47 protein-coding genes and 3 pseudogenes (2 of these 50 cut by a window edge) are annotated in these 57,671 nt (G+C 73.0%); 15 read left to right on the plus strand and 35 right to left on the minus strand.

Features of this window, described 5'->3' with window-relative positions:
- The 4 genes from ACN267_RS16290 to nrdR all read right to left on the minus strand — a co-directional run.
- On the minus strand, window positions 1-1,443 hold the 5' portion of the coding sequence (locus tag ACN267_RS16290) for an alpha/beta fold hydrolase (protein WP_421489044.1). It extends 60 nt beyond the left edge of the window; the window shows 1,443 of its 1,503 coding nt (coding positions 1-1,443); its start codon is at window positions 1,441-1,443; the stop codon falls past the left edge of the window.
- 142 nt (window positions 1,444-1,585) lie between these two features.
- A complete protein-coding gene (locus ACN267_RS16295; protein ID WP_421489045.1) occupies window positions 1,586-2,521 on the minus strand; it encodes a DUF2332 domain-containing protein in 936 nt (311 codons plus the stop codon).
- A 196-nt stretch (window positions 2,522-2,717) separates the two neighbouring features.
- Window positions 2,718-5,606, minus strand: a complete 2,889-nt coding sequence (locus ACN267_RS16300) for a vitamin B12-dependent ribonucleotide reductase (RefSeq protein WP_421489046.1) — start codon at window positions 5,604-5,606, stop codon at window positions 2,718-2,720.
- An 80-nt stretch (window positions 5,607-5,686) separates the two neighbouring features.
- A complete protein-coding gene (nrdR, locus tag ACN267_RS16305) occupies window positions 5,687-6,175 on the minus strand; it encodes a transcriptional regulator NrdR (RefSeq protein ID WP_204957009.1) in 489 nt (162 codons plus the stop codon).
- Between the two features lie 553 nt (window positions 6,176-6,728).
- On the opposite strand from nrdR, the gene lexA reads away from it, so the two are divergent.
- Window positions 6,729-7,514 (plus strand): transcriptional repressor LexA, encoded by a 786-nt coding sequence (lexA, locus tag ACN267_RS16310; protein ID WP_204957008.1) that lies wholly within the window; start codon window positions 6,729-6,731, stop codon window positions 7,512-7,514.
- Between the two features lie 73 nt (window positions 7,515-7,587).
- On the opposite strand, the gene ACN267_RS16315 is transcribed toward lexA, so the two are convergent.
- Both ACN267_RS16315 and hflX read right to left on the minus strand, forming a co-directional pair.
- Window positions 7,588-9,588 carry a hypothetical protein gene (locus ACN267_RS16315; protein ID WP_421489047.1) on the minus strand — a complete coding sequence of 667 codons (2,001 nt, stop codon included), beginning with the start codon at window positions 9,586-9,588 and terminating at the stop codon, window positions 7,588-7,590.
- Window positions 9,589-9,636: 48 nt separating this feature from the next.
- Window positions 9,637-11,115: a GTPase HflX gene (gene hflX, locus ACN267_RS16320; protein ID WP_421489048.1), complete on the minus strand. Its 1,479-nt coding sequence runs from the start codon at window positions 11,113-11,115 to the stop codon at window positions 9,637-9,639.
- A 148-nt stretch (window positions 11,116-11,263) separates the two neighbouring features.
- Between hflX and ACN267_RS16325 the strand changes: the two genes are divergently transcribed.
- Window positions 11,264-12,736, plus strand: coding sequence for an NAD-dependent malic enzyme (locus tag ACN267_RS16325; RefSeq protein ID WP_204957005.1), 1,473 nt, complete (start codon window positions 11,264-11,266; stop codon window positions 12,734-12,736).
- Between the two features lie 452 nt (window positions 12,737-13,188).
- Here the strand turns inward: ACN267_RS16325 and dapF are convergent, their stop codons facing one another.
- From dapF to ACN267_RS16345, 4 genes are all read right to left on the minus strand, one after another.
- Complete coding sequence (gene dapF / locus ACN267_RS16330) at window positions 13,189-14,022, minus strand: diaminopimelate epimerase (protein ID WP_421489049.1); 834 nt, start codon at window positions 14,020-14,022, stop codon at window positions 13,189-13,191.
- A gap of 7 nt (window positions 14,023-14,029) precedes the next feature.
- Window positions 14,030-14,941: a tRNA (adenosine(37)-N6)-dimethylallyltransferase MiaA gene (gene miaA / locus ACN267_RS16335; RefSeq protein ID WP_281899600.1), complete on the minus strand. Its 912-nt coding sequence runs from the start codon at window positions 14,939-14,941 to the stop codon at window positions 14,030-14,032.
- Window positions 14,938-15,891, minus strand: a complete 954-nt coding sequence (locus tag ACN267_RS16340) for a hypothetical protein (protein WP_421490433.1) — start codon at window positions 15,889-15,891, stop codon at window positions 14,938-14,940. Before ACN267_RS16340 ends, miaA begins: the two co-directional genes overlap by 4 nt.
- A 194-nt stretch (window positions 15,892-16,085) precedes the next feature.
- Window positions 16,086-16,535 (minus strand): hypothetical protein, encoded by a 450-nt coding sequence (locus tag ACN267_RS16345; RefSeq protein WP_239484649.1) that lies wholly within the window; start codon window positions 16,533-16,535, stop codon window positions 16,086-16,088.
- Between the two features lie 253 nt (window positions 16,536-16,788).
- Between ACN267_RS16345 and ACN267_RS16350 the strand changes: the two genes are divergently transcribed.
- The 3 genes from ACN267_RS16350 (at window position 16,789) to ACN267_RS16360 (ending at window position 21,770) form a co-directional block, all read left to right on the plus strand.
- Complete coding sequence (locus tag ACN267_RS16350; protein WP_421489050.1) at window positions 16,789-17,997, plus strand: DUF349 domain-containing protein; 1,209 nt, start codon at window positions 16,789-16,791, stop codon at window positions 17,995-17,997.
- A gap of 438 nt (window positions 17,998-18,435) precedes the next feature.
- A complete protein-coding gene (locus ACN267_RS16355; RefSeq protein ID WP_421486327.1) occupies window positions 18,436-20,103 on the plus strand; it encodes a cellulase family glycosylhydrolase in 1,668 nt (555 codons plus the stop codon).
- A gap of 305 nt (window positions 20,104-20,408) precedes the next feature.
- Complete coding sequence (locus ACN267_RS16360; RefSeq protein ID WP_421489051.1) at window positions 20,409-21,770, plus strand: cellulose binding domain-containing protein; 1,362 nt, start codon at window positions 20,409-20,411, stop codon at window positions 21,768-21,770.
- A gap of 46 nt (window positions 21,771-21,816) precedes the next feature.
- On the opposite strand, the gene miaB is transcribed toward ACN267_RS16360, so the two are convergent.
- Window positions 21,817-23,331: a tRNA (N6-isopentenyl adenosine(37)-C2)-methylthiotransferase MiaB gene (gene miaB / locus ACN267_RS16365; RefSeq protein ID WP_421489052.1), complete on the minus strand. Its 1,515-nt coding sequence runs from the start codon at window positions 23,329-23,331 to the stop codon at window positions 21,817-21,819.
- Between the two features lie 67 nt (window positions 23,332-23,398).
- Here miaB and ACN267_RS16370 point away from each other — a divergent pair, with 67 nt between their 5' ends.
- Window positions 23,399-23,626 (plus strand): DUF2277 family protein, encoded by a 228-nt coding sequence (locus ACN267_RS16370; RefSeq protein WP_421489053.1) that lies wholly within the window; start codon window positions 23,399-23,401, stop codon window positions 23,624-23,626.
- A 123-nt stretch (window positions 23,627-23,749) separates the two neighbouring features.
- Here ACN267_RS16370 and ACN267_RS16375 read toward each other — a convergent pair whose 3' ends face one another.
- Together ACN267_RS16375 and selD are read right to left on the minus strand one after the other, a co-directional pair.
- The gene (locus ACN267_RS16375) at window positions 23,750-24,229 is read right to left on the minus strand and encodes a hypothetical protein (protein WP_067314369.1); all 480 of its coding nucleotides are present in this window, start codon (window positions 24,227-24,229) and stop codon (window positions 23,750-23,752) included.
- Between the two features lie 304 nt (window positions 24,230-24,533).
- The gene (gene selD / locus ACN267_RS16380) at window positions 24,534-25,523 is read right to left on the minus strand and encodes a selenide, water dikinase SelD (RefSeq protein WP_421489054.1); all 990 of its coding nucleotides are present in this window, start codon (window positions 25,521-25,523) and stop codon (window positions 24,534-24,536) included.
- A gap of 197 nt (window positions 25,524-25,720) precedes the next feature.
- On the opposite strand from selD, the gene ACN267_RS16385 reads away from it, so the two are divergent.
- The 4 genes from ACN267_RS16385 to ACN267_RS16400 are packed head-to-tail and all read left to right on the plus strand — an operon-like array spanning window position 25,721 to window position 29,124.
- Window positions 25,721-26,476: an amino acid ABC transporter ATP-binding protein gene (locus tag ACN267_RS16385; RefSeq protein ID WP_281899615.1), complete on the plus strand. Its 756-nt coding sequence runs from the start codon at window positions 25,721-25,723 to the stop codon at window positions 26,474-26,476.
- A 57-nt stretch (window positions 26,477-26,533) separates the two neighbouring features.
- On the plus strand, window positions 26,534-27,412 hold the full coding sequence (locus ACN267_RS16390) for a glutamate ABC transporter substrate-binding protein (RefSeq protein ID WP_281899617.1): 879 nt from the start codon (window positions 26,534-26,536) through the stop codon (window positions 27,410-27,412).
- Window positions 27,413-27,451: 39 nt separating this feature from the next.
- Window positions 27,452-28,159, plus strand: coding sequence for an amino acid ABC transporter permease (locus ACN267_RS16395; protein WP_204956995.1), 708 nt, complete (start codon window positions 27,452-27,454; stop codon window positions 28,157-28,159).
- Window positions 28,156-29,124: an amino acid ABC transporter permease gene (locus tag ACN267_RS16400; protein WP_281899619.1), complete on the plus strand. Its 969-nt coding sequence runs from the start codon at window positions 28,156-28,158 to the stop codon at window positions 29,122-29,124. Before ACN267_RS16395 ends, ACN267_RS16400 begins: the two co-directional genes overlap by 4 nt.
- A gap of 59 nt (window positions 29,125-29,183) precedes the next feature.
- Here ACN267_RS16400 and rny read toward each other — a convergent pair whose 3' ends face one another.
- The 10 genes and pseudogenes from rny to ACN267_RS16450 form a co-directional block, all read right to left on the minus strand.
- Window positions 29,184-30,950, minus strand: a complete 1,767-nt coding sequence (rny, locus tag ACN267_RS16405; protein ID WP_421489055.1) for a ribonuclease Y — start codon at window positions 30,948-30,950, stop codon at window positions 29,184-29,186.
- A gap of 544 nt (window positions 30,951-31,494) precedes the next feature.
- Window positions 31,495-32,199 carry a 3-keto-5-aminohexanoate cleavage protein gene (locus tag ACN267_RS16410; protein WP_421489056.1) on the minus strand — a complete coding sequence of 235 codons (705 nt, stop codon included), beginning with the start codon at window positions 32,197-32,199 and terminating at the stop codon, window positions 31,495-31,497.
- Window positions 32,200-32,201: 2 nt separating this feature from the next.
- A complete protein-coding gene (locus ACN267_RS16415) occupies window positions 32,202-32,879 on the minus strand; it encodes a regulatory protein RecX (RefSeq protein WP_281899623.1) in 678 nt (225 codons plus the stop codon).
- Between the two features lie 14 nt (window positions 32,880-32,893).
- Window positions 32,894-33,394: a hypothetical protein gene (locus ACN267_RS16420; RefSeq protein WP_372445910.1), complete on the minus strand. Its 501-nt coding sequence runs from the start codon at window positions 33,392-33,394 to the stop codon at window positions 32,894-32,896.
- Window positions 33,395-33,565: 171 nt separating this feature from the next.
- A pseudogene (locus ACN267_RS16425) lies at window positions 33,566-34,120 on the minus strand (LAGLIDADG endonuclease); the annotation flags it as partial.
- A 60-nt stretch (window positions 34,121-34,180) separates the two neighbouring features.
- Window positions 34,181-35,032, minus strand: a pseudogene (gene recA, locus ACN267_RS16430) (recombinase RecA); the annotation flags it as partial.
- A gap of 184 nt (window positions 35,033-35,216) precedes the next feature.
- The gene (locus tag ACN267_RS16435) at window positions 35,217-35,417 is read right to left on the minus strand and encodes a DUF3046 domain-containing protein (RefSeq protein ID WP_204923937.1); all 201 of its coding nucleotides are present in this window, start codon (window positions 35,415-35,417) and stop codon (window positions 35,217-35,219) included.
- A gap of 4 nt (window positions 35,418-35,421) precedes the next feature.
- Window positions 35,422-36,726, minus strand: coding sequence for an MFS transporter (locus ACN267_RS16440; protein ID WP_421489057.1), 1,305 nt, complete (start codon window positions 36,724-36,726; stop codon window positions 35,422-35,424).
- Between the two features lie 82 nt (window positions 36,727-36,808).
- Window positions 36,809-37,495 carry a UdgX family uracil-DNA binding protein gene (locus ACN267_RS16445; protein WP_421489058.1) on the minus strand — a complete coding sequence of 229 codons (687 nt, stop codon included), beginning with the start codon at window positions 37,493-37,495 and terminating at the stop codon, window positions 36,809-36,811.
- 71 nt (window positions 37,496-37,566) lie between these two features.
- Window positions 37,567-37,770, minus strand: coding sequence for a helix-turn-helix transcriptional regulator (locus ACN267_RS16450; protein WP_420115820.1), 204 nt, complete (start codon window positions 37,768-37,770; stop codon window positions 37,567-37,569).
- A gap of 312 nt (window positions 37,771-38,082) precedes the next feature.
- Here ACN267_RS16450 and ACN267_RS16455 point away from each other — a divergent pair, with 312 nt between their 5' ends.
- Together ACN267_RS16455 and ACN267_RS16460 are read left to right on the plus strand one after the other, a co-directional pair.
- Complete coding sequence (locus tag ACN267_RS16455) at window positions 38,083-38,289, plus strand: hypothetical protein (protein WP_421489059.1); 207 nt, start codon at window positions 38,083-38,085, stop codon at window positions 38,287-38,289.
- A complete protein-coding gene (locus ACN267_RS16460; protein WP_421489060.1) occupies window positions 38,286-38,546 on the plus strand; it encodes a hypothetical protein in 261 nt (86 codons plus the stop codon). Before ACN267_RS16455 ends, ACN267_RS16460 begins: the two co-directional genes overlap by 4 nt.
- On the opposite strand, the gene ACN267_RS16465 is transcribed toward ACN267_RS16460, so the two are convergent.
- Window positions 38,536-39,876 carry an aminotransferase class I/II-fold pyridoxal phosphate-dependent enzyme gene (locus ACN267_RS16465; protein WP_421489061.1) on the minus strand — a complete coding sequence of 447 codons (1,341 nt, stop codon included), beginning with the start codon at window positions 39,874-39,876 and terminating at the stop codon, window positions 38,536-38,538. The genes ACN267_RS16460 and ACN267_RS16465 overlap by 11 nt on opposite strands.
- Window positions 39,877-39,914: 38 nt before the next feature.
- Here ACN267_RS16465 and ACN267_RS16470 point away from each other — a divergent pair, with 38 nt between their 5' ends.
- Entirely contained in the window at window positions 39,915-41,294 is a 1,380-nt protein-coding gene (locus ACN267_RS16470; protein ID WP_421489062.1) for a bifunctional pyridoxamine 5'-phosphate oxidase family protein/GNAT family N-acetyltransferase, read from the plus strand.
- Entirely contained in the window at window positions 41,291-41,956 is a 666-nt protein-coding gene (gene leuE / locus ACN267_RS16475; protein WP_204956981.1) for a leucine efflux protein LeuE, read from the plus strand. The genes ACN267_RS16470 and leuE overlap by 4 nt, the downstream gene beginning before the upstream one ends.
- A 74-nt stretch (window positions 41,957-42,030) precedes the next feature.
- On the opposite strand, the gene ACN267_RS16480 is transcribed toward leuE, so the two are convergent.
- The 10 genes and pseudogenes from ACN267_RS16480 to ACN267_RS16525 form a co-directional block, all read right to left on the minus strand.
- Window positions 42,031-42,960 carry a sporulation protein gene (locus tag ACN267_RS16480; protein WP_421489063.1) on the minus strand — a complete coding sequence of 310 codons (930 nt, stop codon included), beginning with the start codon at window positions 42,958-42,960 and terminating at the stop codon, window positions 42,031-42,033.
- A gap of 183 nt (window positions 42,961-43,143) precedes the next feature.
- The gene (locus ACN267_RS16485; RefSeq protein ID WP_421489064.1) at window positions 43,144-44,208 is read right to left on the minus strand and encodes a hemolysin family protein; all 1,065 of its coding nucleotides are present in this window, start codon (window positions 44,206-44,208) and stop codon (window positions 43,144-43,146) included.
- A gap of 143 nt (window positions 44,209-44,351) precedes the next feature.
- Window positions 44,352-45,704: pseudogene (locus tag ACN267_RS16490) on the minus strand (hemolysin family protein); the annotation flags it as partial.
- 161 nt (window positions 45,705-45,865) lie between these two features.
- Window positions 45,866-46,219 carry a monovalent cation/H(+) antiporter subunit G gene (gene mnhG, locus ACN267_RS16495; RefSeq protein WP_421489065.1) on the minus strand — a complete coding sequence of 118 codons (354 nt, stop codon included), beginning with the start codon at window positions 46,217-46,219 and terminating at the stop codon, window positions 45,866-45,868.
- A gap of 154 nt (window positions 46,220-46,373) precedes the next feature.
- A complete protein-coding gene (locus ACN267_RS16500; RefSeq protein WP_204923926.1) occupies window positions 46,374-46,637 on the minus strand; it encodes a monovalent cation/H+ antiporter complex subunit F in 264 nt (87 codons plus the stop codon).
- Entirely contained in the window at window positions 46,634-47,218 is a 585-nt protein-coding gene (locus tag ACN267_RS16505) for a Na+/H+ antiporter subunit E (RefSeq protein WP_281899647.1), read from the minus strand. Before ACN267_RS16505 ends, ACN267_RS16500 begins: the two co-directional genes overlap by 4 nt.
- Entirely contained in the window at window positions 47,215-48,720 is a 1,506-nt protein-coding gene (locus ACN267_RS16510) for a Na+/H+ antiporter subunit D (protein WP_421489066.1), read from the minus strand. The genes ACN267_RS16505 and ACN267_RS16510 overlap by 4 nt, the downstream gene beginning before the upstream one ends.
- Window positions 48,717-49,187: a Na(+)/H(+) antiporter subunit C gene (locus tag ACN267_RS16515; protein ID WP_281899650.1), complete on the minus strand. Its 471-nt coding sequence runs from the start codon at window positions 49,185-49,187 to the stop codon at window positions 48,717-48,719. The genes ACN267_RS16510 and ACN267_RS16515 overlap by 4 nt, the downstream gene beginning before the upstream one ends.
- Complete coding sequence (locus ACN267_RS16520; RefSeq protein WP_421489067.1) at window positions 49,184-52,018, minus strand: Na+/H+ antiporter subunit A; 2,835 nt, start codon at window positions 52,016-52,018, stop codon at window positions 49,184-49,186. The genes ACN267_RS16515 and ACN267_RS16520 overlap by 4 nt, the downstream gene beginning before the upstream one ends.
- Before the next feature lie 107 nt (window positions 52,019-52,125).
- Entirely contained in the window at window positions 52,126-52,503 is a 378-nt protein-coding gene (locus tag ACN267_RS16525) for a hypothetical protein (protein ID WP_421489068.1), read from the minus strand.
- A 179-nt stretch (window positions 52,504-52,682) separates the two neighbouring features.
- Between ACN267_RS16525 and ACN267_RS16530 the strand changes: the two genes are divergently transcribed.
- Window positions 52,683-57,356, plus strand: coding sequence for an Lhr family helicase (locus ACN267_RS16530; protein WP_421489069.1), 4,674 nt, complete (start codon window positions 52,683-52,685; stop codon window positions 57,354-57,356).
- Window positions 57,357-57,423: 67 nt separating this feature from the next.
- On the opposite strand, the gene ACN267_RS16535 is transcribed toward ACN267_RS16530, so the two are convergent.
- Window positions 57,424-57,671, minus strand: the final stretch of a protein-coding gene (locus ACN267_RS16535; RefSeq protein WP_421489070.1) for a hypothetical protein. 298 nt of this gene lie beyond the right edge of the window; the window shows 248 of its 546 coding nt (coding positions 299-546); the start codon falls outside the window, past its right edge — the gene reads right to left on this strand; it ends in the stop codon at window positions 57,424-57,426.

Genomic DNA, 57,671 nt, shown 5'->3' on the forward strand with positions numbered 1-57,671 from the left:
GGGCCGTTGGTAGAGCGAGCGGTGGCCGGCGGCGTCCAGCACCACGTGCTCCTTGTGCGGGGCCTGGAGCTGGGCGTACCACTGGGTGGTCAGGGCCAGCCGGCCCGGCACCTCGTGCACGCCGTCGACCAGGTAGACCGGCACCGCCAGCTGCCGCACCCGGGTACGCAGGTCGACCTGCTGGACCTTCGGGTAGAGCACGTCCCAGCCGTCCAGACCGCCGCCGAGCACGTGCGCCTTCTCCAGCAGGGTGTACTCGGCGACGTCCAGGTTCTCCCCTGTCCCGCCCCGGCCCTCGTGGTTGCCGGTGCGGTCGAAGTCGAAGGCGGCTGCCTCGTTGGCCAGCAGCGGCTCGTAGTGGTACATGTCCGGATAGGGTGGCGGCCCCAGGTCGGTCAGCTGCCGTACCAGATCGTCCCGTCCGGTCCGGCGCGCCCAGGCGAGGGTGTCGGCGTACTGGCTGCGGTCGGCGGCCCGCAGGTCGACCACCTGCCCGACCCCGACGTACGCCCGGAACAGCTCCGGCCGGCGCTGCACGGCGACGGCGGCGACCAGCGTCCCCCCGGAGTGCGCCACCAGGTAGACGTCCGGTCGACCGAAGCGCTGCCGCAGCCGGTCGGCCACGGCGAGCAGATCGGCGACCTCGCTGTCGAGGGTCAGTGACGACGAGGGCGGGAAGGCCGACCAGGACCGGGCCGCACCGCGTCGGTCCACCGTCGCCACCACGAACTGCCGTTCCAGCCCGGCGAGGTGCCGACGGACCGCCCCCACCTCGGAACTGCCCGGCCCACCGGGCAGGAAGATCAGCACCGGGGCCTGCCGGTCGGCTCCCCGTAGCAGCACCCCCAGCTCCCGGTCGCCGCCACCGCGCACCGTGGTCAGCTCGGCTATCCCGCCCGGTACGGCGGCGGTTGCGGCCGGCAGCGCCACTGCGACCGTCACCAGGGCGACCAGTGCGGTGAGCAGGCCGACCCCGGCCCGCCCCAGCCAGGTCCACACCGGGCGGCGGCCCGCCGTCGGCGCGGCCCGTCGCGCCAGGCCCGCGCCGTACGCCGCGCCGACCAGCAACGGCAGCAGGGACAGCAGTCCGTGTACGCCCCGCCCCAGCAGCAGCGCGCCGACACCGAAACCGCTCAGGTGCGGGGCGTCCACGGTAGGCCCCCGCAGCGGCCAGCGGACCAGCTCGACGGCGAGCGCGAAGATCACCGGAGCCGCGAACATCGCCCCACGGGACCGGCCCGCCCAGCCGGCGAAGGCGCCGACCGCGAGACTGACCAGGATCGACGTCACGGCCTCGGCGTTGGTGCCGGGACCACGCGGTGTCCACCAGCCGACCAGCAGACCCCAGCCGAGCGGGGCGACGCCGGCGGCGATCCACCGGACCGACCGGGTCGACCGGGCACGGCTGAGCAGGGCGGGACGGGGCGGCGACGGCTTCGCCATGAGACCTCACCGGAGTCGTCGGCACCCCAGCCTAGTGAGGATCGATCTCATCCGCTGTCCCGTGACGCTCACGGACCGTCATGGCCTGGGTCACGTCCCCGCCGGACCGAGCCGGTCGCCCGGCTGCCCGGTCACCCCAGGTTCAGCCGAACCAGTGCGCCGACTGGCCGTGCGAGCGCATCCAGGCCAGCGGCGTCCCGTCGAGGGCGAGCACGTTGTGTAGCGACCCGTCCGGCGGGGACGGCAGCGCGGGGTGCGCCAGCACGTCGGCCGCCTCGGCGGACACCCAGTGGCCGGGCAGGGCGCGGACCAGCGCGACGAAGGCCGCCCGAGAGGCCGGCGGCACCTGGTAGAGCACGGAGGTGTGCAGGACCACCAGTGTCGCGCCGGCCGGTGCCCGCGCGGCCAACGCCGGCAGGTCGTCCACCAGGTCACCGCGGACCAGCTCCGGCGGGTCAGCGGCGGCCACCGCCGCTGCCGCCCGCAACCGGGCCCGGCGGTGGGTGTGCTCCGGCCAGATCAGCGCGTCGAGCCAGGCCACGTCGGCCGGATCGGTGACGTCGAGCGGGTTCAGGTCGAGGCCGGCCCGCCACACCACCTCGGGGCGGGTGGTCGGCGGCCCGATCCCGGTCAGCGTGCAGTCGAGGACCGGCTCCCCCGCCCCGAGCAGGTGGTCGCCGTAGCGGTAGGCGTACCGGTCGGGAAAGAGGCAGAGACCGGCGGACGCGCCGACCTCCAGCAGCGCCAGCGGCTGCGGCAACGCGGCCAGCACCGGCAGCAGCGCCGCGCAGCGGCCGGCCTCGTTGGTCTGCACCGCCCGGGTGAGCATCGCGGCCCGCACGGCGGGCCAGTGCGCCACGGTGTGGGCTCGGAAGGCGGCCGGGTCGTCGACCGGGCCACCGAGCCAGCGGACCACGCCGAGGAGCAGTTGCGGCTGCCGTTTGGCCGGGGGCAGGGTGTCCAGCAGGGCGAGCAGTTCGTCGTCGCGGGCGACCGCGTGGGCCAGCCGTTCGTAGGCCGGGGAGACCCCGTGCGCCTCCCGGGTGGCGAACTCGACGTACCGGTCGGCGGTGGTCATGCCCCGATCATTCCCGCCGCGCCCGTCCGGCGGGGTCCCCGGTGCGCCGCCGTGGGCGTGATCCGCGTAACGGGCGCGAGGTGGCGGTGTTCGGGTAGGACCGTTGCCGCTACCCCGGCCACCGGGGTCGATGATGGGGACGAAACGCGGGAGGGCCGGCACCCGTCGGATGCCGACCCTCCGTTCGACGCGTACGTCAGCTGCAACCGCTGGTGGAGCCGCAGCCCTCGCAGACGTAGCAACTGCCGGCGGGGCGCATCTTCGTACCGCAGGTGAAGCAGAGCGGCGCGTCGGCGGCCTTGCCGATCACGGCCTCCAGCAGTTCGGTGGAGGAACCCACGGCGGGCGCCGGCTTGACGGTGGCCGCCCCGGCCAGCTCCTGCGCCGGCTGGGCCACCGGACCGGTCTTCGGCTCGACCGCCTCGACCGGGGCGGAGGACGCCATCGCCGTCAGGTCGGTGCCGGCGGCCTCCGCGTCGGCCTCGGCCCGCAGCTGCGCGGCCCGCTCCTTGGCGGTGAAGATGCCCAGCTCGGCACGGCGCTCGTAGGGCAGGAAGTCCAGCGCCAGGCGACGGAAGATGTAGTCCATCACCGAGGCGGCCATCCGCACGTCCGGGTCGTCGGTCATGCCGGCCGGCTCGAAGCGCATGTTGGTGAACTTGCTGACGTACGTCTCCAGCGGGACGCCGTACTGCAGGCCGATGGAGATCGCCACCGAGAAGGCGTCCATCACCCCGGCCAGGGTGGAGCCCTGCTTGGACATCTTGAGGAAGACCTCGCCGAGGCCGTCGTCCGGGTAGGACGAGGCGGTGAGGTAGCCCTCCGCGCCGCCGACCGAGAAGGAGACGGTCTGCGAGGGGCGCTTCTTCGGCAGCCGCTTGCGCACCGGGCGGTACTCGACGACCTTCTCCACGGCCTTCTCGACCTCGGCGGCCGGGGCAACGGTCTCGGCCGCGCCCTTGTTGGGCTTGGCCACCGACAGCGGCTGGCCGACCTTGCAGTTGTCCCGGTAGATCGCCAGCGCCTTCAGGCCGAGCTTCCAGCCCTCAAAGTAGATCTTCTCGACATCGGCGACGGTGGCCTGCTCCGGCATGTTGACCGTCTTGGAGATGGCCCCGGAGATGAACGGCTGGACGGCCGCCATCATCCGCACGTGCCCCATCGGCGCGATCGACCGCTCACCCATCGCGCAGTCGAAGACCGGGTAGTGCTCCGGCTTGAGGCCGGGGGCGTCCACCACGTGCCCGTGGTCGGCGATGTGCTCGACGATCGCCTCGACCTGCTCCTCCGGGTACCCGAGGCTACGCAGGGCACGCGGCACGGTCTGGTTGACGATCTGCATCGAACCGCCGCCGACCAGCTTCTTGAACTTCACCAGCGCCAGGTCGGGCTCGACCCCCGTGGTGTCGCAGTCCATCATCAGGCCGATGGTGCCGGTCGGGGCGAGCACGCTGGCCTGCGAGTTGCGCCAGCCGTTGCGGTCGCCGACCTTGTTGCCCTCGGTCCACTGCCGGGTGGCCTCGCGCTGGATCGCGGTGGCCACCGTGCCGGCCGGCTTGATGGCGTCGTTGGCGGCGGCGTGCTTGCGCATCACCCGCTTGTGCGGCTCGGCGTTACGGGCGTAGCCGTCGTACGCGCCGACGATGCCGGCCAGCTCGGCCGACCGGCGGTACGCCGTGCCGGTCATCAGCGAGGTGATCGCCGCGGCCACCGACCGGCCCTGCTCCGAGTCGTACGGCAGGCCGGAGGCCATCAGCAGCGCGCCGAGGTTGGCGTAGCCGATGCCGAGCTGCCGGTAGGCGCGGGTGGTCTCGCCGATCTTCTCGGTCGGGAAGTCGGCGAAGCAGATCGAGATGTCCATCGCGGTGATGACGAACTCGACCGACCTGACGAACTTCTCCACCTCGAAGCCGCCGTCGGCCTTGAGGAACTTCATCAGGTTGAGCGAGGCCAGGTTGCACGAGGAGTTGTCCAGGTGCAGGTACTCCGAGCACGGGTTCGACGCGGTGATCCGGCCGGTCTCCGGGCAGGTGTGCCAGTCGTTGATGGTGTCGTCGTACTGCAGGCCGGGGTCGGCGCATTCCCAGGCGGCCTGGGAGATGGTGCGGAACAGCTTCTGCGCGTCGATCGTCTCGATGGTCTGCCCGTCGAGCCGGCCGCGCAGGTCGAAGCCGCCGTTGTTCTCCACCGCCGTCATGAACTCGTCGGAGACCCGGACGGAGTTGTTGGCGTTCTGGTACTGGACGCTGACGATGTCGGCGCCGCCCAGGTCCATGTCGAAGCCGGCGTCCCGCAGCGCGCGGATCTTGTCCTCCTCGCGCGCCTTGGTCGCCACGAACTCCTCGATGTCCGGGTGGTCCACGTCGAGGATGACCATCTTGGCCGCGCGCCGGGTGGCACCGCCGGACTTGATGGTGCCGGCGGAGGCGTCCGCGCCGCGCATGAAGCTGACCGGGCCGGAGGCGGTGCCGCCGGAGGAGAGCAGTTCCTTCGAGGACCGGATGCGGGAGAGGTTGACCCCGGCGCCGGAGCCGCCCTGGAAGATCCGCCCCTCCTCCTTGTACCAGTCCAGGATGGAGTCCATCGAGTCGTCGACCGAAAGGATGAAGCAGGCGCTGACCTGCTGCGGCGACGGGGTGCCGACGTTGAACCAGACCGGCGAGTTGAAGCTGAACACCTGGTGCAGCAGCATCCAGGTCAGCTCGTGCGCGAAGATCTCGGCGTCGCCGGGGGTGGCGAAGTAGCCGTGCTGTTCGCCGGCGGCCCGGTAGGTGCTGACCACCCGGTCGATGAGCTGCCTGAGCGACCACTCGCGCTGCGGGGTCCCCACCGCGCCCCGGAAGTACTTGGTGGTGACGATGTTGGCCGCGTTGACGCTCCACGACTCGGGGAACTCCACCCCGCGCTGCTCGAAGTTGATCGAGCCGTCCCGCCAGTTGGTCATGACGATGTCGCGGCGTTCCCACGTCATCTCGTCGTACGGGTGCACGCCCTCGGTCGTCCAGACCCGCTGCACCTTGAGCCCCGTCACCGCGCCGTTCTTCGCCGCCCGCGACCGGCTTGTTGTCACGCCGTCCCCCGCCATCTCATCGGCCCCCTCGTCTGCGCGGCCACCCGCCACGCGTCGTCTCTGTCAGAATCCACGTCGTTGCTGTCGGAAAAGACTCAGTCGGTACGGCCGGCGGCCCCGGCCGCGTCGGCGCGGGCCTGTGCGGCGGCCCGCAGCGTCTCGATCTCCCGTTCGAAGTCGGCGAGCGAGTCGAACGAGCGGTAGACGCTGGCGAAGCGCAGGTAGGCCACCTCGTCCAGGTCGCGCAGTGGGCCCAGGATCGCCAGTCCCACGTCGTGGCTCGGCAGTTCGGCCGCACCCTTGGCCCGGACGGTCTCCTCGACCTTCTGGGCCAACAGGGCGATGGAGTCCTCGTCGACCGGCCGCCCCTGGCACGCCTTGCGCACCCCACCGATGATCTTGGTCCGGCTGAACGGCTCGGTCACGCCACTGCGCTTGACCACCGCGAGCACGGCCTCCTCGACCGTGGTGAACCGTTTGCCGCATTCCGGGCAGGAGCGCCGGCGACGGATCAGCTGACCGTCGTCGGCCTCGCGCGAGTCGACCACCCGGGAGTCGGCGTGCCGGCAGTACGGGCACCGCATCGCCTGACCTCCTTGATCGACCGGGGCCGCCCGCCCACCTCCGGGCACGCGTCGGCCCGGCGGAGCCGGCTTCGCCAGCCGTCGCCGTGGTCGACGGTACGGGAGTGCGGTGGGTAGTCGTAACCCAACCTGTGGGCAACTTACGCCCGTGTGACTACTACATCTAGGGGTCGACCGTAGGCCGCCGAGGGAGTCGGGTCAAGTTGCCCGCGTGTCTGGCGCGTCACCGGCGACCATCGGCGGCGACCCGTCATCCCGGGGGCACGCTGAGTGCAACCGACCGGAGCCACGGGAGGTTACCGGCCACCCGGACAACCCTCCGGACGGAGGACCGGGCCCGGCGGGACGTACCATCTACCAGAACAGGCGTACGAAAGGCCAGGATTTCCACCCGACACGCCGAGTTGCGTCGTACAGATGTTTGAAAATGACCGATCTCACCTATACGGTCATGAACGACCGGGCACGGCGCACCACGTCGGTCCGGCACCGCGACATCCCCGCACGCACCACGAGCCGCCAAGGCACCCAGCGCCGACCAGGGAGGACGGACGTGACCGAGGACCGGGCCAGCCGGCAGAAGAACCCGCAGCCGAGCGCCGAGGCGGGTCCCCCGGCCAGTCGGCGTCCCCGCGCCGCCCGCAGCCGTACCGGCCAACCGGCCGTCCGCCCGGTCACCCCGGTGGTCAGCGGCTTCCCCGACCCCACCGCCGTCGACCTGACCGCCCGGCAGCGCCGCATCCTGGAGTTCATCCGCAGCTGGGTGGAGCGGCACGGCTACCCGCCGAGCGTCCGCGAGATCGGTGAGGCGGTCGGCCTGGTCTCCCCGTCGAGCGTCGCCTACCAGCTCAAGGAGCTGGAGAAGAAGGGCTTCCTGCGGCGCGACCCCAACCGGCCCCGCGCGGTGGACGTGCGCGCCCCCGGCGGCGACGCCGACGACGAGCTGAGCCGCGCCCAGCGCCCCACCCCGGCGTACGTGCCGATGCTGGGCCGGATCGCCGCCGGCGGCCCGATCCTCGCCGAGCAGGCGGTGGAGGACGTCTTCCCGCTCCCCCGCGAGCTGGTGGGTGAAGGCGAGGTCTTCATGCTCCAGGTCAAGGGCGACTCGATGCTCGACGCGGCGATCTGCGACGGCGACTGGGTGGTCGTCCGGCAACAGCCGACCGCCGAGGCCGGTGACATCGTGGCCGCCATGCTCGACGGCGAGGCGACCGTCAAGACCTACCGGCGACGCGACGGCCACGTCTGGCTGATGCCGCAGAACCCGGCCTTCGATCCGATCCCCGGTGACGACGCCACCATCATGGGCCGGGTCGTCGCCGTGCTCCGCCGGATCTGACCCGTGACCTGACCGGTCGCCCTTCCTCGGGGAAGGGCGACCGGTCAGGTGTGTCGGGAGGTTCGCCGTCGCGTCAGTAGCGTTCGCCGCTGCGGCCGGGCGGGGGGCCGTACTGGCCGCCGCGCCGGTCGTCGTGGCCCTCACGACGTGGGCCGGAGCGCGGCTCGCGGGGGTCGGCCTCCCGGCGCGGCGGCTCGGCCCGCCCACCGCCACCGCCGTAGACACCGCCGCCCCGGCCACCGGCCGGCGCGCCACCACGGCCGCCCGGAGGCGGACCGCCCCGGCCGCCGGCCGGGGCACCACCACGGCCACCGCCCGGGGCAGCGCCGCGCCCGTCCGGCGGCGTGCCACCCCGGGCACCCGGCGGCGTGCCGCGCCCGGCCACCGGGGCACCGCCACGGCCCCCCGGAGGGACACCTCGGCCGCCGGCCGGGGCACCACCACCACGTCCACCGGCGGGAGCACCGCCACGCGGGTCCACAGCCGGCGGGCCGCCCCGGGACGCGCCGCCGGCCGGGGCACCATGGGGAGCACCACCGCGCGGACCCGCGCCGTTACCCGCCGGGGCGGCACCATAGACCCCGCCGCCGGCGGGGCGACCACCGCCGTAGACCCCGCCGCCCGCCGGGCGACCGCCGGTCGGCGGCGGCCCACCGGCCGGACGGCCGGCGGGAGCCGCACCGGACCCGGCCGGGGGCCGGCCACCGCCGTAGACCCCGCCGCCGGCCGGGCGGGCGGGCGACCCGCCGGGCGTCGCCGGAGCACCGTAGACACCGCCGCGCGGCCGGTCCGCGACCGGCTCGGCGGCGTGCGGACCGTCGCCTGCCGACCGCCCCTCGGCGCGGGAGACCGCGCCGGAGGTGAACACGTCGTCGTCCTGGTCGACCGGGTCGTCGCCGACCGTCGCGGCCCGCCGCCGGGACCTGACGATCCCGACGATGCCGGCCCCCACCAGGAGCGCGCCGACCACGCCGACAGCACCGATCAGATAGGTGATCTGGTCCAGGCTGAGGTTGTCGTACCAGGACTTCTCGGTCGCCGGTTTGGCCCCCGCCTCGCCCTCGACCGGCTCGGCACCCTTGGTCGACGGCGTGTAGCCGAGGATGTCGATCGGGTCCTCCGGGGCGAGTTCCCCGCCGTCGGAGACGGTGACGAACCCGGTGCCGTCGGGGGTGTACGAGATGGCCTCGCCGAACGGGTCGGCCAGCGGGGTGACCCGGGGCTTGCCGGTGGTCAGGGCGGCCACGATGTCGTCGCCGCTGACGTCGTACTCGAAGGCGTCGGCGTAGGTGCGCAACACCACCCGGCTGCCGTCGGGCGAGCGGGCCGCCCCGGTGATCGCCACCCGGCCGATGATGTTCAGCGGGTTGTCGGTGGTGGTCTTGGGCAGGGTGATCTCGCCGACCTTCTTCATCGGCACCGGATCGGTGTTGCCGTCAGGGTCGAGCTTGGCCTCCGGGGTGAAGATCTCCGCCTTGCCACTGGGCACCTTGGTGATCACCAGGGGGAGTCCGTCCGCGCCGACCAGCAGCGCCTCGGCGTCGTGCGGCTTACGTTCCGGGTACGACAGCCGGTGCAGCACCGGCTGCTTGGACCCGGAGACCGGCATCGTCCAGACCGCGACCCGGGTACGCCGTTCCCGGCTGGTGACGTTGTCGCCGGTGTCGGCGATCCAGAGGGTCTTGCCGTCGGGCGAGAGGGCCAGGTCCTCGGTGTCGAACGGGCCGTCACCGGAGTACTTCACCGGCTCCTTGGCGATCTTGCACTTGGTGTCCAGGAAGAAGACCCGCTTGCGGCTCTCCTCCAGGGTGCCGTCGTTGATCACGATGTAGCCGGTCTTCGTGGCGACCAGACCGGACACCTCGCGCAGCCGCTCGTCGGTGATCGTGCACTTCTTCTTGCCCGCCGCCGCGAGCGGACCCGCCCCGACGGCCAGCGGCCCTGCTCCGGTGACGGGCGGGGCCACCCCGGCGGGGACGGCGGAGACCGGTGCCGCCCCGGCGGCAGCAGCGGGTGCCACGGCCGCGCCGAACAGGGCGAGGGCAACCGTGACCGAGGAGACAGCGCGGCGCATGGCGTCAGTGTCGCATGCCGCGATGAACCTCAGGTCACACCGGAGCGCTCACCGACTGCCGGCCACCGCCGGATCACCCGCCGCCACGAACGGCGTCAGCTCGGCCGCCAGCGCCTCCCCCACCCGGACATGCAGGAGCGTGCCTTCGGGCAGGTGGGAGGTGCTGAGCACCTCACCCTGCCGGTGCAGCCGGGCCACCAGGTCACCCCGGTCGTACGGCAGCACCGCGCGGACCTCCACCGCCGGGCGGGGCAGCCGCTGCTCGATCACCTCACGCAACGCCTCGATGCCGCGCCCGCTGTACGCGGAGACGAACACCGCGTCCGGCCAGAGCCGCTTGAGCCGCAGCAGGGTCTCCTCGTCGGTGGCGTCGGTCTTGTTGACCACCAGCAGCTCGGGCAGCCGGTCGGCACCGACCTCGGAGAGCACCTCGCGGACCGCCCGGACCTGCTCCTCCGGGTCGGGATGGGTGCCGTCGACCACGTGCACCACCAGGTCGGCCTCGGCGACCTCCTCCAGCGTCGAGCGGAACGCCTCGACGATCTGGTGCGGCAGGTGCCTGACGAAACCCACCGTGTCGGAGAGCGTGTAGAGCCGCCCGTCCGAGGTGGTGGCCCGGCGGGTGGTCGGGTCCAGGGTGGCGAAGAGCGCGTTCTCCACCAGCACGCCCGCGCCGGTGAGCCGGTTGAGCAGACTCGACTTGCCGGCGTTGGTGTAACCGGCGATGGCCACGGCGGGAACGGCGTTGCGGGAACGACGGGCACGCTTGGTCTGGCGTACCGTCTTCATGGCCTTGATCTCCCGACGTAGCCGGGCGATGCGGTGCCGGATGCGCCGACGGTCGGTCTCCAGCTTGGTCTCACCGGGACCACGCAGGCCCACCCCGCCACCGGCGCCGCCACCCCGCCCGGAACCACCCGTCTGCCGGGAGAGCGTCTCACCCCAACCACGCAACCGGGGCAGCAGGTATTCGAGCTGGGCCAGCTCGACCTGCGCCTTGCCCTCCTTGCTCTTGGCGTGCTGCGCGAAGATGTCGAGGATCAGCGCGGTGCGGTCGACGACCTTGACCTTGGTGCGCTGTTCCAGGTTCCGCAGCTGGGACGGGGACAGCTCGCCGTCGCAGATCACCGTGTCGGCACCGGTGGAGAGCACCACGCCGGTCAGGTCGTCGACCTTGCCCCGGCCGACGTAGGTGGCCGGGTCGGGACGGCTGCGGCGCTGGATCAGCCCTTCGAGCACCTGTGAACCGGCGGTCTCGGCCAGGGCGGCCAGCTCGGTCAGCGAATTGTCGGCGTCGCGCTGGGTGCCCTCGGTCCAGACGCCGACGAGGACGACCCGCTCCAGCCGCAGCTGGCGGTACTCGACCTCGGTGACGTCGGTCAGCTCGGTGGAGAGGCCGGGGACCCGCCGCAACGCCTGCCGCTCCGACAGCTCGTACTCGCCGGTCGTGGCGTCGAGGTCGTCGTCCGAGTAGGGGGTCTGGGTCTCCTGGTCTCGCAAGCTGCGACTCCTGTCCGTTCTGTGCATGTACCGAGTAATCCTGACATGGGTCAACGCCGAGCGCGACTGCTATATGCCCGTGGTGGAGGTCGCCGAACGCGGGGCCGGCTGCCGCCGTGGCCCGGCGGGCGAGTAGAAATGCTGACGAGCCGCCAGCGACGACGGAGGTATTTCCGTGGCCATCACCCGACTGCCGAGTGCCGGATTCTCGATCACGATCCGGATCGCGGTCCCCGCGGACGCCTCCTCGATCGGCCGGCTGACCACGTCGGTCGGCGAGGCAGGTGCGATCGTCACCGCGCTGGACGTGGTCGACTCCGACCCGACCCACGTGATCGTCGACCTCACCTGCGACACCGCCGACGCCGGCCACGCCGACCAGGTCGTCGAGGCGCTCACCGCGCTCGACGGGGTGGACGTGCGCAAGGTCTCCGACCGGACCTTCCTGCTGCACCTCGGCGGCAAGATCGAGGTGCACTCCAAGGTCGGGCTGCGGACCCGTGACGAGCTGTCCCGGGCGTACACCCCGGGGGTGGCCCGGGTCTGCATGGCGATCGCGGAGAACCCGGCGGACGCCCGCCGGCTCACCATCAAGCGCAACACGGTCGCCGTGGTCAGCGACGGCTCGGCCGTGCTCGGTCTGGGCAACCTCGGCCCGGCGGCGTCGCTGCCGGTGATGGAGGGCAAGGCGGCCCTGTTCAAGCGGTTCGGCGGGGTGGACGCCTGGCCGGTGGTCCTGGACACCCAGGACACCGACGAGATCGTGGCGATCGTCAAGGCCATCGCCCCCGCGTACGGCGGGATCAACCTGGAGGACATCGCCGCGCCGCGCTGCTTCGAGATCGAGGCCCGGTTGCGCGAGGCGCTGGACATCCCGGTCTTCCACGACGACCAGCACGGCACCGCGATCTGCGTGCTGGCCGCGCTGACCAACGCGCTGCGCGTCGTGGGCAAGCAGCTCGCCGACGTCCGGGTGGTCGTCTCCGGGGCCGGCGCGGCCGGCACCGCGATCATGAAACTGCTGCTGCGCCAGGGCGTCGGCGACATCATCGCGTACGACCGGCAGGGCGCCCTGCACCGCGACCTGCCCGACCTCAACCCGGCCTGGCAGTGGCTGGCCGAGAACACCAACCGGGACAACTACTCCGGCGACCTGGCCGGCGCGGTCCGGGGCGCGGACGTCTTCATCGGGGTGAGCGCCCCCAACCTGCTGACCGGCGACGACATCGCCACCATGGCCAAGGACGCGATCGTCTTCGCGCTGGCCAACCCCGACCCGGAGGTCGACCCCCGGGAGGCCCGCAAGCACGCCGCGATCGTCGCCACCGGCCGCTCCGACCAGCCGAACCAGATCAACAACGTGCTCGCCTTCCCAGGCGTGTTCCGGGGCATGCTCGACGCGCACGCCGAGGAGTTCACCGAGGAGATGGCGATCGCGGCGGCCCGTGCCATCGCCGACGTGGTCGGTGAGGACAAGATCAACCCAACGGTCATCGTGCCGAGCGTCTTCGACTCCCGGGTCGCCCCGGCGGTCGCCGCCGCCGTCCGTGCCGCCGCCCAGAACCCGGCCGTCACCCCGCCGCCGGCCGCCGACCCGGGCCCGGCCGACCTTCCCGAGATCGCCGCCACCGCCAGCGCCACCCCCTGACCCCGACGCCCCTCCCCGTCCCCACCTCCCCCACCCACCTCGCCCCACCTCCCCCACCTCGCCCCACCTCGCCCCGGTGATCAAGAGGTTTACGTCATCCCACCCGCCATCTCCGACACATACCTCTTGATCACTCGACACCACCCCCACCCGGCGCCGGTGATCAAGAGGTATACGTCACCCCAGGCCCCGACTCTGACGTAAACCTCTTGATCACCCCGCGCCACCCGCCTGACAGCGGCGATCAAGAGGTTTACGTCAACCCACCCGCCATCTCTGACGCATACCTCTTGATCACCCGACACCACCCCCACCCGGTGCCGGTGATCAAGAGGTATGCGTCATCCATGGCTCCGGTTCTGACCTGAACCTCTTGATCACGGGGCACGGCGAAGCGGGGGCACGGCAAGCGGGGGCGGGCGAGACGGGAGGGAGGGAGGGAGGGAGCGGCGTCAGGGGAGGGTGAGGGTGCCGGTGGCGATCAGGACGGCGGGGCCGGCGAGCCAGCAGGAGTCGGCGGTCACCGTGACCGTGAGCCGGCCACCGGGGACGTCCACCGCCACGACGCCGGTGTCCCGGGTGGCGTCGCGCAGCGCCACGGCGGCGACCGCGCAGGCGCCGGTGCCGCAGGACAGGGTCTCGGCCGAGCCACGCTCGTAGACCCGCATCAGGACGTGTTCGTCGGTGCCGTCGACCGGGTCGGCGGGGGCGGTGAACTCGACGTTCACCCCGTGCGGGAAGACCCGGGGGTCGAATTCGGGTGCGCGGGTCAGGTCCAGGTCGGCCAGGTCGATGCCGGCCGGCAGGGCGCAGACCAGGTGCGGGTTGCCGACGTCCACCGCCGTGCCGGGCAGGGTCAGTCCGCCGAGGACGGCGCGGGAGGCGTCGTACAGCCGGGGGCGGCGCATCTCGACGGCGATGGTGTCGCCGTCGACCCGGGCCCGCACCAGGCCGGCGCGGGTCGCCACCGGCAGGGTTCCGCCGGTCGTGGTGGCCAGCCCGCTCGCCAGCAGGTAGCGGACGAAGACCCGGGCCCCGTTGCCGCACATCTCGGCGGACGAGCCGTCGGAGTTCCAGTAGTCCATGAACCACTCGGCCTCCCCGGCGAGGGCGACCCCGTCGGGGTGTTTCGCCGCCCGGACCACCCGCAGCACGCCGTCGCCGCCGAGGCCGCGCCGCCGGTCGCAGAGCGCGGCGACCAGGCCGGGGGTCAGATCGAGGGCGCCGTCCGGGTCGGGCAGGATGACGAAGTCGTTGCCGGTGCCGTGACCCTTGGTGAACTCCACGCCCCCATCATGGCCGATGCCCGGCGACCACCCGCAGGGCAGTCTCGACAAACGTCGGCACGGTCGGGTCCAGCCAGTGGATCCGCTGGTCACGGCGGAACCAGGAGCGTTGCCGTCGGACGAACCGGCGGGTGGCCCGGATCGTCTCGTCCCGCGCCTGCGCCTCGTCGGTCTCCCCGGCCAAAAACCGCAGCACCTGCTGGTAGCCGAGCGCGCGGCTGGCCGTCCGGCCGTCGGCCAGGCCCTGCCCGCACAGCGTACGGACCTCGGCGACCAGCCCGTCGGCCCACATCCGGTCGACCCGTGCCGCGATCCGTTCGTCGAGCAGCGCGGTGTCCAGGTCGACGCCGAGCTGCACCGCCGGGTAGTACGGGGTCGGGGCGGGCAGCGAGGCGGTGAACGGCGCCCCGGTCAGCTCGATCACCTCCAGCGCCCGGACGATGCGTCGACCGTTGCCGGGCAGGATGCCCGCCGCCGCCGCCGGGTCCGCCCCGGCCAGCCGGGCGTACAGCGGGGCCGGGCCGAGCTGCGCCAGCTCCGCCTCCAGCCGGCCGCGTACCGCCGGGTCGGTGCCGGGGAACTCGAACTGTTCCAGCACCGCCCGCACGTACAGGCCGGAGCCGCCGACGAGCAGCGGCACCCGCCCCCGGGCCAGGATGTCGTCGACCGCCGCGCGGGCCAGCCGCTGGTACTCGGCGACGCTGGCCGGTTCGGTGACCGGCCAGATGTCCAACAGGTGGTGCGGTACCCCGTCGCGTTCGGCCGGGGTGAGCTTGGCGGTGCCGACGTCCATACCCCGGTAGAGCTGCATCGAGTCGGCGTTGACCACCTCACCGCCGAGGGCGTGCGCCAGGGCGATGCTCAGCGCCGACTTGCCCGCCGCGGTCGGGCCCACCACGGCGACGACCGTGCCGCTCACCGCGTCACACCGCCCGCCGCCGCCGTCCCGGCGTCACCCGCCCTTGTCCCGGTGTCACCCGCCGGCGTCCCGTCCGGGCCGGTCGGGTCCGTCCGCGTCCAGGAGGCCACCAGGTAGCCGACGCCGTAGGGGACGCCGTGGTGGCGCAGCTCGCCGTGCCAGTCGCCGCCGGCCGCGCGGACCGCCCCGGCCAGCACCTGCCAGGCCGGCCGACCGGCGACCCCCAGCTGCGCCGACAGCACCGGGTCCAGGCCGAGCAGCGCGTCGGCGTCCGCGTCGGCCAGGGCACGGGCGACCCCCTCGTCGTACGCCCCGGCGCGCGGGTCGTCGTAGCCCGGCGCTTTCGGGCCGTGGCAGGCCGACCCGTCACCGAGCACCAGCAGGGCCCAGGGCCCGTCCACCCGCAGCCCGGCCCCGAGGGCGGCGCACCGGTCGGCCGGCTCGTCCGACGCGACGCTCACCATCCGCCAGGCGGTCGGTGCCGGCGGGGCGGTCCGCTCGACCAGCCAGGCCCCGACCAGCAGACTCAGCGGCAGCTCCGCGTCGTCGACCGGCGGCGGCACCGGCTCCACGCCGGCCGGCGGGGGCACGGCCGGCAGCGACCCACTGCCGCCCCGGGGAGGCACGGCCCGCAGAAGCGCAGGGTGGTCGGACCGTGGCGGGGCGGTCCGGACCGGGGAGGGGCTGGCCGGGTCGGGGTGGGGTGTTCCGAGGTCGACCGTGAGGGGCAGTCCCCAGGGGGCGAAGCTGCCCCGGCGGGGCAGCGCCAGTTCGGTGGTGCGCTCGCCGGCACCGACCAGCACGATGGTGTCCGCCCCGGCCGCGTAGACGGCGGCGACGGCGGCGGCGCAGGCGTCACGCAGCTCCGCCAGCTCGGGCGCGGCGGCCCCGGCCAGCTCCGGCACGATCAGCGGCGGGTGTGGGCAGACGGCGGCGGCGAGCAGTGGCACCAGGCAACGGTAGCGGCCGGGCACCGCCCGCTCCGCCCACCCCGCCAGTCCGAGCCGCCGCTCCAGCGCGCCGCGCACGTCGGTAGCGGCCGGGCGTCGCCCGCTCCGCCCACCCCACCGTCGGGCATGCCCGGGTGCGGCGCGGGGGCGGGCATGCGGGTGGTCGGCCCGGCCGCCGGCTCGGGGGTCGACGGTCAGCCGGTCTGGCCGCCCCAGCCGCCCTGCACCATGGTCTGGAACCGCCACTGCCCGCCGGTGCGGACCAGCAGGTCGGCGTAGCGCACCCGCTGGCGTTGGCCGTCGAGGGTGAACTCGGCCTCGGTGAGCACCACGGCCAGGCTGCGGGTGAGGAAGTAGGGCGTGCGGCGGCTCTCCATCCGCAGGTCGCCCCCGCCGCCGAGGACGCCGCCCATCATCTCCAGGTAGGCAGCCCGGTCGAGCTGGCGGGCCGAGCCCTCGCCGGCCGCGTCGTCGGTGACCGTGTTGAGCGGGAACATCGCCAGGTCGGCGGTGCCGGCGACGTCACCCGCCTCGGCCAGGGCGTCGTACCGGCGGAACCACTCGTCGAGCTCGGCGAGATCGGCGGCGTCGGGCACGAACCCGGGGTCGGCCGGGGGCGTCATCCGGGTGTGGGACTGGGTCATCCTGCTCCTCCTCGCCCGCCCGCAGCACGGGCGGCAGCATCCTGTACGGCCTACCGTACACCGTACGGCGCATTGCGACACTCGCCCCACGGAGCCTGTGTGTGGGTGCTAGGACACCGTATGGTCACGGTCAGAGACAGGCGCTCGACGCGGACGGGGGCGGACCTGTGACAATGCCGGGAGCAAGTTGGCTGCGCCGTGGCGGCGATCGCGGGGGGTTTCCCGACGACGCCGGGAGAACGAGGATGGGCACATGAGCGACTGGACTGCCTTCGGACGGGTGGACGCGGACGGCACCGTGTACGTGAAGACCAGCGAGGGCGAGCGGGTGGTCGGTTCCTGGCAGGCGGGCGCGCCCGAGGAGGGCCTGGCCCACTTCGCCCGCCGCTTCGCCGACCTGGTCACCGAGGTGGACCTCACCGAGGCCCGGCTCAACTCGGGCGCCGCCGACGCGGGAGGTTCGCTGAGCACCGTACGGCGGATCCGCGCCTCGCTGGCCGAGGCCCACGTCGTGGGGGACATCGACGCCCTCGCCGCGCGCCTGGACAAGCTGGCCGTGCTCGCCGAGGAGAAGGCCGGCGAGGCCCGTGCCGCCCGGGAGGCCGCCCGGGGTGAGGCGCTCGCCCGCAAGACCGCCCTGGTCGAGGAGGCCGAGAAGCTGGCCGCCGAGTCGACCGGCTGGAAGACCGCCGGCGACCGGCTCAAGGAGATCCTCGACGAGTGGAAGACCATCCGGGGGATCGACAAGAAGGCCGACGGTGAGCTGTGGAAGCGGTTCGCCGCCGCCCGGGACGGCTTCACCAGGCGTCGGGGTGCCCACTTCGCCTCGCTCGACCAGCAGCGCAAGCAGGCGCACACGGTCAAGGAGGAGCTGGTCGCCGAGGCCGAGAAGCTCTCCGACTCCACCGACTGGGCGGCCACCGCCAACCAGCTCAAGGAGCTGATGAACCAGTGGAAGGCCGCCCCGCGCGCCTCCAAGGAGTCGGAGCAGAAGCTCTGGGAACGGTTCCGCGCCGCCCAGGACGCCTTCTTCACCCGGCGCAGTGAGGTCTTCTCGGCCCGGGACAACGAGCAGCGGGCCAACCTGGAGCGTAAGCAGGCGCTGCTGGCCGAGGCCGAGGCGCTCGACGTCGACGGCGACCCGAAGGGCGCCCAGGCGCAGCTGCGCGACATCCAGGCCCAGTGGCACGAGGCGGGCCGGGTGCCCCGGGAGGCCGCCGCCGGCCTGGAGCGGCGGCTACGTGCCATCGACGACAAGGTCCGCGAGGTGATGGACTCGGCCTGGCGGCGGACCACCAAGGAGGACAACCCGCTGCTCGCCCAGATGCGGGCGCAGGTCGCCGAGGCCGAGGAGCGGCTCGCCCGCGCCCAGGCCGCCGGGGACGCCCGCCGGGTCAAGGAGGCCGAGCAGGCGCTCGCCTCCAAGCGGCAGTTCCTCCAGCTCGCCGAACAGGCCGGCTGACCCCGGCCGGCCGTCCGCGCCGGTTTGATCGGACACACCCGAGCCCCCGGTCCTGTGAAGGGACCGGGGGCTCGCGCGTGTCCGCGCTGGTCGCCGAGCGGACCACCCGGGCGGGGAGCATCCCGGGCACGTCCGCGACCAGCCGGAACCACCCCTCCGGCGGGGCCGCCGCGACCTGCGGTTGACGCATCGAGACCGGCTGATCAGAATGAGCGGCAGAGCCAGGTCGATCCCACCGGCGCGAGGGCACCGACGACGGACACCGTCGTCGGGAGTCGCCGGTGCACCGCAGCGAGTGGCCGTGTCCACGTGACCCGGCGCGTCGCGCACTGTCCGCGTATCCCGAAACGAGCGGGACGGACGGCGGCGGCCGGCGTTTCCCCCGGTTTTCCGCCCCGCGTCGCCGTCGCGACGCCGGGCATCCGAAGTGGAGCCCGCATGTACCGACCCCGCACTCTCGGCGCCGCGCTCACCGCGCTCGCCACCGCTGCGGCCGGCGTGTTCGTCGCCGCCGCCGTCAGCACCACCCCGGCTGCCGCCGCCGTCGGCGGCACCGGCACCGGCTACCTGCACACCAACGGCAACAAGATCGTCGACAGCACCGGCGCGACGGTACGGCTGACCGGCATCAACTGGTTCGGCATGGAGACCGACAACCGCACGTTCCACGGCCTGTGGTCGAACAACCCGTGGCGCGGGCAGCTCGACAAGATGGCCAGCCTGGGCTACAACACGCTGCGCATCCCGTACTCGAACGACTCGGTGAAGCCGGGCGCGACTGCCACCGGGATCAACGACTTCGTCAACCCGGACCTGATCGGGCTCTCCCCGTTGCAGATCCTCGACAAGGTGATCGCCTACGCCGGCAGCAAGGGCATGCGGGTCATCCTGGACCGGCACCGGCCGACGTCGGCCGGTCAGTCGCCGCTCTGGTACACCTCCACGGTCTCCGAGGCGACCTGGCTCGCCGACTGGAAGATGCTGGCCCAGCGGTACGCCGGCAACACCACGGTGATCGGCGCGGACCTGCACAACGAGCCGCACGCCGAGGGCACCAACCCGGCCGCGACCGGCGCCTGCTGGGGCTGCGGCGACACCACCCGGGACTGGCGGCTGGCCGCCGAGCGGGCCGGCAACGCCATCCTCGGGGTGCAGCCGAACTGGCTGATCTTCGTGGAGGGGGTGAGCTGCCCCAGCGGCGGCCTGTCGAACGTCTGGGACAACGACACCAGCAACGACGAGGACTGCGGCTGGTGGGGCGGCAACCTGTCCAAGGCCGGGCAGTTCCCGGTCCGGCTGAACGTGGCGAACCGGCTGGTCTACTCGCCGCACGAGTACGCCACCAGCGTCTACGAGCAGGAGTGGTTCAAGGCGGCCGACTTCCCGGCGAACCTGCCGGCGGTCTGGGACCGCTACTGGGGTTACCTCTACAAGCAGAACATCGCCCCGATCATGATGGGCGAGTTCGGCAGCACCCTGGCCGACCCCCGGGACAAGGTGTGGCTGGAGAAGCTGATGGCCTACACCGGCACCGGCGTGAACGGGATGTCCTTCACCTACTGGTCGTGGAACCCGAACTCGGGTGACACGGGTGGCATCGCGCTGGACGACTGGACCAACATCAACACCGCCAAGCAGGCCATCCTCCAGCCGTACCTGATCCCGCCGGTGGCCGGTGGGGCCGACCCGACGGGCACCCCGACGCCGAAGCCGCCGACCACCACCCCGGTGCCGCCGACCACGACCCCGCCGCCGCCCACCACGACGCCCCCGCCGCCCACCACCACGCCCCCGCCGGCGGGTGGCTGCACCGCCACCTACAAGCAGGTCAACGCCTGGCAGGGTGGTTTCCAGGGCGAGCTGACCGTCAAGAACACCAGTTCAGCGGCGGTGAACCCGTGGTCGGTGACCTGGACCTGGCCGGCCGGGGTCACCCTGGTCAACGGCTGGAACGCCACGGTCACCCAGTCCGGCACGACGGTGACCGCCGCCGGGCCGAGCTACGCGCCGTCGCTGGCGGCGGGCGCGTCGATCACCGTGGGCTTCACCGCCAACGGTACGGCAGCCGCACCGGCCTCGGTGAAGCTGAAGGGCACCGCCTGCTGAGCCGGTCCCGTCCGCACCCTGGCGGGCCGCCGGTCGACACGTCCGTCGACCGGCGGCCCGCCGGCCGTTGCGGCACTGCCGGGAGGTGACCGGCACGCCGATTTACATCCGTCACTGTCTATGCTTTGCTCGGGAAAGCGCTTGTCCGGGCCGCGGGCGCACCACACGGGAGCCACCTCGTACCGACCTGACCCCCCGGCAGGGGCCGATCGGCGAACGCGGCGAGTCACCGGTGCCGACGGGCGCGGCACCCACCGGCGGCTCCCCCGTCGACGGCCGCCTGTCCCACCCGAAAGGGACGCAGCATGCGCACACCTCGGCGTCGTACGACGCTGATCGCCGCCACCACCGTCGCCCTGCTCGCCACCGGCACGCTCACCGCCGTCGCCGCCCACGCCGCCCCCGGCTGCGCGGTCAGCTACACCGTCGGCGGGCAGTGGCAGGGCGGATTCACCGGCAACATCACCATCAGCAACCTCGGCGACCCGCTGTCGAGTTGGAGCCTGCGCTGGTCGTACTCGGCCGGCCAGACGGTCAGTGACGCCTGGAACGCCACCGTGACCCAGAGTGGCAGCACGGTGACCGCCACCAACGTCGGCTACAACGGGAGCGTGCCGACCGGCGGCACCGTCTCCTTCGGCTTCAACGGCACCTGGAACAACTCCAGCAACCCGACGCCGACCAGCTTCACCGTCAACGGGGTGACCTGCACCGGAAGCACCGCCCCCACCGGTGCGCCGACCACCCCGCCGTCGACCACACCCCCGCCGACGACGCCCCCGGCGACCACCCCACCGCCCAGCGTGCCGCAGACCGGCCTGGTCGGCTGGGCCACCCAGAACGGCGGCACCACCGGCGGCGGAAACGCGGGCGCGACCACCGTCTCCACCGCCTCGGCGCTGACCAGCGCGTTGAACGCCACCGGCGCGGCGGTGATCCGGGTCTCCGGCACCATCAACTGCTCGGGCATGCTGCGGGTCCGGTCCAACAAGACGGTGCTGGGCAACGCCGGGGCGACCATCGTCGGCTGCGGGTTCACCGTCAACGGCGACCGCAACGTGATCATCCGGAACCTGACGTTCCGCAACTGGAGCGACGACGCGGTCAACGTGGAGAGTTCGGCCACCAACATCTGGATCGACCACAACACGTTCAGCAACGGCTACGACGGCACCGTGGACATCAAGCGCGGCTCCGACTTCGTCACCGTCTCCTGGAACCGGGTCTACAGCCACGACAAGACGATGCTGCTCGGGCACAGCGACGACAACGGCGGCCAGGACATCGGCCACCTGCGGGTGACCTACCACCACAACTGGTACGACGGCAGCAAGCAGCGCAACCCCCGGGTCCGCTTCGGCAACCCGGTGCACGTCTACAACAACTACTACTACAACAACGCCGGCTACGGCGTGGCGTCCACGATGAGCGCCGGGGTGCTCGTCGAGGGCAACTACTTCGAGAACGTCAAGGACACCTACCACCTCGGCGAGGCCGACTCCGGGCCGGGGAGCCTGGTGGCCCGCAACAACCACTTCGTCAACTCGCCCGCCGGGCAGACCGGCGGCAGCGTCGCCGGCATCCCGTACCCGTACACCCTGGACAGCGCGAGCAGCGTGAAGTCCATCGTGACGGCGGGCGCCGGCGCGGGCCGGATCTCGGTCTGACCGCGCGCCGGTCGGGGTCCGCCGGCGTGGCGGGCCCCGGCCGGGGTCAGTGCGCGGCGCAGCCGGTCGTCGGCGCGGGCGGCGCGGCCGGTGCGCCGACCGTGGGCAACCCGAGCAACACCCCGGGGGTACGCGGTGCGCGGCCCGCCTCGGCGGCGTCCCCGGCCCGGGTGCGGCGGTGCGCCAGCGGCACGCCGTCGGCGTTGAGGTGGTGCGGGGCGGCGTACGTGACGGTGGTGTGCACGATGTCGCCCGGCCGGACGGTGCCGGCCGCGCCCGGTTCACCGGGCCCACCGGTGGCGAAGTGCACCAGGCGGCCGTCGCGGGCCCGGCCGGAGAGCCGGCCGGTGCGGTCGTCCTTGCGGCCCTCGCCGACGGCGACCAGCACCTCGACGGTCTCGCCGACCAGCCGCTTGTTCTCCGCCCAGGTGATCTCCTCGACGCAGGCGATCAGCCGCTCGTAGCGTTCCTGCACGACCTGCTTGGGCAGTTGGCCGTCCATGGTCGCCGCGGGCGTGCCGGGGCGCTTGGAGTACTGGAAGGTGAACGCCGACGAGAACCGGGCCGCGCGGACCACGTCGAGGGTCCGCTCGAAGTCGGCCTCGGTCTCGCCGGGGAAGCCGACGATGATGTCGGTGGTGATCGCCGCGTCGGGCATCGCCGCGCGGACCTTCTCGATGATGCCGAGGTACCTGTCCGACCGGTACGAGCGACGCATCGCCTTCAGCACGTCGTCGGAGCCGGACTGCAACGGCATGTGCAGCGAGTGGCAGACGTTCGGCGTCTCGGCCATCGCGGCGATCACGTCGTCGGTGAAGTCCTTCGGGTGCGGGCTGGTGAACCGGACCCGTTCCAACCCGTCGATCTCGCCTGTCGCGCGCAGCAGCTTGCCGAAGGCGTACCGGTCGCCGAACTCGACGCCGTAGGAGTTGACGTTCTGCCCGAGCAGGGTCACCTCCAGCACCCCCTCGGCGACCAGCGCGCGCACCTCGGCGAGGACGTCACCCGGGCGGCGGTCCTTCTCCTTGCCGCGCAGTGAGGGCACGATGCAGAACGTGCAGGTGTTGTTGCAGCCCACCGAGATCGACACCCAGCCGGCGTACGTCGACTCGCGCCGGGTCGGCAGGGTGGACGGGAAGACGTCGAGGGATTCGAGGATCTCCACCTCGGCGGCGGTGTTGTGCCGGGCCCGTTCCAGCAGCACCGGCAGCGAGCCGATGTTGTGGGTGCCGAACACCACGTCCACCCAGGGGGCCTTGCGGACGATGTCGCCGCGGTCCTTCTGGGCCAGGCAACCGCCGACGGCGATCTGCATCCCCGGGTGCCTGTCCTTCACGGGGCGCAGGTGACCGAGGTTGCCGTAGAGCCGGTTGTCGGCGTTCTCCCGGACGGCGCAGGTGTTGAACACCACCACGTCCGGGTTGTCGTCGGCCTCGGCGAGCCGCACGTAACCTGCCTGTTCCAGCAGGCCGGAGATGCGCTCGGAGTCGTGCACGTTCATCTGGCAGCCGTACGTGCGCACCTGGTAGGTGCGCGGGCTGCCCGCGGCTGCGGTAGTCATGACGTGCACAGCGTATCCGGGCCGACCGACCCGGGCCGACCGGGAAGACCCCGACGATGGAGGAACCATGTGCCGGAGCATCAAGACCCTGCGCGAGCCGTACGTCCCGACGGTCACCCCTGCCGACATCGAGGCGGCGGCGTTGCAGTACGTGCGGAAGGTGTCCGGTTTCCGGGCCCCGGCCGCGCACAACGCGGCGGCCTTCGAAGCGGCGGTGCAGGCGGTCACCGCCGCCACCGCGACCCTCCTCGACCAGTTGCAGGTCCGCAGCACCCGCCCCACCCCCGCCCCCTGACCCTCACCCCACGCTCCTGTCGATCATGGAGTTGTGGTGGACGCATTAGGCCAATTTGACCTGTTCTGCGAGCGCCACAACTCCATGATCGACGGGGTGGGGTGGGGTGGGGTGGGGTGGGGGTCAGGCGGCGGCGAGGGCGGGGTTGACCGAGTCGGGGGCCCAGCGGGAGCCGCGGCACCGCGACCAGCCACGGCAGGCCGGGTGTGCCAGGGTGCAGAGCCGGCGGGCGGAGAGCAGCTCGCCGTCGTCGGTCTCGGTCACCTCGAAGTGCACCGGGCGGATCGTGCCGCCCGGGGCGACCAGCAGGTGCCGGCCGGCGTCGAGGGTGTCGTCGGTGAGCAGGCAGTCCCGGTCGAGCAACCGGGCCAGCGCGGCGATCGTGCCCAGCTCGTGCCGCGACTCCGGGACGCCGTAACAGTCGACCATGGTGCCGAACTCCCCCGGGGCCTGCCAGACGTCGCAGATCACCGCGTGCCGGGGCAGCCGGGCCGGGTCCGCCACCGCCAGCGGCATCACCACCCGGCCGAGCGCCTCGGCCAGGGCCGGGTAGACCGTCACGGGTTCGGCCCGGTCGATTCTCCAGTTCCACAGCTCGGTCATGCCGCCTCCTCGCTGCGTTAGTTCCCACCGGCCTCCGGATCGGGCCTTACTGACGATGGTGGGGGGCATTTACCCCCAGCCGGGGGCAAGTTACCGGTCTGTGACCATTCCGGGCAAAATTTCCCGGGGTGCCATTGCTGGGAGTGGCAGGAAGATGACAGTTTATCGGGTACGGTGCCCGGCGCGGGCCAGCCCGGCGGCGCGCCGCCGCCCCGACGCCCACCGGACGCGCCAGCAGACCGGGCGCACCTCACCCGGCCGGGCACGTCACCGGGCCAGGGCGCGCGTCACCGGGCCGGGCGGGTCAGCGCACCACGACCATCGACTCCCCCCGGGGCAGCAGCTCGCCGATCACCGTGCCGCCGGGCACCTCGCCGGCCAGCAGCAGCCCACCCGAGGTCTGCGCGTCGGCCAGCAGCAGCTGGTCGGTCTCACCCGTCAACCCGAACCCGGTCCACGGGCTGACCCAGTCCAGGTTGCGCCGGGTGCCGCCACTGACGTGCCCGTCGCGCACCGCCGCCCGGGCACCGGGCAGGTAGGGCACCCGGGCGGCGTCGATCGCCACCGTCAGGCCACTGGCACGGGCCAGCTTCGAGGCGTGCCCGAGCAGCCCGAAACCTGTCACGTCGGTGCCGCAGCGGATGCCGGCCGCGACGGCGGCGCGGGCCGCGTCCCGGTTGAGCGTGGTCATCGACGCCACCGCCTCGGCGGAGACCTCGCCGGTGGCCTTGTGCCTGGTGTTCAGCACCCCGACGCCGAGCGGCTTGGTCAGCGACAGCGGCAGCCCGGCCCGGCCGGCGTCCAGGGTGATCAGCTCCTCGGGGCGGACCAGCCCGGTCACCGCCAGCCCGTACTTGGGGCCGTCGTCGTCGACGCTGTGCCCGCCGGCCAGGTGGCAGCCGGCCTCCCGGGCCACGTCCTGACCGCCGCGCAGCACCTCCCGGGCCAGCTCCAGCGGGAGAGTGTCCCGGGGCCAGCAGAGCAGGTTGATGGCGACCAGCGGAGTGCCGCCCATGGCGTACACGTCGGACAGGGCGTTCGCGGCGGCGATCCGCCCCCAGTCGTAGGCGTCGTCCACGACCGGAGTGAAGAAGTCGGCGGTGGTGACCAATCCGTTGTGCCCGTCCAGCCGGACCACCGCGGCGTCGTCGCCGTGGTCCAGGCCGACCAGCAGTTCGGCGGTGCCGGTGGCCGGCCCGAGGCCGGCGACCATCGCCTCCAGCTCGCCCGGCGGGATCTTGCAGGCGCAGCCGCCACCACGCGCGTACTCGGTCAGGCGGACCCGGTCGGTCATCCCCCCATGATCTCCGTCACCCCGCCGCGCCGCCACCTGACGGCCCGGCGGAGTGACGGAATTCGGACGTCGGCGTACACCCGACACCGGTGTTACCTCTCCGTGACCCGTTGAGTTGCGATCCGCCACGCCGCCCCGCCTACAGTGGCCCAACCGGGGGTCGACCGACCCCGCTTTCCGGTACGACGACAGGGACGGTGGACGACGTGGCGACCGGCGAACCGCTGATCGTGCTGGACAAGGTCAACAAGTGGTTCGGCCCCCTGCACGTGCTCGACGACGTGTCACTCTCGGTGGGCAAGGGCGAGGTCGTGGTGGTGATCGGGCCGTCCGGCTCGGGCAAGTCGACGCTCTGCCGGACGATCAACCGGCTGGAGCCGATCAACGACGGGACGATCACCTTCGACGGGCAGCCACTGCCGGCCGAGGGGCGGGCGCTGGCGAAGCTGCGCAGCGAGGTCGGCATGGTCTTCCAGTCGTTCAACCTCTTCGCCCACAAGACCATCCTGGAGAACGTCACCCTCGGGCCGGTCAAGGTCCGCAAGGAGAAGCCGGCCGCCGCCCGCGAGCGCGGCCTGGCCCTGCTCGACCGGGTCGGCATCGCCAACCAGGCCGACAAGTACCCGGCCCAGCTCTCCGGCGGCCAGCAGCAGCGGGCGGCGATCGCCCGCGCGCTGGCCATGCAGCCCAAGGCGATGCTCTTCGACGAGCCGACCAGCGCGCTCGACCCGGAGATGGTCGGCGAGGTGCTCGACGTGATGACCTCGTTGGCGAGCGAGGGCATGACCATGGTGGTGGTGACCCACGAGATGGGCTTCGCCCGGCACGCCGCCAACCGGGTGATCTTCATGGCCGACGGGCAGCTCGTCGAGGACGCCCCGCCGACGGAGTTCTTCGCCAACCCGCGCAGCGAGCGGGCCCGGGACTTCCTCTCCAAGATCCTCACGCACTAGGCGTCCGTAGTGGAGCGCGCCGGTCACCGGTGCATTCCGACGAAGAAGGAGTTCAGTATGCGTATGAAGCGCGTGGCGGCAGTCGCCGCGGCGGCCACCCTGGCGCTCGGTCTGGCCGCCTGCGGTGGCGACGACGCCGACGAGGGCACCGGCGCCGGCAGCAAGTCCTTCGCCGCCGGCAGCACCATGGAGAAGCTCAACAAGGCGCAGAAGATCAAGATCGGCACCAAGTTCGACCAGCCCGGCTTCGGCCAGAAGGGCCTGTCGGGCAAGCCGGAGGGCTTCGACGTCGAGGTCGCCAAGCTCATCGTCAAGGAGCTGGGCATCCCCGAGGACAAGATCGAGTACGTCGAGACGCCGTCGAAGGTCCGTGAGGACGCCATCGTCAACGGCACCGTCGACCTGGTCGCGGCGACCTACACGATCAACGACAAGCGCAAGGAGCGGATCGCCTTCGCGGGGCCGTACTACGAGGCCGGCCAGAACATCCTGGTCAAGAAGGACGACACCACCATCACCGGGCCGGACTCCTTCAAGGACGGCACCAAGAAGGTCTGCTCGGTGACCGGGTCCACCCCGGCCGAGGAGATCAAGAAGTACATCAAGGACGTCGGCACCCAGCTGGTGCTCTTCGACACCTACCCCAAGTGCCGCGACGCCCTCAAGGGTGGTCAGGTCGACGCCGTCACCACCGACAACGTGATCCTGCTCGGCTACATCGCCGAGGACGAGGCGTCGTTCAAGCTGGCCGGGGACAACTTCACCAAGGAGCCGTACGGCATCGGGGTGAAGAAGGAGGACAACGACTTCCGCACCTTCATCAACGACACGCTGGAGAAGGCGTTCAACGACGGCAGCTGGAAGAAGGCCTGGGACGACACCGCCGGCAAGTTCGGCGCGGAGCTGGGCAGCGCGCCCACCATCAACCGCTACTGATCTGACCTCGATCTGGAGGGTGGGGAGGAACACCGACCCGTGAGTGTGCTCATCGACAAGTTCGACGTCTTCGCGGGTGGTTTCTGGCTCACCCTCCAGATCTGCGTCCTCGCCGCGATCGGCGCCCTGATCCTGGGCGCCGTCATGGCGGTGCTCCGCATCTCGCCGGTGCCGCCGCTGCGCGCCGTCGGCACCGCGTACGTGAACATCTTCCGGAACATGCCGCTGACCGTGGTGATGTTCTTCGCCGCCTTCGGCCTGCCGGCGCTCGGCTCCAACGCCGACTTCCTGCGCGTCCCCGTGCTGGACTCGCTCTTCACCCGGCTCGGCACCGACCTGCCGTACTTCCGTTTCGCGCTGCTCGCCCTGGTGCTCTACACCGCCGCGTTCGTCTGCGAGGCGCTGCGCTCCGGGGTCAACGCGGTGCCGCCGGGTCAGGCCGAGGCCGCCCGCTCGCTCGGCCTGACCTTCGGCCAGAACCTGCGGCACGTGGTGCTGCCGCAGTCCTGGAAGGCGTCGGTGGTGCCGCTCGGCTCGGTGATCATCGCGATGATCAAAAACTCGGCGCTGATCGGCTTCTTCGGCGTGGTCGGCGACCTGTCCCAGAGCGCCGACCAGCTCACCTCCGCCGAGGGCTACGCCTTCATCCCGGTCGCCATCGGCATCTCGATCGGCTACCTGATCATGACCGTGCCGCTCGGCGCACTGCTCGACCGGCTGGAGAAGCGACAGGCGGTGGCCCGATGAGTCAGCAGACCAGCGTCCTGTACGACGTCCCCGGCCCGCGCCAGCGCCGGATCACCCTGATCAGCAGCATCGTCGCCACCGTGCTGCTGGCCGTCGGCGCGTACTTCCTGATCTACCGCCCGCTGGACGACAAGGGCCAGTTCTCGATGGAGCTGTGGGGGCCGCTGGTCGACCCCTCCCACGAGAACTTCTCCCAGGTCTGGGACCGGATCGGCTTCGGGCTGAAGAACACCCTCACCGCCGCCGTGCTGGCCATCATCGCCTCACTGGTGGTCGGCACCCTGCTCGCGATGCTGCGCATCCAGCTCAAGAGCCTCACCCGGCGGCGCTTCACCGGGATGGCCACCCCGGTGGCCTACCTGCTGCGCGGGCTCAGCGTCACCCTCTCGGCGGTCACCCGGGTCTGCGTCGAGGTGTTCCGGGGCCTGCCGGTGGTGCTCACCATCTTCTTCGTGGCCCGGGGCTTCCCCGAGTTCGGCATCTCCTTCGACACGCTGTGGTACCTGGTCATCGGCCTGACCGTCTACAACTCCGTGGTCATCGCCGAGATCCTCCGGTCCGGCATGGAGGGGCTGCCGGGCGGGCAGGCCGAGGCCGCCGCCGCGATCGGCCTCTCCCCCGCCCAGACCACCCGGATGATCCTGCTCCCGCAGGCGTTCCGGATCATGCTGCCGGCGCTGATCAGCCAGCTCGTCGTGGTACTCAAGGACACCTCGCTGGGCTTCATCATCAGCTACGAGGAGACCCTCAACATCGGCAAGCAGATCATCGGCGTGCTGGACAACCCGATCCAGGTCTACGTGGTGATCGCCGCACTGTTCATCCTGGCCAACTACTCGCTGTCGAAGCTGGCCCAGTTCGTCCAGCGGCGGCTGTCCCGCGGGCGCAAGTCGGCCGGCACGCCCGCCCCGCAGGCCCCGCCCACCGCACTCGCCTCCCAGGCCGAGGGCGCGGGCGGCAACTGACCCGCACACGACAAGGGCCGGCCCGGATCTCCGGGCCGGCCCTTCCTGGTCGTACGGGGTCAGCGGGCGATCTCGGTGACCCGGGACTCGCGGACCACGGTCACCCGGATCTGCCCCGGGTAGGTCAACTCCTCCTCGATCTGCTTGGCCACGTCCCGGGCCAGGACCGCCGCGCCGATGTCGTCGACGTCGTCCGGCTTGACCATCACCCGGATCTCCCGGCCCGCCTGCATCGCGAAGACCTTCTCCACGCCGAGCTTGCCGGCCGCGATCTCCTCGATCCGCTCCAGCCGCTTGACGTACGCCTCAAGGCTCTCCCGCCGGGCCCCCGGCCGCCCGCCCGAGCAGGCGTCGGAGGCCTGGGTGAGGACCGCCTCGATGGTCTGCGGCGGCACCTCGTTGTGGTGCGCCTCGATGGCGTGCACCACGTCCTCGCTCTCGCCGTACTTGCGGGCCAGGTCGGCGCCGATGATGGCGTGGCTGCCCTCCACCTCGTGGGTGAGCGCCTTGCCGATGTCGTGCAGGAACGCCGACCGCTTGATCGTCGGCACGTCCAACCGCAGCTCGGCGGCCATGATCCCGGCGATGTGGGCGGTCTCCACCAGGTGCTTGAGCACGTTCTGCCCGTACGACGTGCGGTAGCGCAACCGGCCGAGCAGGGTGACCAGTTCGGGGTGGATCTCGGTGATGCCCACCTCCACCAGGGCGTCCTCCGCGGCCCGGTGGCACAGCTCCTCCACCTCCTGTCGGGCCAGGTCGTGCACCTCCTCGATCCGGTGCGGGTGGATCCGACCGTCGAGGACCAGCTTCTCCAGGGTGAGCCGGCCGACCTCCCGGCGCACCGGGTCGAAGCACGACAGCAGCACCGCCTCCGGGGTGTCGTCGATGATCAGGTTGACCCCGGTCACCGACTCGAAGGCGCGGATGTTGCGCCCCTCCCGGCCGATGATCCGCCCCTTCATCTCGTCCCCCGGCAGGTGCAGCACGCTGACCACGCTCTCCGCGGTCTGCTCGCTGGCCACCCGCTGGATGGCGTCCACCACGATGTGCCGGGCGCGCTGTTCGGCGGTGTTGCGGGCGTCGGACTCGATGTCCCGCACCAGCAGCGCCGCCTCCCGCTTCGCCTGCGTCTCGATCGCCTCGATCAGCTCGGTGCGGGCCGAGTCGGCGGTGAGCCCGGCGACGCGTTCCAACTCCCGCCGGCGCTGCTCCTCGGCCACCGTCAGGGCCGCCTCCCGGGCGGTGACCGCCGCCTCCCGCTCGGCCAGCGCGGCGCTGGCGGCGGTGAGCTGCCGCTCCCGCTCGGCGAGCCGCTCCACCTCCTCGGTGTGCAGCCGTTCCCGCTCGTCCATCCGGGCGGCCCGGCGTTCCACCTCGGCCGCCTGCTCCCGCGTCGTCGCGGCGAGCACCGCCACCTCACGCTCACCGCTGCGCCGGGCGGCGGCCCGCAACTGCTCGGCGTCCGCCTCGGCCTGCTTGTGCGCCCGCTCCAGGACGGTGTCCGCCTCGGCGCGGGCGTCGTCGAGGACCCGGCGCGCCTCGGCACGGGCCGACTTCGCCTCCGCCTTGGCCCCGGCCGCCTCGGCCCGCGCCGCCGAGGCGGCGGACTTCGCCACGTCGATGGTGCTGTTCACCTCGTCGGCGGCGCTGCGCAACGCGGCCAGCGACTGTTCCTGCCGGTCCTTCTCCGCGATGAAGGCGGGATCGTCCGGGGCGGGGGCGGTGCCGATCCGGCGCAGCGCCCGTACGCCGACCAGGACGACGCCGACCACGACGGCGGCGAGGACCCCGACGACGATCAGGAGCACCACGTCGAAGGTGCTCATGCCGGTGTCCCGTCACCCGGGCCGGTGGGCCGCAACACCGTGCCGGCGCGACTGCGCGCGCCGTCACCTCCTGGGGACCCCCGGTCCCTGTGCCGACCAGCCATGGTCGCGCCTCCCCAAACGTCTACGCCGCAGGGGAACCGTGCCGACGGCACGCCACCTCTGCGGCTCCGGACGCCCGACCGAGCGGCTGGCCGTGGGGATAGCTCTCCGTCGGCGATGCCCATGCGGCATCGCCGACAGCCGGGTGCAGTTGTCGGATCGGCTCCGGACCGGCTGTCCGGAGGGACCGTCAAGGCCGGTGGAGCTGGCCAAAGTGTTGCAGTTCCGTTACGCGATCTATGTTGTGCGCTTAGCCTGCGCTGGTCGGGCAAAGTGAGCCTGTATGGCGAGGCTAGGTCGCGGAAGGCCGTTCGGTCAAGAACTCATGATCAAACCCCCCGAACGGAGAGAGTTGACAACGTCACCGAGCGGTGATCCGAGTCCGGACACGGCGTTACAAAAAACCCAAAGGTTCGCGGTGTCGGGGCCGGACCCGGTCGGGTCAGCGGGCCCCCAGCGCGCGGGCGCAGCCCGCCAGGGCGGCATTGTCGGGGGCGGGTGACCCGTCCGGCAGGTGCAGGGTGTCCTCCAGGCCGATCCGGGTGTCCAGACCCCGGCGGACCGCCTCGAAGAACACCGGCCAGGTGGCCGGCCCCTCGCCGTGCAGCAGCACCGGAGGATCACCGGGGGTGAGGCGGGCGAGCATGTCGGCGGCGTCGGCCAGCGCCCGGTCCGGCTCGTCGGCCAGGCATTCGACCAGGACCCGACCGGTCGGCACCCGCCAGGCGCGCCAGGCGCGGACCGCGTCCACCGTCCACAGGCCGGCCTCGACCAGCACGCCTCGTTCGTGCAGGGCCGCCGCGACCGCCTCGGCACCGTCCTCGTGGGCGTTGACCGAGGCGAAGTCGGGCAGCACCGACCAGGCGCGGACGGCGGCGACCCGGTCGGCCGGATCAGGTGCGATCCACGCGCCGGTACTCACCCCCACCGGCAGCCCCGGCCGGGCGGCGCGGATCGCGGTCACCGCCCCGGCGATCACCGACGGGGACAGCGACTCGGCACCGTCGGCGTCGCGGGGATGGACGTGCACCGCCGCCACCCCCAGCTCGGCACAGCGCACCGCGTCGGCGGCCAGCTCGGCCGCGGTCAGCGGCACGGCGGGGTGCTCGTCGCGCCGCCGGGCACCGTTGAGGGACGCCTTCCACACGGTCAGCCCCGCTCGCCCTCGGCGTCGGCCAGCGCGTCGGCGTCGATCTGCTCGGCGAACTCGGCCGCCTCGGCGCTCTGCGCGGCCAGGGCGTCCTTCACCGCCCGGATCGCCACCCCGGGCGGGTAGCCCTTGCGGGCGAGCATGCCGACCAGCCGGCGGAACACCGCGTCGGGCTCGCCCCGGGCGGTCCGCAGCTTCCGGTCGACCAGGGCGCGGGCGGTCTGCGCCTCGGTCTCCTCGTCCAGCTCGCCGAGCGCCTCGCTGGCCACCTCGCCGTCCACGCCCCGCTGGCGCAGTTCGTTGGCCAGCGCCCGGCGGGCCAACCCGCGACCGTTGTGCCGGCTGGAGACCCAGGCGCGGGCGAAGGCGGCGTCGTCGATGATGCCGACCTCGTCGTAACGGTCGAGCACCTGGGCGGACACCTCGTCGGAGATGCCCTTCTTGGCCAGCGCCCCGGCCAGCTCGGCCCGGGTACGCGGGCGCACCGCGAGCTGCCGCAGGCAGATCTCCCGGGCCACCTCGCCCTCGTCCCGGGGCGTCGGCTCACCAGATGTCGGCTCGGTCTCGTCCGACGACCCCCGGCGACCTCGCCGGGGGCGGGGCGTCGTGTCATCGGCACCCGCACGGGGTGGGGAGGCGTCCCAGCCCCGCCCCGTGCGGGCGCGTCGTCCTGCCATCGGGGCGCGACCGGTCAGAAGTCGACAGGCGGCAGCTCAGGGCCACCGGCGGCGTCACCCGCGCCCACCCCGACCCCGAGCTTCTCCAGGATCTTCTTCTCGATCTCGGCGGCCACGTCCGGGTTCTCCTTCATGAACTCCCGGGCCTTCTCCTTGCCCTGGCCGAGCTGGTCACCGTCGTAGGTGTACCAGGCACCCGACTTGCGGATGATCGCCTGCTCCACGCCGACGTCGATCAGCGAGCCCTCGCGGGAGATGCCCTTGCCGTACATGATGTCGAACTCGGCCTGCTTGAACGGCGCGGCGACCTTGTTCTTGACGACCTTGACCCGGGTGCGGTTACCGACCACGTCGGTGCCGTCCTTGAGGCTCTCGATGCGGCGCACGTCGAGCCGGACCGAGGCGTAGAACTTCAGCGCCCGACCACCGGTGGTCGTCTCGGGGCTGTTGTGCACCATGACCCCGTCGACGAAGTAGTTGTGGTTGCCCTCCACCTCGATGTCGAACCGGTTCATCGAGCGGGTCCTGGGCTTGACGTGCACGTCGATGATCCGGGCCGGCACCGGGGTGAGCTCCGCCGAGGCGAACTGCGGCTCGACCGCGCACTGCCCCTGGAACCGGGGAAGCAGCTTCGAGTGCATCGCCGCCGGCACGTACGGCGCGACCAGTTCCTGGAACCGGGCGGACGACGCCGTCGTGAAGATGATCGACGCCGTTCCCCGGGCACCCCGGGAAACCAGCTTCACCTCCATGCCGTACGCGTCGCGCAGATGCTCCACCAGCCGCTCACGGCTGCCTTCCGCCATCGCCTCGACGCAGATCTCGATCCGGCCGGAGTCACCGGCGGTGCGCTCCTGCACGCCCTTGGAGCGGACCGTGAAGCACCCGTCGTCCATGTACCACACGGCGAGGGCAAGCGGCGTGAGGGCCTTGAGGTAGTCCCAGCTGAGGTGCTTCCTGCCGTCACCCAGATAGACCGCACGACGCAACTCGTCCAGCTCGGGCAGGGGCGTGAAGTCGGCAAACGCGGCACCGCGCTCGTCGGTGCGGCGGGAGTGGGTGATGTTGCCGAGCAGGGACACCTTCCAGTCGAGGTAGTCGACCTGCGCAGCGCCGTGCCCGAGGCGGAAACGGACACCGGAGCGGTCCGCCCGGTTGGGCGAGAGGGCACCGTCACCCATCAGCGAACCGAGCACGACCTGCCACTGCTGCTCACTGAGCTGACGCGGCTCGGCCAGCATGACCCGGTCACCGGCGATCAGCTCGCCGGCCTCCCGCCAACCGCCGGGCGTGCGGATCAGGTGGTTGGCGGTGGCGGCGAACTGTGCACGGCCGTTGCCGCCCGACTTGGCCACGGTGAACTGGAGGAACTGCTCGGCGGGGCCGTTGTTGAACCAGTTGGTGATCCGCTTCGGCTCCACCCGGTCGGTTTCCGGGTTGTAGGAGAGAACCTCGACGTCCATCCGCTGATTGACGATCTTGCCGATCTTCTCCTGCGTGCCGTCGGCCAGGGTCACCCTGGTCGAGTACGACATACAGCCGAACATGACGCCGATCTTCTCGCGGAGCTGGTTGATGAAGATCGCCGTGGTGCCGGTGTTGTTGAGCACGCCGGTGATCTTCCGCAGCGCCTGGCTCATCAGCCGGGCCTGGAGACCGACGTGGCTGTCGCCCATCTCGCCCTCGATCTCGGCGCGCGGCACCAGGGCCGCCACCGAGTCGATCACGATGATGTCGATCGCGCCGGAGCGGACCAGCATGTCGGTGATCTCCAGCGCCTGCTCGCCGGTGTCCGGCTGGGAGACCAGCAGGGCGTCGGTGTCGACACCGAGCGCCTTGGCGTAGTCGGGGTCGAGCGCGTGCTCGGCGTCGACGAAGGCGGCGATGCCGCCGGCCCGCTGGGCGTTGGCCACCGCGTGCAGGGCGACCGTGGTCTTACCGCTGGACTCGGGACCGTAGATCTCGACGACCCGGCCCCGGGGCAGGCCACCCACGCCGAGCGCCACGTCGAGCGCGATGGAACCGGTCGGGATGACCGAGGTCTGGACGACCGGGCGCTCGCCCAGCCGCATCACCGACCCCTTGCCGAACTGCTTGTCGATCTGAGCGAGAGCAAGGTCGAGTGCCTTCTCCCGGTCGGGCCCTGCGGCCATGTTTGCCACTCCTGCCTTCGCCGGCGTCTTTCCTGAGCTTCGCGTCACGCGGACACGCTAGGCGCTGGGTCCGACAGAAAACCAGCCGACGGGCCGCGAGCTGTGGACGAGCACCCCGCTGTGGACAATAGCCGAACAGGTGTACGAGCCGGCAAGCGACACGCGGACAGGGTCCGACGGCAGCTCAGCGTAGTCGCGCGGGCACCCGGTCGGGGTACGCGGCGACCACCGCCCGCCACACCACGTGGGTCTGCTCGCCGGCCGCGAGGGCCTGCTCGATGGTCCGCCCGTCGAGTTGGGAGAGCACCTGGTCACTGGCGATGCTGGTCGCGTAGCCCGACCCGAACGCCTCGTCCAGCCGGGTCCAGAAGTCGGTCAGCCGCACGTGATCACTCCTCCTCGTCGGGTGCCGTCGGTGGCACCCGGCGCAACGCTAGCGCCAACAGCGGCACCACCGCGATCGCCGCCAGCAGGGTCAGGGTCGGATAACCCGCCACCCGCATGACAAACCCGCTGGCCGCCGCCGCGCCCGCCCCGGCCAACCCCATCGTCAGATCGGAGAGCCCCTGCACGCTGGGGCGTACCCGGGACGGCACCGCCTCGGACAGCAGCGTCGAGCCGGCCACCATGGTCGCCGACCAACCCAGCCCGAGCAGGGCCAGGCCGACCGAGAGGCGCGGCGTGTGGTGCCCGGCGGTGCCGGCGACCGCACAGGCCGAAAGCAGGGTGCCCACGCCGACGAGGATCACCGCGCGCCGGCCCCACCGGTCGGTGAGCCAGCCCACCACCGGCGAGAACGCGTACATGCCGGCGATGTGCACGCTCAGCACGATGCCGACGACCCGCAGCACGTCCGCGTCGGAGTGCGACTCGCCGAGGCGTACCGGGGTCATCGCCATCACCGCGACCATCACCAGGTGGCCGACCGCGACGGCGGCGATGCCCAGCCGGGCCGCCGGCCGGCCGCGCACCACCCGCCAGGCCGCCCGCATGCCGGCCCGCCGCCCGCCCGGCGCGGGGGCGGCGGCACCGGGCGGCGTCCCCGCCTCGGCCGCCGCGAGCCGCCGCGCGGTGAGCAGCGGGTCGGGCCGCAGCAACAGCAGCAGTACGACCGCGGCCAGGCCGAACGCGGCGGCGCTGAACGCGAACGGGCCGGCCAGCGACGGCAGCCCCCGGGACCGGGTGACCCGGTCGGCGAACGCGGCGAAGTTGGGTGCCGCCACCGAGCCGATGGTGGTGGCCCAGACGACCAGGGAGAGCTGCCGGCCCCGGCGGGCCGGCTCGGCGAGGTCCACCGCCGTGTAGCGGGCCTGGAGGTTGGCCGCCGTGCCGCCGCCGAACAGCAGCATCCCGAGGAAGAGCAGCGGCACCCCGCCGGTGACCGTGGCGAGCACCACCAGCAGCGCCCCGACCGCCCCGGTCAGGTAGGCCACCACCAGCCCCGGCCGCCGGCCGTGCCCGTTCATGATCCGGGTGACCGGTACGGCGAGCAGCGCCGCGCCGACCACCCCGCAGCTCTGCGCCAGCCCCGCCATGGCGGTGCCGGCGACCCGGGCCGCCAGCAGCGCCCCGACGGAGATCCCGATCGCCACCCCGACCCCACCGATGGTCTGGGTGGCGACGAGCAGCTGCAACGTACGCCGTTGGATCGGGGCGACGTCGGGCCGGGCGGGCACGCGCAGGTCGACGGTCATCGCAGCTCCTGGTCCGGGGAGGCCATCCTCGCGCAGCCCGCCCCCCGCCCGCACCGGGGTTCCCGGGCGTGCGGTCCGGCGGTCAGCCTGCCAGGGCGCGGGCGGCGACCGTGAGGTCGTCCACCAGCCCCCGGTAGGCGACGTCCTGGTTGTCGGCGCGCAGCACCGCCGACGGGTGGATGGTGGCGAGCACCCGGGCGGCGGGCGCGCCGGCGCGGTCCGGAGCCCGGGTGAAGTCCCCCGGATGCTCGGCGGCAGCCGGCCAGGGCAGCAGTTCGCCACGCTGCCGGGTGACCCGGAAGGTCGGGCCGAGCAGGGCCTTCGCCGCCGTCGCGCCGAGCACCACCACCAGGTGCGGGCGGAGCCGGGCGAACTCGGCGACCAGCCACGGCCGGCAGGCGACGATGTGCACCCGGTCCGGGGTCTGGTGGATACGACGCCGGCCGCGCAACTCGTGCCGGAAGTGCTTCACCGCGTTGGTGATGTAGAGGTGGGCCGGGTCGAGGCCGGCGTCGTCGACCGCCCGGCGCAGCAGCCGGCCGGCCGGGCCGACGAAGGGCAGGCCGTGCTGGTCCTCCAGGTCGCCGGGCTGCTCGCCGACGAAGACCACCCGGGCGCTCTCGTCGCCCCGGCCGAAGACGGTCTGGGTGGCGTCCCGGTACAGCTCGCAGCCCCGGCAACCGGTGGCTGCGGCCCGCAACTCGGCCAATGTGCCGGCCTGCGGCGGGATGAACTGCTGGGCACCGGGTGCGTCGGTCTGCTCGGCCATGGCGACTGTTCTACCCGGTCGCGTCGGGAGTCCACGAGGGACCCGCCGGGCGTCCCGTCGACCCGGGTTCCCTACGCTTCCTCGTCGCTTTCGAGCAGGTGCGGACGCTTCTCGGCGATCCACGCCTCCACATCGGACTTGAGCCAGACGTTGCCCATCCTGAGGGTCGCCGCCGGAGCCGGGAAGTCCCGTCGGTTGATCAGGATGTAGGCGCGCTGCCGGGAGACGCCCAGGCGTTCCTGGATCTCTGCCGCACCCATCAACGCTACTTCCACCCGTCAGACGCTACGGATACAGCGTGCGCACGCTTCCAGAAGCGGAGACTCTATACCCAACTCACTCTTCGGATGTAAGGTTTACTTCACGTAAACTCCCTGCGTCAGGAGCGTTCGGCATGTCCCGTTGCAAGTGGTTCCACCGGCCGGCTGAGCCCGTCGACGTCGTACAACGGGCCAGGCCCCTGCCCCCGACGGCGGCTGCGGGGCGGCACTCCCCCGCCGGCCGGCGGGCCCGGCCGCGCCGACAGGTCCCCGAGGTGAGGTGGGGCGCGCGCCGCTCCGACCGGCCCAACCGGGGGTGCTGGCCCGATGCCTGAGCCGCGATCCGGCGAGCCACCGTTCGCCGTGGTGATGGCCGGTTACGTCGTCGACTTCCACCACCGCAACGCCTGCTCCAGGTGCCGGCCGGACGGTTCGTGCGCCCGCCTCGCCGACGCGGGCGCGACGCTGCGCGCCTGGCGGCACCGGCGCGTCCAGCGGGAGCTGCGCGCCCGACGGGACCGGGACGGCCGGTGAAGGCTGGCGACCTGGTGTACGTGACCAGCGCCGCCAGCGTGCAGTTCCTCCGGCCCATCCGGTTGCGGGTCATCCGGGTGCTCGACTGGCCCACGTACGACGGATGGGTCTGGTTGGAGGGCTACCAACTGGACGCGGCCGGCGACGCGGTCGCCCGCCGGAAGGTCTTCGTACGTCCGGCGGGGTTGACCGCGCCACCGGAGCCGACCCCCGGGCAGCGGGGCGAGAGCGGGCCGACGGCGCGGGTCAGGCGGTGAAACCGACCGGGCCGGCGGGGCGGACCGCCGCCGCCACCGCGTCGGCCAGCGGCACGAGGTCGGCGTCGTCGAGTGCGCTGACCGTGATCCGGACGGCGGGCGGGCTGCCGAGCCGGGAAAGGCCGCCGGGCGCGACCGACCAGCCGGCGTCGCGTAGCGCGGTGACCGTGGCGGTCTCGTCGGGCACCGGCAGCCAGACGTTGATGCCGCTGCGGCCGTGCCCCGCCACGCCCCGGTCGGTCAGCGCGGCGAGCAGCCCGCGACGGCGACGTTCGTAGGCGTCGGCGGCCCGGTCGACCAGGGCGGTGGTGGCCGGATCACGCCAGAGCGACAGGACGAGCCGTTGCAGGACGGTGGAGACCCAGCCGGCCCCCACCCTGGCCCGGCCGGCCACCCGGGACACCGTCACCTCGTCACCGGCCAGCACCGCAAGCCGCAGGTCGGGCCCGTAGGGCTTGCTGACCGAGCGGACGAACGCCCAGGTCGGGGTGGCCCCGGCCAGCGGGTGCACCGGCAGCCGGGAGAGCTCGGCGGCGTGGTCGTCCTCGATCAGCAGCAGGTCGGGGCGGCCGGCGAGCAGGGCCCGCAACTCCCCGGCCCGGTCGGCGGAGACGGCGGCGCCTGTCGGGTTCTGCGCCCGGCTGGTCACCACCAGCGCCCGCACCCCGAGCGCGACGGCGTCGCGCACCCCGGACACGACGGGCCCCTCCTCGTCGACCGGGAAGCCCACCGGCCGCAACCCGAGCGCGGCGACCAGGTCGAGCAGGTTGGCCCAGCCCGGGTCCTCCAGGCCCACCGCGTCGCCGGGGCGCAGGTGGGTGGCGAGCAGCCGTTCGATGCCGTCGAGCGCGCCCCCCGTGACGGTCAACTCGTCGGCGGGCACCCCGTCGGCGGCCAGCCGGGAGCGGGCGGCCTCGGCCAGTGCGGGGTGCACGCCGGTCGTGGCGTATCCGACGGGTGGGCCGACCGTGTCGGCGAGCGCGGCCAGGTGCGGGCCGAACGGCGGCAGCAGCCGGGGGTCGGGTTGCCCGTGGGACACGTCCCGGGTGCCGGGTGCCGGGGCCGGAGCGCGCGCGGCGCGACGCGGGGCGACCGGCGGGCGGGGGCGCACCCGGGTGCCGTGTCGGCCGGCGGTGACCACCAGACCCCGTTGGCGCAGTTCCTGGTAGGCGCGCGCCACGGTGGCCGGGCTGACCGCCAACGCGGTGGCGAGGGCGCGGACGGGCGGCAACGCGTCACCGGCGGCGAGCGCGCCGCTGCGGATGCCGGTTTCCACGCTCGCCGAAATCGCGGCGGACGTGGACCCGAGGATCTGATAATGTGCTGCCACAGTTTCAGGATCGTACTAGAACAAAGGCGGGATGTCACATGTACGCGCCGACCGCACGCACCACCGCCAGCCGCAGCCGGGACCGGATGAGCTACGACCGGGCCACCGCCCACGCGGTGCTCGACGAGGCCTACCACTGCGTGCTGGGGTTCGTGGTCGACGGTGAGCCGCGACTGCTGCCCACCCTGCACGTCCGCGTCGGTGACACCCTCTACCTGCACGGTTCCACCGGCAGCCGGCCGCTGCTCGCCGCCCGGGGCGACGCCGGGCTGCCGGTCTGCGTCACGGTGACCCTGCTCGACGGGCTGGTCTTCGGTCGTTCCCAGTTCCACCACAGCGCCAACTACCGCTCGGTCGTCGCCCACGGCACCGCCCACCTGGTGACCAGCGACGACGACAAGCGCACTGTGCTCACCGCCCTGGTGGAAAAGGCTGCGGCCGGGCGGGCCGCCGACAGCCGCCCCCCGAGCCGGCGGGAGCTGGCCGAGACGGCCGTCCTGGCGCTGCCGCTGCGCGAGGTGTCGGTGCGGACCCGCACCGGCGGGGTCCGCGACGAGCCAGCCGACCTCGACCTGCCGTACTGGGCCGGGGTGGTGCCGCTGCGGCAGGTCGCCGGCCCGCCGGAGCCCGACGCCGGGGTGACCGCCCCGCTGCCGGCCTACCTCTCCGGCACCGGTGCCCCCGTGCGGGAGCCGGTCGGACCGGCACGCCCCGACCCGGCGCACGTCACCGGCCGGTCCGACACCGCCGGGCCCGCCGGGTCGGGGGCGGAGGTCACCGGGTCGTCCGGGCCGGGTTCCGCCGTCTCGCCGTGGTACGAGCCGGTGCCGCTGCGCGGCGCGCACGTGCTGCTGGAGCCGCTCACCCCGGCGCACGCCGACGACCTCTTCACCGCCACCGCCGAGCCGGAGGTCTGGGCCCACCTGAGCCACCCGACGCCCACCGACCCGGCCGCGATGCGGGCCGTCGTCGGCACCGCGCTGGACGCCCGGCGACGCGGCGAACGGGTGCCGTGGGTGCAGCGCTGCGCCCGCACCGGCGCGGTCATCGGATCGACCTCCTACTACGACCTCGACCCGGCGCGGCGCTGCGTCGCCATCGGGTACACCTGGCTCGGTCGGCCCTGGTGGGGCAGCGCCGTCAACACCGAGGCCAAGCTGTTGCTGCTCGGTCGGGCGTTCGACGACCTGGGGGCGGTGCGGGTGGTCTGGCAGACCGACATCCGCAACACCAGGTCGCAGGCCGCGATCGCCCGACTGGGCGCGACCCGGGAGGGCGTGCTGCGGATGCACCGGCAGCGCCCGGACGGCTCCTGGCGCGACACCGTGCAGTACGCCATGACCGTCGACGAGTGGCCGAACGCACAGGCCAGGCTGCGGGAATGGCTTCGCCGTTCGGCACCGGCGGAGCGAGGATGACGGGCGTGCTGGGCATCACCGACATCTGGACGTACGTGTTGGGCACCGTGGCGATCATTCTGCTGCCGGGGCCGAACTCCCTCTTCGTGCTCTCCACCGCCGCCAAGCGCGGCGTGGCGACCGGCTACCGGGCGGCGGGCGGGGTCTTCCTCGGCGACTCGGTGCTGATGATCCTCTCCGCTGCCGGGGTGGCGTCGCTGCTCAAGGCGTACCCGCCGCTCTTCCTTGTGATCAAGTACGCCGGTGCGGCCTACCTGGGCTACGTCGGGCTGACCATGCTGCGGGGGGCCTGGCGACGGTGGCGTGACCGCCACGACCCCGCGACGCCCCGACTGATCGACGCCGCCGAGCCCGAGGCGCTGCGCAGCCCGTTCCGCAAGGCGCTGGTGATCAGCCTGCTCAACCCGAAGGCGATCCTCTTCTTCATCTCGTTCTTCATCCAGTTCGTCGACCCCGGCTACGCCTGGCCGGCGCTGTCGTTCCTGCTGCTCGGGCTGATCGCCCAGGTGACCAGCGCGCTCTACCTGACCGCGCTGATCTTCGCGGGCACCTTCCTGGCCGCCCAGTTCCGGCAGCGTCGCCGGTTGGCCGCCGGCGCCACCACCGGCGTCGGCATGCTCTTCCTGGGCTTCGGCATCAAGCTCGCCACCGCCTCGATCTGACCCCGCCCCTCACACGACACCGGGGACACCGGGACGACGCACCTGGCCCGCCGACACCGCTGCGGCCGGGCGGGTCAGGTGCCGTCACCACCCCCGCCCCCGCTGCCGATTCCTCCACTCCCGGCGGTGCCACCCAACCCGAAACCCGGGCGCACCGGTTCGTCAGGCTGTCGGCTGACGTGGGCCGACTCGGTGACCCGGGCCGACCAGTGCGCATCCGAGGCCGCCGCCGCGTGCCGGTCGATCGCCCTACGCAACCACCTGTCCACCACAGTTACCCAGTCCTGCTGGTCGGCACCGGTGTGCCAGACCCGGAACCGGCTGATGCTCTGGTGGCTGATCCCGGTCAACGACAGCCGCCGGTCCATCCAGAGCAGCACCTCCAAGCCGGCCGGGTTGGTCACGAAGATCAGCTCCAGTTCGGTGATCGGGCCGGCGTAGAGCGGGGCGACCCAGTAGCCGAGCCGCTGGTGCACCGGCAGGGTCTGCGCGACCCCCGGCAGCCGGCTCGACACCAGTCCCGCCTGCCGCAACACGAAACCCAACGTGTCCAGCGCGGCGAGCACATGCTGCTGGGTGGGCAGCGGATGGATGAAGACCGGCACCATCGCACCCTGCTCCAGTTCCGGGTCCACCGACACCTCGGTACGCAGCCCGGTACGCATACTCATCACCGGTACCCCGCCGAAGATCGTCACCGGGGTCTCCCACGGCAGCGGCACGGCGAAGTCGATGGCCCGCCGCCGCCCCGCCGGTACGACGAACCGTCCCCCCACCGGCACCTGGTGGTACTGCACGAGGCGACGGGGTGAACGGGGGTCCTCCGGTTCGGCGGTCGCCACCAGACCCAGCCGTACGTGCCGGATCGGCACGTCCTGCGACCCGGCGCTGAGGGTCACCCGCCCCGGCAGCCGCAGCCCCGGGCGGGTGCTCGGATTGGTCAGGGTCGTACTCACCGACAACCCGGTCACACCGGATTCCCGGGACACACCGGTCAACCGCATGACCGTCCGGGTTCCCGCTGACCGGCCCGGCACTCCTCCACCCGAACACCCGACCGGGCGGAGCGGGGCGGGGCGGCCTCGTCGACCAACGCGAGGGGGCGATGTAGCGGTGTCCATGCCACTGCGACACCACCACATCGCCCCTGTTGCGTCGATCCTGCGCAACGACGGTCGGTACGACCGTCAGCGCATCCGGCGGCCCCTCGGGATCGGGTCGGTCTCGTCGTCGAACTCGCCGATGACCTCTTCGAGGAGGTCCTCCAGCGCCACGAAACCGATCGGCCGGGTCGGGCCGCCGCCGTTGCGGACCAGCGCCAGCTGGGCCTGGTCGGCGCGCATCGCGGCGACCGCCTCGGTGACCGAGGAGGTGGCCGGCAGGGTGAACGACCTGGTCATCAGCTCGGCGGCGGTGGCCGCCCGGCCGGTGGTGACGGCCCGGACGGCCTCCCGTACGTGCACCAGACCGCACACCTCACCGCCGTCGTCGAGGACGGCGAGCCGGGACCTGCCGCTGTCCCGGCTGACCTGCTCGATCCGCTCGGCGGTGTCGGTGCGGTGGACCGTGACGATCTGGTCGAAGGGTTCCATCACCTGCGCGACGGTGGTGCCCTGCAACTCCAGCATGCTGGTCAGCATCTGGTGCTGTTCGGCACCGAGCAGCCCGTGCTCGCGGGACTGTTCGAGCAGGATGCGCAGTTCGTCCGGGCCGTGGACCTGGGCGAGCTGGTCCTGCTGCTGCACCCCGACCAGCCGCAGCATCGCGTTGGCCAGGGCGTTGAGCACGGACAACACCGGGCGGGCGACCCGGGCGAAGGCCCGGAACGGCAGCGCCAGCAGGGTCGCCGAGCGCTCGGCGTCGGTGATCGCCCACGACTTCGGGGCCATCTCGCCGACCACCAGGTGCAGGAACGTCACCAGCCCCAACGCTAAGACCAACGCGACGACGTGGCTGGCCGCCGCCGGCAGGCCGACGGCGTGCAGCAGCGGGCTGATCAGGTGTTCGATCGCCGGTTCGGCCAACGCACCCAGCCCCAGGGTGCACAGGGTGATGCCGAGCTGCGCGCCGGCCAGCATCAGGGAGAGTTCCCGTACCCCGTCCAGGGCGGCGCGGGCGGCCCGGCTGCCCGAGGCGGCGGTCTGTTCCAGCCGGTAGCGCTTGGCCGCGACCAGGGCGAACTCGGCGGCCACGAAGAAGCCGTTGAGGGCGAGCAGCAGCACCGACACCAGCAGTGCGACGGTGGGGCTCATGACCGCTCCTCCCGGCCCTGGGTGACGCGCGTGTCGGCACCGCCGGTGGCACGGGCGTTCGCGCCGCCGCGTCGGTCACCCCTGTTGCCGGTGGCGCGGGCGTTCGTGCTGTGACGTCCGTCGCCGCCGCCACGGGTGGCCGGTGGCTGTCCGTCGGGGTTCTGGTCGCCGGCCAGGGTGAGCCGGACGGAGTCGGCCACGTGCCGGTCCACCGCGAGCACCTCGACCAGGGCCGTCGGCCGTTCCGCGGGCTCGTCGTGGTCGACCGGCAGGCTGATCTCCAGCCGGTCACCCACCTCGGGCACCCGGCCCAGCTCCCGCATGACCAACCCGGAGAGGGTGTCGTACTCGGGGGCCTCGGGCAGGTCGATGCCGGTGCTGTCGGCGACCTCGTCGATCCGCCAGCGGGCCGGCACCACCCAGGAGCCGTCGTCCTGCCGGATCGGGGCCGGCTCGGGCGGGTCGTCCTCGTCGCGGATCGGTCCGACGAGTTCCTCGGCGATGTCCTCCAGCGTGATCACGCCGGCGAAGCCGCCGTACTCGTCGACCACGCAGGCGAGCTGCCGGTGCCCGGACCGCAGCCGGTCCAGCACCGTGGGCAGCGGCAACGTCTCCGGCACCAGCAGCGGCGGTACGGCCACCGCGCTGACCGGGGTGGTGGCGCGCTCGGCCGGTGGCACCCCGAGCACGTCGGCGATACCGACCACACCGACGAGGTCGTCGACGCCGTCGACGCCGCGTACCGGGAACCGGGAGTGACCGGTGTCGAGCAGCTCGACCACCCGGCTGACCGGTTCGTGCGACCGAATGGTGTGCACGTCGACCCGGGGCACCATGGCCTCCCCGGCGGTCAGTTCCCGGAAGTCGAGACCCCGGTCGAGCAGGTCGGACATCTCGGCGTCGAGGTGCCCCTCCTCCCGGGACTCGGCGATGATCTGTTCCAGGTCGGCCGGGGTGGCACCGCTGGGCAGTTCCTCGATCGGTTCGATACCGACCCGGCGCAGCAGCCGGACGGCGGCCCGGTCGAAGAGGGTGATCAGCGGCCCGGCGATCTTCAGGTAGATCAGGGTGGACCGGCTCAGCGCCCGCGCCAACGCCTCGGGGCGGGCGATGGCCAGGTTCTTGGGGGCGAGCTCACCGAGGACCATCTGCACGACGGTGGCGATGACCAGCGCCAACGCCACCGACAGCGGCAGGCTGACGCCGGTTGCGACGCCGACGCCGCCGAGCAGTTCGGCCAGCCCGGCACCGAGGTAGGGCTCGGCGGCGTAACCGACCAGCAGGGCGGTCACGGTGATGCCGAGCTGTGCCCCGGAGAGCATGAACGACAGCCGTCCGGTGACCTCCAGGGCGCGGGCGGCCTTGGCGTCGCCGTCGTCGGCGAGCTGCTTGAGCTTGCCCCGGTCCACGGCGACGTAGCCGAACTCCTGCGCTACGAAGTAGCCGGTGGCGGCGGTGAGAACGATGATGAGTACGAGGCCGACGACGATCAACACGGGTCGCTCAGGGCTCCCGTGGACGTCGGGGCGGGGGATTGCCGGGCACGACCCGGCTGGCTACTGCTGCCCTCCTGGGCAGAGGAGTCGATCATGCCGCAATTCTATCGGCGGTTGCTGGACGCCCGCTGAGGGTGGGGACAAAGTTCCTGCTCATCCCGCTATTCACCGGTCCGGGGTGGTTCCTCGGCCAGTTCGTCGACGTCGAGCAGGCTGCGGTCGACCCGGCCGGACCGGTAGGCGGCCCGACCGATCATCTGGGCGGCCACCGGGGCGGTGGCCAGCTGGAAGACCCCGACCAGGATGATCATGCCGAGGTCGGCGGCGGTACGCAGTCGCAGTACCAGCCCCAGCAGCAACAGCAGCACCCCGAGCACCTGTGGTTTGGTGGCGGCGTGCATCCGGTCCAGCACGTCCGGGAAGCGCAGCACACCGATCCCGGCGGCGAGGCTGAGCAGCGCCCCGGACACCAGGGCGACGGCGGCCAGCCAGTCGGTCACCGTACCCACGCTCATGCCCGCCCTCCCCCGGCCGGAACCGACGCGACCCGACCGGGACCCGGGATCCGGAGTCGAGCCGGCGCGCGGCGTCGACCCGGCGCGCGGTCGCGGACCGGCAACCGGTCGCGGCCGGACCCGGGACGGCGGCCCGACCCCGGGGCGGGCCGGGTCACGGCTCCTCCCGGGCGGCGAAGCGGACCAGGGCGACCGAACCGACGAAGCCGAGCAGGGAGAGCACCACCAGCACCGGCAGCGTGGTGGCGTGCCGGTTCACCGCCGCCTCCGCGCCGACCGCGCCGAGCATGGTGGCGAGCAGCAGGTCGGCGGCGATGACCCGGTCCAGCAGCGACGGGCCCCGGTAGATCCGGGCCAGCGCCAGCAGGGCGGTGGTCGACAGCAGCACGGTCAGGACGACGGCGAGGACGACGGTCACGGTGCCTCCGTGGGTTCGGTGGTGAGCTGCCGCAGCTCGGCGGCGGAGCCGACGGCCCGCACGATCCGTTCCTCGACGGCGAGGATGCGGTCCCTGCTGCCGGTCAGGTCGGCCGGGGACCGCACGTCGAGCACGTGCACGTAGAGGACGCCGGCGTCCCGGTCGACCTCGACGATCAGGGTGCCCGGCACGAGGGACAGCAACTCCGCGGTGAGCGCCAGGTTCAGGTCGGTACGGACCCGCAGCCGCACCCCGATGATCGCGCCGCGCGGGCGGAAGCCGGGACGTACGGCGATGGCGGCGACGTGGATGCTGGCGCTGACCAGCTCGACGACGAACACCCCGGCGAGCCGGAGCAGCGCCCGGGGCCGCAGCCGACCGCCGAAGGAGACCGGCGGGAGCGGGAAGAACACCAGCACCGCCCCGCTGACCAGCAGGCCGGCGAGCAGGTTGGCCGGGGAGAAGTTCCCCCAGAGCAGGTTCCAGACCACGACCAGCCAGCCGAGGGCGATCAGCTGGTCCCGGCGGCGTCCGGTGGGCGGGGACGGTGTGCCGGCCCGGCGGCGCGTCCGGCCGGTCACGACGGGCCGCCGGGCAGCACGGCCCGCACGTACGGGGTCCGCAGCCGCAGGTCGACGGCGGCGTCGGCGGTGACCTGGAACAGCGGGCCGGCGGCGACGGTGAGCGCCAACCCCAGCACCACCAGCGCGGCGGTGGCCCCGATCATCAGCGCGGGCAGCCGGGTCACCGGGTCGGCGGTGGCGAGCTGCGGGGCCCGCCAGAACGCGATGTTCCACACCCGGGAGGCGGCGTAGAGGGTGAGCAGGCTGGTCAGCGTGCCGGCGACGACCAGCACCCAGGGCAGCGCGCCGCCGTGCGCCACCCCGGCCTGGAGCAGGCCGACCTTGCCGAGGAAGCCGGAGAACGGGGGGATGCCGGCCAGGTTCATCGCCGGGACGAAGTAGAGCACCGCCAGCAGCGGGGCGATCCGGGCCAGCCCGCCGAGCCGGCGCAGGTCGGTGCTGCCGGCCCGCTCCTCGACCAGGCCGGCGACCAGGAACAGGGTGGTCTGGATGGTGATGTGGTGCACCACGTAGAAGATCGCGCCGGAGAGCGCGGCGGTGGTGCCCAACGCCACCCCGAAGATCATGTAGCCGATGTGGCTGACCAGGGTGAACGAGAAGAGCCGCTTCATGTCCGACTGGGCGACCGCGCCGAGCACGCCGACCACCATGGTCAGTCCGGCCGCCACCATCAGCAGGGTGGATGCCTCCCCGCCGGGGAAGAGCAGCGTCTCGGTGCGGATGATCGCGTAGACGCCGACCTTGGTGAGCAGGCCGGCGAAGACGGCGGTGACCGGCGCCGGGGCGGTCGGGTAGCTGTCCGGCAGCCAGGCGGACAGCGGGAACAGCGCCGCCTTGATGCCGAAGGCGAGCAGCAGCATCAACTGCAACGCCAGCCGTACGCCATCGGGCAGCGCGTCGAGCCGGCCGGCGAGCTGCGCCAGGTTGAGGGTGCCGGTGGCCGCGTACACCAGTCCCACGGCGGTCAGGAAGATCATCGAGGAGAGGATGCTGACCACCACGTACGTCGAGCCGGTGCGGATGCGGGCCTCGGTACCGCCCAGGGTGATCAGCACGAAGCTCGCCGCGAGCAGGATCTCGAAGCCGACGAAGAGGTTGAACAGGTCACCGGCGAGGAACGCGTTGGTGATCCCGGCGGTCAGCACCAGGTAGGTGGGGTGGTAGATGCTCACCGGCGCGGACTCGCTGGTCTCGGCACGGCCCTGGCCGATGGAGTAGAGCAGCACGCAGAGCGTGACCGCCGACGAGACCACCAGCATCAACGCGGCGAGTTGGTCGGCGACCAGCACGATGCCGACCGGCGCGGGCCAGCCGCCCACCTCGGTCACCACCGGCCCGTCCCGGTGGGCCCGGACCAGCAGCAGCACCGCGACCACCAGGTTGGTGGCGAGGGCGACCACGCTCACGGTGCGCTGCAACCGGGGCCGGTTGACCAGGATCAGGGTGAGGGCGGCCCCGAGCAGCGGCACCACCACCGGCAGCGGCACCAGGCGGTTCACCGGATGCCGCCCGGTCGGCGGGGCGGTTCCGGGTCCACCTGCTCGGGGTCGTCGCCCGGCCCCTCGCCGCCGAGGTCGGCGTTGGGTACCTCGTTACGGGCGGCGAGCGCGACGATCTGCTGGTCCTCCACGTCGTCCTGGACCTCGTCGTCGCCGCCGAGATACCAGCTCCGGTACGCCACGGCGGCGAGGAAGGCGGTCAGCCCGAAGGTGATCACGATGGCGGTGAGCACCATGGCCTGCGGCAGCGCGTCGCTCATCGCGTCGTCCGGGCCGGCGCCCACCACCGGCGCACCGCCGGAGCGGCCACCGACCAGGATGAGCAGGTTCACCCCGTTGCCGAGCAGGATGACGCCGAGCAGGATGCGGGTGAGGCTGCGCTCCAGCAGCAGGGTCACCCCGGTGGCGGTGAGCACGCCCACGGCGATCACCAGCACCAGCGTCGGGCCCGTCCCACCGTCCCTCACCGCCGGTCCCCCTCGTGGTCGACGACGAGCCCCCGGTCGGACTTGCCGGCCGCCTCGATGTGCCTGTCGATCTCGGCGCCGAGGCTGCGCAGGATGTCCAGCATCAGGCCCACCACGATCAGGTAGACGCCGATGTCGAAGAAGAGCGAGGTGACCAGGTACGGCCCGCCGAGGCCGGGCAGCGGCAGGTCGACCCGGGTGCTCGCGAGCACGGTGCCGGTGGTCAGCAGGGAGACCACGCCGCCACCGACGGCGATCGCCAGGCCCGCGCCGAGAACCGTGCCCGCCCCGACCGGGGCCGCCTCGGCCAGTTCGTACCGGCCACCGGCGAGGTAGCGCACGGCCAGCGCCAGGCTCGCCACCAGGCCACCGGCGAAGCCGCCGCCGGGCGCGTTGTGGCCGGAGAAGAGCAGGAACAGCGAGAAGAGCACGATCGTGTGGAACAGCAGCCGGGTCACCACCTCGAAGACGATGGACCGGCGGCGCGCGTGCAGGGTGGTCCCGCCGCGCAGCCACACCGCCCGGTCGCCGTGGCCGGCGGTGGCGGGTTCCACCCGACGCGGTCGCGGCCCGGTGCGGGACCGTTCGAAGATCAGGCTGGCCACCCCGGTGGCGGCCACCACCAGCACCGACAGTTCACCCATGGTGTCCCAGGCCCGGATGTCCACCAGGGTCACGTTGACCACGTTGCGGCCGTGGCCCTCGGCGACGGCGAGCGCCGGGAAGGCGGTCGAGATGGACACGGCGGTCCGGGCCCCGGAGGCGACCAGCGCCAGTCCGGCCAGCATCACGCCCACGGCGACGCCGAGCACCCGGCGGGCCCACCGGCTGCGGCGCAGCGGCCGGGCCGAGAACCGTTCCGGCAACCGGCGCAGCACCAGCACGAACACGGCGATGGTGGCGGTCTCCACCAGGAACTGGGTCAGCGCCAGGTCGGGTGCCCCGTAGAGGACGAACAGCATGGCGGTGCCGTAGCCGGTCACCCCGACCAGCAGCATCGCGGTCAGCCGCCGTCGGGCGTTGACCGCGAAGAGCGCCGCGACCCCGATGACCAGCCCCACCACCAGTTGCAGCGGGCTGTCCCAGACCGCGATCCGGGTCCGCCAGGGGCTGGTGCTGAGCAGGGCAGCACCCGGCACCAGCACCAGGGCCAGCAGAACGGTGCCCAGGTACAGCGGCAGCGAGCCCCGCTGGGTGGCCCCGGTGACCTCGATGGCGAGCCGGTCGAACCGGTGGGTGGCCCACTCGTACCCCTGGTTGCCGGTGAACGGCAGCTTCCACCGGGCCAGCGCCGGGGCGAGCGGGCCGCGGACCGCGTGCAGCACGGCCCCGCCGGCCAGCGCCAGCACGGACAGGCCGAGGGCGGGGGTCAGGCCGTGCCAGAGGGCGAGCGTGTCGTGCGGCGGGCCGAAGAGTTCCGCGTACGGGTCGAGCAGGCCGTTCAGCGCGGCGGCGGCCGGGCCGGCGACCAGCCCGGCGAACGCGAGCAGGGCGGGTGGGGCGAGCATCGGCAGCGGTACCGGTTCCGGTGTGGTCTCGGCGGTGCCGGGGCGGGTGGCGAACGCGCCCCAGAGGAAGCGGATGCTGTAGGCGACGGTGAGCGCGGTGCCCAGGACCAGCCCGGCGAGCACCACCGGGCGGGCGGTCAGGGCGGCGAAGACCGCCTCCTTGGCGACGAAGCCGAGCAGCGGCGGCACGCCCGCCATCGAGGCGGCGGCGAGCGTGGCGACCACCGCCAACGCTGGGGCCCGGCGACCGAGACCGGAGAGTTCTCGCAGGTCACGGGTGCCGACGTCGTGGTCGATGATGCCGACGACGAGGAACAGCGCCGCCTTGAACAGGGCGTGGGCGAGCAGCATCGCCACCCCGGCGAGCGCGGCGTCCGCGCTGCCCGTGCCGATCGTCACGGTCAGCAGGCCGAGTTGGCTGACCGTACCGTAGGCCAGCAGCAGTTTCAGGTCGCACTGGCGCAGCGCCGCCCAGCCGCCGGCGAGCATGGTGACCAGGCCGAGGGTGAGCAGCACCGGCCGCCACGGGCCGGTGTCGGCGAGCACCGGGGCGAGCAGGCCGATCAGGTAGACGCCGGCCTTGACCATCGCCGCCGCGTGCAGGTAGGCGCTGACCGGGGTGGGTGCGGCCATCGCCACCGGCAGCCAGCCGTTGAACGGCACGATCGCCGATTTGGCCAGCGCGCCGGTCAGGATGAGCAGCACCGCCGCGACCAGCGTCCCGCCGCCGGGCAGGGGCGCGGCGGCGATCTCCGACCAGCGGTAGCTGCCGGCGTGCCCGCCGAGGATCAGGAAGCCGAGCAGCATGGCCAGCCCGCCGAGGGTGGTGACCGTGAGCGCCTGGGCCGCCGCCCACCGGCTGGAGCGGCGCTCGGTGCTGTGCCCGATGAGCAGGTAGGAGAAGACGGTGGTGAGTTCCCAGAAGACGTAGAGCAGCAGCAGGTCGTCGGCGAGGACCAGGCCGAGCATCGCTCCGGCGAAGGCGACCAGCACCGCGACGAACCGGGGCAGGCCCGCCGCGCCGGGGGCGAAGTACCGGCCGCAGTAGACCAGGACGAGCGCGCCGACCCCGCCGACCAGCAGGGTCATCAGCCAGGACAGCGTCGTCATCCGCAACGCCACGTCGAGGTCCAGCTGGCCGATCCAGCGGTACGTCTCGACGACCGCACCGCCGTCGTGGACCGCCGGGGTGCGGGTCAGCGCCCAGCCGAGGGCGGCGGCGGGCACCAGCGCCAGCGGGTAGCAGGCGCGCGGGCCCCACCAGCGGACCAGCAGCGGCGCGACGAGCGCCGCCACCAGATGGAGGAGCAGCAGTACGAGCACGCGTCCTCCCCGTCGAACTGGCGGCGCGCGCCGGGCGAGTTGTCCGGCCAGCACCGATCACACGCCAGTTCTACCCACTATGGGGCGTTTTCGGGGAAATGGTCCGATCAGCCGGGTGGAGTGTCCGCGCCGGGGAGCGCGGGGGTCAGCGCGCGCCGGGGCTCGACGAGCAGGTCGGGGCGGCCGAGCTGGAGGGCGACCTTGTCGACCACCCGCTGGGCGACGGCGAGCGAACGCACCGGCAGCATCGTGCCGCGGCTCTCCCGGCGGAGCACGAAATAGTGCACGGCGACCCGCACCTGACCCCGGTCGGCGGCGCTGGCCTGGGCGGTGGAGACGACCAACTCCCGCAGACTGTCGGCGAGGCGCTCGGCGAGCGCCAACTCGGGGCCGCGCAGACTGGTCCGCAGGGCGGTTAGGTGACCTTCGACCTTGCGGATGAGCACGTCGGTGCCGGGCGTCGGGCCACGCTCCTCGACGAACATCCGATTCCTTTCACCTGGTGCGGCGCTCCGGGAGAAGTTACTTTATGTTGTGGGCCACAAGCAAGCAGTTAAGTAAGACTTAAACCGCAAAACGTACAATCGGCGTGCAATTTTCTCTTAGCCGGGCAGAACGTCAGTGGTTCCGGCGTAATGTCACACCACCGGGGCAGGATGGGGGCGTGACGGGGCGGCGGGGCGCGACGGGCGGGGCGGCGGTCCCGGCCGGTTTTGGCCCGGCCACCCGGGAGTGGTTCACCGCCGCCTTCGCCGCCCCCACCGCAGCCCAGACCGGCGCGTGGCGCTCGATCGCCGCCGGCCGCAACGCTCTGGTGGTCGCGCCCACCGGCTCGGGCAAGACCCTCGCGGCGTTCCTCTGGTCGCTCGACCGGCTGGCCGACGCGCCACCCCCGGCCGACGCCCGACACCGCTGCCGGGTGCTCTACGTCAGCCCGCTCAAGGCGCTCGCGGTCGACGTCGAACGCAACCTCCGCGCCCCGCTCGCCGGCATCCGGCAGGCCGCCACCCGGCTCGGGGTGGCACCGCCCGACATCACCGTCGGGATGCGTACCGGCGACACCCCCGCCGACGAACGGCGGGCCTTCGCCCGCACCCCGCCCGACATCCTCATCACCACCCCCGAATCACTGTTTTTGCTGCTCACCTCCGCCGCCAGGGAATCACTGCGCGGTGTCGAGACGGTCATCCTCGACGAGGTGCACGCCGTCGCCGGCACCAAGCGCGGCGCCCACCTGGCGCTCTCCCTGGAACGCCTCGACGGGCTGCTGGCCCGGCCCGCCCAGCGGATCGGCCTGTCCGCCACCGTCCGGCCGATCGACGCCTGCGCCCGTTTCCTCGGCGGCGCCCGCCCGGTCGACGTGGTCCAGCCGGCCACCCCCAAGACGATCGAGGTGAGCGTCCAGGTCCCGGTGGAGGACATGACCCGGCTCGACGAGACCGAGCAGCCGCCGGACGACGCCCTCGGCGGCCCCGGCCCCCGCCGGGCGTCCATCTGGCCGGCCGTCGAGGAACGGGTCTTCGCGCTGATCCGGGCGCACCGCTCGACCATCGTGTTCACCAACTCGCGGCGCAGCGCCGAGCGGCTCTGCGCCCGGCTCAACGAGCTGGCCACCGAGGAACGGGAAGCCGCCGGAGCCACCCCGCCCGCCGGTGCGGGCGACGGGCCGGGCGGGGCGGACAACGGGCCGGGCGAAGCAGACGGGCCGGGCGGCGCGCAGCGCTGGGGCGGCCCGGTGGGACCGCTGCGCACGCCCCGTCCCCCGGCCGAGGCGATGGCCCAGTCAGGCACGGCCGCCGGCGCGGAGGCGGTGATCGCCCGCGCCCACCACGGCAGCGTCTCCCGGGAGGAACGCAAGCAGATCGAGGAGGCGCTCAAGTCCGGCCGGCTGCCCGCCGTGGTCGCCACCTCCAGCCTGGAGTTGGGCATCGACATGGGCGCGGTCGACCTGGTGGTGCAGATCGAGGCCCCACCCAGCGTCGCGGCCGGGCTGCAACGGGTCGGCCGCGCCGGGCACCAGGTGGGCGCGGTGTCCCGGGGCGTGGTCTTCCCCAAGCACCGGGGCGACCTGCTCTCCTGCACGGTGGTCGCCGAGCGGATGGCGGCCGGCGCGATCGAGGAGCTGCACTACCCGCGCAACCCGCTCGACGTGCTCGCCCAGCAGATCGTCGCCATGGTCGCCCTCGAACCCTGGTCGCTCGGCGACCTGGCGGTGCTGGTCCGCCGGGCCGCGCCCTTCGCCGAGCTGCCCGACTCGGCGTTGCACGCGGTGCTCGACATGCTCTCCGGCCGCTACCCGTCGACCGCCTTCGCCGAGCTGCGGCCCCGGCTGGTCTGGGACCGGGCCACCGACGTGCTCACCGGCCGGCCCGGGGCCCAGCGCCTCGCCGTCACCAGCGGCGGCACCATCCCCGACCGGGGCCTGTTCGGGGTCTTCCTGGCCGGGGCGGAACGCGCCGCGCGGGTCGGCGAGCTGGACGAGGAGATGGTCTACGAGTCCCGGGTCGGCGACGTCTTCCTGCTCGGCTCGTCGTCCTGGCGGATCGAGGAGATCACTCCCGACCGGGTGCTGGTCTCCCCCGCGCCCGGCCAGGCGGCCCGGATGCCCTTCTGGAAGGGCGACCAGCTGGGCCGGCCGGTCGAGCTGGGCCGGGCCATCGGCAGCCGGGTCCGGGCGTTGCTGCGCCAGGACGACGCCGCCGCCCGCGCCGCGTTGCGCGCCGGTGGCCTGGACGACTGGGCGGCCGACAACCTGCTGGCCTACCTGCGGGAACAGCAGGCCGCCACCCGCTCGCTACCCGACGACCGTACGGTGCTGGTGGAGCGGTTCCGCGACGAGCTGGGCGACTGGCGGCTGGCCGTGCACAGCGTGCTCGGGGCCCGGGTCAACGGCCCGTGGGCGTTGGCGATCGGCCGCCGGCTGGCCGAACGCTACGGGGTGGACGCCCAGGTCATGCCCTCCGACGACGGGATCGTGGTGCGGCTGCCGGACACCGCCGACGAGCCGCCCGGGGCCGACGTGGTGGTGTTCGAGCCCGACGAGATCGCCCAGCTGGTCGAGGATTCGGTGGGCACCTCCGCGCTGTTCGCCGCCCGGTTCCGCGAGTGCGCCGCCCGGTCGCTGCTGCTGCCCCGGCGTGACCCGCGCCGCCGGCAACCGCTGTGGCAGCAACGCCAACGCGCCGCCCACCTCCTCGACGTGGCACGCGAGTACGCCGACTTCCCGGTCACCCTGGAGGCCGCCCGGGAGTGCCTGCAGGACGTCTTCGACCAGCCCGCCCTGGCCGACCTGATGCGCGACCTGGCCAGCCGGAAGGTCCGCCTGGTCGAGGTCGAGAGCGAGCGCCCCTCGCCGTTCGCCAGGTCGCTGCTCTTCGGCTACGTCGGCGCGTTCCTCTACGAGGGGGACGCCCCGCTGGCCGAGCGCCGGGCCGCCGCGCTGGCGCTGGACTCGGCGCTGCTCGGTGAGCTGCTCGGCCGGGTCGACCTGCGCGAGCTGCTCGATCCGGCGGTGCTCGCCGAGACCGGGCGGCAGTTGCGCTGGCGCACCGAGCAACGTCGCCCCCGCGACGCCGAGGACGTGGTCGAACTGCTCCGGGTCGTCGGCGACCTGACCGGGGCGGAGCTGGCCGAGCGGGGCGTACCGCCGGAGTGGCTGACCGAGCTGGCGGCGGCCCGCCGGGTGCTGCGGGTCCGCATCGCCGGCGAGGACCGCTGGGTGGGCATCGAGGACGCGGCCCGGCTGCGCGACGCGCTCGGGGTGGCGCTGCCGGTCGGGGTGGCCGAGGCGTACCTGACACCGGTGGCCGACCCGCTCGGCGACCTGGTCGCCCGGTACGCCCGCACCCACGGGCCGTTCGCCGCCGCCACCTGCGCCGCCCGGTTCGGGCTCGGGGTGTTCGTGGTGGAGCAGGCGCTGCGCCGGCTCGCCGCGACCGGAAGGGTGGTCTCCGGCGAGTTCGCCCCGGACAGCGTCGGCACCCAGTGGTGCGACGCCGAGGTGCTGCGGTTGCTGCGCCGCCGGTCGCTCGCCGCGCTGCGCCGGGAGATCGAGCCGGTGCCGCCCCGGGTGCTCGCCGCTTTCCTGCCCCGCTGGCAGCAGATCGGCTCGTCGGCGCGCGGGGTGGAGGCGGTGGCCGCCGCCGTCGAGCAGTTGCAGGGCACGGCGGTGCCGGCGTCGGCGTGGGAACGGCTGGTGCTGCCCGCCCGGGTCGCCGACTACTCCCCCGCCCAGCTCGACGAGCTGTGCGCCGGTGGGGAGGTGCTCTGGGCCGGCTCGGGGGCGATCTCCGGCGGCGACGGTTGGCTCACCCTGGCGTACGCGGACGTCGCGCCGCTGCTGCTCCCCCCGCCGGACGACGGCTTCGCCGGCACCCCGCTGCACGACGCCGTGCTGGACGCGCTCGGCGACGGTCAGGCGCTGTTCTTCCGTTCGCTCGCCGACCGGGTCGGCTGCACCGACGACGCCGCCCTCAGCGCGGCGATCTGGGATCTGGTCTGGGCGGGGCGGCTCACCAACGACACGCTGGCCCCGCTGCGGGCGGCGCTCGGCGCGGGTGGGGCGCACCGGTCCCGTCCAGCGGCCCCCCGGACCCGTTACCGCCGCCCGGGTCGGGTGGCACTGCCCAGCCGGGGTGGTCCGCCCACGGTGGCCGGGCGCTGGTCGCGCCTGCCGGAGCGGGACACCGACCCGACCCGGCGGGCCGCCGCCCTGGCCGATCTGCTGCTCGACCGGCACGGGGTGGTGACCCGGGGCGCGGTGGTGGCCGAGCAGGTGGTCGGGGGGTTCGCCGCCGTCTACCCGGTGCTCGCCGCACTGGAGGAACGGGGCGCGGCCCGGCGCGGCTACTTCGTGGAAGGGCTGGGGGCGGCGCAGTTCGCGGTGCCCGGGGCGGTGGACCGGTTACGGGCGTTGGCCGAGCCGACCGACTCCGGGCGGGGCGGCGGTCCGGCCACGGTGCTCGCCGCCACCGACCCGGCCAACCCGTACGGTGCGGCGCTGCCCTGGCCGGAGCGGGCCGTCGACTCCGGTGACGGCACCGCCCCGGGCAGCGGGCACCGGGCCGGGCGCAAGGCCGGGGCGGTGGTGGTGCTGGTCGGCGGCGAGCTGGCCCTCTACGTCGAGCGGGGCGGCCGGACGATCCTCTCCTTCACCGACGACGGCGACGCGTTGGCCGCCGCCGGCAAGGCGCTCGCCGACGCGGTGCACTCCGGCGCGTTGGGGGCGATGTCGGTGGAGCGTGCCGACGGCGGGTCGGTGCACTCCTCGCCGCTGCACGACGCGCTCACCGCCGCCGGTTTCCGGGCCACCCCCCGGGGCCTGCGGCTGCGCGGCTGACCGGGCGGGCCGCCCCGCGTCGCCGGCCGGGTCACCCCGACCGGCGGCGGCCGGAACACCGGCGGGGTCAGCCGAGCTTCACCAGGACGTCGTTGTAGCGCTTCTGCTCGGCGGCGCTGGTCCGGGTGCCCAGGTAGTTCAGCACCACCGCACCGGCCCGGTACGCCTTGGTCCCCCACACGTCGGTCTGGTTGGCGGCGCTCGCCTCGTCGGGGAAGACGTACACGGCGACGGCGTCGGTGACCATCAGTTGGGCGCAGCCGACACCCGTACCGTTGGGGCCGCAGTCCTTGGAGCGGTCCCGCGGGTCGGGCA

This window comes from Micromonospora sp. WMMD734 (genome assembly GCF_049178975.1).
Taxonomy (GTDB): Bacteria; Actinomycetota; Actinomycetes; order Mycobacteriales; family Micromonosporaceae; genus Micromonospora; species Micromonospora wenchangensis.

Coding starts and splice junctions, on each gene's coding strand:
- ACN267_RS16295 (WP_421489045.1), bottom strand. CDS start 2,521: ATGACCACCGCCGACCGGTACGTCGAGTTCGCCACCCGGGAGGCGCAC.
- ACN267_RS16300 (WP_421489046.1), bottom strand. CDS start 5,606: ATGGCGGGGGACGGCGTGACAACAAGCCGGTCGCGGGCGGCGAAGAAC.
- nrdR (WP_204957009.1), bottom strand. CDS start 6,175: ATGCGGTGCCCGTACTGCCGGCACGCCGACTCCCGGGTGGTCGACTCG.
- ACN267_RS16315 (WP_421489047.1), bottom strand. CDS start 9,588: ATGCGCCGCGCTGTCTCCTCGGTCACGGTTGCCCTCGCCCTGTTCGGC.
- hflX (WP_421489048.1), bottom strand. CDS start 11,115: ATGCACAGAACGGACAGGAGTCGCAGCTTGCGAGACCAGGAGACCCAG.
- ACN267_RS16345 (WP_239484649.1), bottom strand. CDS start 16,535: ATGACCCAGTCCCACACCCGGATGACGCCCCCGGCCGACCCCGGGTTC.
- ACN267_RS16350 (WP_421489050.1), top strand. CDS start 16,789: ATGAGCGACTGGACTGCCTTCGGACGGGTGGACGCGGACGGCACCGTG.
- ACN267_RS16355 (WP_421486327.1), top strand. CDS start 18,436: ATGTACCGACCCCGCACTCTCGGCGCCGCGCTCACCGCGCTCGCCACC.
- ACN267_RS16360 (WP_421489051.1), top strand. CDS start 20,409: ATGCGCACACCTCGGCGTCGTACGACGCTGATCGCCGCCACCACCGTC.
- miaB (WP_421489052.1), bottom strand. CDS start 23,331: ATGACTACCGCAGCCGCGGGCAGCCCGCGCACCTACCAGGTGCGCACG.
- ACN267_RS16370 (WP_421489053.1), top strand. CDS start 23,399: ATGTGCCGGAGCATCAAGACCCTGCGCGAGCCGTACGTCCCGACGGTC.
- ACN267_RS16375 (WP_067314369.1), bottom strand. CDS start 24,229: ATGACCGAGCTGTGGAACTGGAGAATCGACCGGGCCGAACCCGTGACG.
- selD (WP_421489054.1), bottom strand. CDS start 25,523: ATGACCGACCGGGTCCGCCTGACCGAGTACGCGCGTGGTGGCGGCTGC.
- ACN267_RS16390 (WP_281899617.1), top strand. CDS start 26,534: ATGCGTATGAAGCGCGTGGCGGCAGTCGCCGCGGCGGCCACCCTGGCG.
- ACN267_RS16400 (WP_281899619.1), top strand. CDS start 28,156: ATGAGTCAGCAGACCAGCGTCCTGTACGACGTCCCCGGCCCGCGCCAG.
- rny (WP_421489055.1), bottom strand. CDS start 30,950: ATGAGCACCTTCGACGTGGTGCTCCTGATCGTCGTCGGGGTCCTCGCC.
- ACN267_RS16415 (WP_281899623.1), bottom strand. CDS start 32,879: ATGGCAGGACGACGCGCCCGCACGGGGCGGGGCTGGGACGCCTCCCCA.
- ACN267_RS16420 (WP_372445910.1), bottom strand. CDS start 33,394: ATGAACCGGTTCGACATCGAGGTGGAGGGCAACCACAACTACTTCGTC.
- ACN267_RS16440 (WP_421489057.1), bottom strand. CDS start 36,726: ATGACCGTCGACCTGCGCGTGCCCGCCCGGCCCGACGTCGCCCCGATC.
- ACN267_RS16445 (WP_421489058.1), bottom strand. CDS start 37,495: ATGGCCGAGCAGACCGACGCACCCGGTGCCCAGCAGTTCATCCCGCCG.
- ACN267_RS16455 (WP_421489059.1), top strand. CDS start 38,083: ATGCCTGAGCCGCGATCCGGCGAGCCACCGTTCGCCGTGGTGATGGCC.
- ACN267_RS16470 (WP_421489062.1), top strand. CDS start 39,915: ATGTACGCGCCGACCGCACGCACCACCGCCAGCCGCAGCCGGGACCGG.
- leuE (WP_204956981.1), top strand. CDS start 41,291: ATGACGGGCGTGCTGGGCATCACCGACATCTGGACGTACGTGTTGGGC.
- ACN267_RS16480 (WP_421489063.1), bottom strand. CDS start 42,960: ATGCGGTTGACCGGTGTGTCCCGGGAATCCGGTGTGACCGGGTTGTCG.
- ACN267_RS16485 (WP_421489064.1), bottom strand. CDS start 44,208: ATGAGCCCCACCGTCGCACTGCTGGTGTCGGTGCTGCTGCTCGCCCTC.
- mnhG (WP_421489065.1), bottom strand. CDS start 46,219: ATGAGCGTGGGTACGGTGACCGACTGGCTGGCCGCCGTCGCCCTGGTG.
- ACN267_RS16525 (WP_421489068.1), bottom strand. CDS start 52,503: ATGTTCGTCGAGGAGCGTGGCCCGACGCCCGGCACCGACGTGCTCATC.